Here is a 57,671-nt window from a genome sequence, read left to right on the forward strand (position 1 = left end):
GAGCCTGGGACCGTCCTTTCCACATTCTCCGCGCCGAAATAAATCCCCGAAGGGGTTTCTTGCGGGAGAATGTGGAAAGCACTCAGGAATAACTTTTAACCAGACACAGTTTATTGAACTATCCCTATTGCCCATACAGCTTCCCCTGTACACTAAAAGACTAAACCACCAACAGTCTAAAAGACTAACAGTCCAACAGACTAAACTACTAACAGTCTAAAAGACCAACAGACTAAAAGACTAAAAGACTAACAGTCCAACAGACCACCCTACCCTTCAAAGTGGAAGCTCAGCGTAAAGGTGCGGCTTAACACTTTCTCCAGGACCGTGCTCTGGGGCAGGTTGGGATTGAACAACAAGGTGTTGCCGATGCCGTGACTGATCTTGAATTCTGGCGACCAGATGAAGTAGGGAAAGAAAATCTGGATTCCCGCACCGTATTCGATCTGAAAATCGTGGGGACTGATCCGGACAAGATTTTCCGCCTGCCGGGTTCTGGACTCACTGGCCACGTCAAAGCTGTACTTCACTCCCGCAATCAGGAACAGCCGTTTATCCCGGTAGGGAGCCGACTTGTAACGAAACTGGAAGGGCAATTCGACGAAGACGGACTCCACTTTTTCCTGGCTCTGCCGCGTGAAGCGTGCGTTCTCGGTGTAGTTCAGGTTCCGCTCCGCGAAACTGAATCCCGGCATGAAGCGAAAGTCGAAATACTTGCCAATTTTGAGGTTGGTGACGATGTTCAGGTTGAAGCCGGGGCCCGCCAGACTTTTCACCGCCGTGATGCTGTCGGAAAAAATAAATTCTTCACTGCGGTAGGGCGTGTACCGACTGGAATTGAAACCCAGGGTCAGGCCGAAGTAGTAGGGCTTGGATTGAAAATCGTAAAAGTTGTAGTTGTTGCCGCCGGTGAATTGCGCGTTGGCGCCGAGGGAACAACCCAAAATCAGGGTCAGCGTCAGGAGGATTTGACGGCCGTGTAGATGGAGGCGATTCCGAAGGTAAGAGGTTGACATTCAGCTTGTTTATACCCCACGCGCTGTAAAATATCGGTGAAGGCCGTTCCGCTCGGAAAGGCCTGCACGCTCTCAAATAGGTAGGCGTAGGCTCGGGGATCTTTGGATTGTAAACGACCAATCAGCGGCATAATTTTACCGAAGTACAAATTAAAGCCCCAGCGGATCGGCGCAAAGGTAATACGGCTGAATTCCAGAATGACAATTTTCCCTCCGGGCCGAAGTACCCGCAGCATTTCCCCCAGCCCTTGCTCCAGGTTTTCAAAGTTTCTCACCCCAAAGGCCACGGTGACCGCATCGAAGGAGTTATCCGGAAAGGGCAAGGCTTCGCTGTCGCCCTGCTGGAGGACAATGCGGTCATCCAACCCGGCTTTGGTCACCTTCTGCCGGCCCACCGCCAGCATCCCTTCGCTCAGGTCCAGACCGGTGATGTGCTCCACTTCCGTACGCTTTGCCGTTTGGATCGCCACGTCCGCCGTACCCGTGGCCACGTCGAGTATTTTCCGGTGTTTCTCGGGGTCCAACTCCGCAATCATCTTCTTGCGCCACAGCGTGTCCACGCGGAGCGAGGTACTGCGATTGAGCAAATCGTACGTGGGGGCGATGGCGTCAAACATTCGTCCCACTTCTTCCTTCTTGGAGCTTGATTCTCCGTAGGGTTTCACTACTTTTTCCGTTTCAGCCATAGGCTTAAAGAACCCCCGAAAAAGGCTTTGGTTCAGCTATATTTTGCCAGCAAAATTCACTACCTTCGCGGGAGGCTCCGATGGGGCTGATTAGTAGCGTTTTTGGGCGCTCACCGCAGGTGCAAAGTTTTTTCTCTACGCACCATTTATTTCGGCTTTTATCCCAACGTGGCCGGTCGGAATAATTTGGCACCTGCGTGCATCGCCCAACTGCGATCCGGTGGTTTTACCCACCGAAAATCCAGGTGCACGGGAAGCGTGTCGTATCCTTTACACCTGGCTTATTACTTGTACCAGATAACAGATTATGCCAGACAGTCAAAGGATTATTCCGGTCAACATTGAAGACCAGATGAAATCCGCCTACATCGACTATTCGATGTCGGTCATCGTCAGCCGGGCACTGCCCGACGTGCGCGACGGCCTGAAGCCCGTGCACCGCCGGGTGCTTTTCGGAATGGATGAACTCTCGCTGAGTTTCCGAAGCGCCCACAAAAAATCCGCCCGTATCGTCGGGGAAGTTCTCGGTAAGTATCACCCCCACGGTGATTCCTCCGTGTATGACACCATGGTGCGGATGGCCCAGGACTGGAGCCTCCGCTACCCGCTCGTCGACGGACAGGGCAACTTCGGCTCCATGGACGGGGACTCCCCCGCCGCCATGCGGTATACGGAGGCCCGTCTGCAACGGATTTCTGACGAAATCCTCGGGGATCTCGACAAAGACACCGTTGACTTTCAGCTGAACTTCGACGACACCCTCAAGGAACCTACCGTTCTGCCCACCAAAATCCCCAACCTCCTGGTCAACGGAGCTTCGGGCATCGCCGTGGGTATGGCCACCAACATGATGCCCCACAACCTCACCGAGGTCGTCGACGGCATCATCGCCACCGTAGACAAGCCCGAGATCACCATTGATGAACTGATGCAGTTCATCAAGGCCCCCGACTTCCCCACCGGGGGAATCATCTACGGGGTGGACGGCGTCCGGGAAGCCTTCCATACCGGTCGGGGCCGCGTGGTCCTGCGCGGACGGGCCGAAATTAAGGTGGACGACAATGATCGGGAGTCCATCATCATCAGTGAGATTCCCTTTCAGGTCAATAAGGCCGTGCTGGTGGCCAAGATCGCCGAACTGGCCAACGAAGGCAAAATCACCGGCATCAGCGACGTCCGCGACGAATCGGACCGCGATGGTCTGCGTATCGTCATTGAGATCAAGCGCGACGCCATGGCCAGCATCGTGCTGAGCTACCTCTACAAATATACCCCCCTGCAAACCAGTTACGGGGTGAACAACGTGGCCCTCGTTGGCGGCCGTCCGATGACCCTCAACCTGAAGGATATGGTGGAGGAATTCATCACCTTCCGCCTCGAAGTCATTCAGCGACGGACCCGCTACGAACTGAACAAGGCCCTCGCCCGGGCCCACATCCTGATCGGCCTGCTGGTGGCGCTGGATTACCTCGACGAGGTCATTGCCCTCATTCGGGCCAGCAGCACCCCGGACGACGCCAGAGAGGGACTGATGAACGGCGACTTTATCGACGACAAGGACGCCTTCTGGGCCAAGTTCAAGGACCTGGTGGAAGAAGCACAGACCGAAGAACTGGTGGTGCTCCCGGGTAAGGTACTCAGCGAGCAGCAGGCCCGGGCTATCCTGGAAATGCGTCTGCAGAAGCTTACCGGCCTGGAACTGGATAAGATTCGGGAGGAATACGCCGAAATCCGCGAACTGATCGACAGCTTGCGGGCGATTCTGGAAAGTGAGACCCTCCAACGCAACATCGTTAAGGAAGAACTCACGGAAGTAAAGCAGCGATACGGAGACGAACGCCGCTCCGAAATCAGCCTGGATACGGCCGACATTTCGATTACGGACATGATTCCCGACGAAGATGTCGTCGTTACCATCAGTAAACTGGGCTACATCAAGCGGACGCCGGTAGATGAATACCGGACCCAAACCCGGGGCGGGCGGGGAAGTCGCGGGTCAAAAACCCGCAACGAAGATTTTGTCGAGCACCTCTTCATCGCCAGTAACCATAACTATCTCCTGCTCTTTACCGAACAGGGGCGTTGCCACTGGCTCCGGATCTACGAAATTCCCGAAGCGAGCAAACAGAGTGCCGGTCGGGTCATCCAGAACATCCTGGCCCTGCCCAAGGAAGACAAGATTCGTGCCTACATCAGCGTGGCGGACCTGACGGATGAGGAATTCCTCAACGAGCACTCCATCATCTTTGCGACCAAGAAGGGCGTCGTTAAGAAGACCAGCCTGGAGGCCTACAGCCGTCCGAGATCCAACGGCATCAACGCCATTACGATCAACGACGGCGATCAGCTGATCGAAGCGCGTCTGACGAACGGCAGCAGCCACGTATTCCTGGCCACCCGGAAAGGGCAGGCCATCCACTTCGAGGAAAGTACCGTCCGTAACATGGGACGGACGGCCGCCGGAGTACGGGGAATTACCCTGAACGGAGAGGATGACGAAGTAGTTGGCATGGTCACGCTCGATCACGAGCTGGATGCTGATAAAACCATTCTCGTCGTCAGCGAACAAGGAATGGGCAAACGCTCCGACTGGTCAGAATACCGGATCACCAACCGCGGTGGTAAGGGCGTCCGCACCATGCAGGTAACCGACAAAACGGGCATGCTCGTGAGCCTCAAGGCCGTTAGTGATGACGATGATCTGATGATCACGAACCGCTCCGGCATCGTAATCCGAATGTCCATGGATAACCTCCGGGTTATGGGCCGTTCCACCCAGGGCGTACGCCTTATTAAACTGGAGAAAAAGGATGCTATCGCCGACGTTGCCGTCGTAAGAATCGAGGAAGACGAAGAAGGCGAAGAGGAATAATCCCTTTTCTTTTAGGATAGTATTAACGATCATTGCAGCTGCAATTAACGTTTTAACCGTAACCCTGGGCGACATTTGTCGTCTAATTGGGTGTTCACTCAACAGAAAAACCAACCACAATATCAAGTCATGCGCAAATTACTCTTAGGCATGTTCCTGTTGCTTTTCACCGCCACGTCCCTCATGGCACAAAGCGGAGAAGACGCATTCAAGGCCGCAAAAAAAGCGATTGACGCTTACAATCTAAACAACGATGCTGCCAAGCTGACCGAAGCCGTTGACATGGCTGAGAAGGCCATTGACAGCGACGCCGTACAGGCCGATCCGAAAATGATGCTGAAGCTTGGAGACATCTACGCTGCCGCCATCAATACCTACGTCATCAACCGCAGCACCGGTCTGAGCGACGAGCGCTTCACCGACAATGCCGCCATCAAGGGGGCAAAAGCCTATATGGCCTCTTTCGATGCTTCCGAAAAGAAGGGTGACCAAAAGAAGGCCCTGAAGGGACTTTCCGAGCTCCAGGGCAACATCACTAACCAGGGCATTTACGCCATTCAGGACAAGGACTTTGCGGACGCCCTCGAAGCCTTCGAAACCAGCATTATGGCCCATGACTTCCTCACCAGCAATGGTGGTGAGTCTACCATGACGCCCGACAAACTGAACGACGATCGCTACTACGCCGGTTTGTCCGCCGTTCTGCTCGAAAAATTCGACGCCGCTGAGCCCATGTTCCTGGCGCTCCGCGAGGCCGGCTACGATGACTCCGGTGTCTACGACGGTCTCTTCAAAGTTTACTCCGGTAAGGGTGACCTCGACACCGCCGCCAAGTACCTGGCGGAAGGTCGGGCCAAGTACCCCGAGGAGTCCGGTCTGCTCTTTAACGAAATCAACCTCTACATCGAGCAGAACAAACTGAGCGAACTGATCGAAAAGTTGGAGGAAGGTATCACGGCCGAGCCAGATAACCCATCACTCTACATCGTCCTCGGTCAGACCTTCGAAAAGCTCTACACCACCGAGACCGAAGCTGGCAACGCTGAAAAGGCAGCAGAATACTTCGAGAAAGCCCAGTCCACCTACGCCCGCGGACTGGAGCAGGATAAGGACAACGCCAAGCTGATCTACGCTACCGGCCTGTTGATCTACAACCGCGGTGCGGCCATGTCTCAGGAACTCGTTGAACTCGGTAACGACTTCTCCAAGGAAGGACAGCGCAAGTACGAAGCCCTGAAGACGAAAGTCGACGCTGAGTTCGAAAAGGCACTCCCCTACTTCCAGAAGGCAGAGATGTCTGATCCCAGCGACATGAGTACCCTCATCGCCCTCAAGGAGATGTACGCCCGTAACGACGAGTACGAAATCTCCAACGAATTCAAGGCCCGTATCGAAAAAGTACAGGCTGGCGAAACGATTGAAAAATCCTACTTTAAGGAAAAGGGCATGTAAGCCTACCTTCCTGAGGTAAACTCCAAAAAAGCGGCATCGAGAAATTCTCGGTGCCGCTTTCTTCTTTTACCCAAACAAGCTTAATTGGTTACTCCGGGCGTGCCGGCCTCCCCCACCCCGTTCGTGGAGAATTCTCTCCCGAACGATGCCCGGGTCAAAACCCAGCTGCCGGAAGTCCTTATCCGCGCTGATCAGGAAATACTGCGCCCGTTTCCAGACGATGCCAATCTTTCGCAAATGCTCTCTCCGCAGCGGTCGAAATTTCCGGGCCTGCACAATCTTTCGCGCACTCTTCGTCCCTACTCCGGGTATTCTCAGGATCATTTCCAGGGGCGCGCGGTTGACGTCCACGGGAAACTTCTCCGGGTTACGCAGTGCGTAGGCCAGTTTAGGATCGACGTCCGGGTCCAGCATGGGATTAGTGGCGTCAACGATCTCATCGGCCCGGAAGCCGTAGAACCGCATCAGCCAGTCGGCCTGATACAGGCGGTTTTCCCGCCGCAGCGGCGGGGCACTCAGCGAAGGAAGCCGGTTGTCTTCGCTGATCGGAACGTAGCCGCTGTAGTAGACCCGCTTAAGCGCCTGGTCCTGATACAGATTTGCGGCCAGGGAAAGAATGTCCTTATCCGTTTCCGGACTGGCGCCGATCACCATCTGGGTAGATTGCCCGGCCGGAACAAAGTTTGGGGTAAACTTACTCTTCACCAGGGCACGCTTTTCCTCCCGGTATCCCTCAATGGATTCTTTGAGGTAGTTCATGGGCTGGTAGACGTCACGGTAATTCTTTTCCGGAGCAACTTTCTGTAGGCTACGCTCGCTGGGCATTTCCAGATTTACGCTCAGTCGGTCGGCGTACAGACCCGCTTCGTGCACGAGTTCGTCGCTCGCCCCCGGGATGGCTTTAAGGTGAATGTAGCCGTTGAACTTATGCTCCGTCCGGAGCTTCTTGGCGATTCGCACCAGACGTTCCATCGTGTAGTCGGCGCTCTTGAAGATCCCCGAGCTTAGGAACAGCCCCTCGATGTAGTTCCGCTTGTAAAAATTAATGGTCAAATCCACCACCTCCTGCACGGTGAAGGCTGCCCTTTTGACGTCATTGCTCTTACGGCTTACGCAGTAGGCGCAGTCAAAAATACAGTGATTGGTCAGCAAAATTTTCAGCAGGGAAACGCAACGCCCGTCCTGGGTGTAGGTATGGCAAATCCCCATTCCCGTGGCGTTACCCAGCCCGTCGGGCGTATTTTTACGTTTGCTTCCGCTGCTACTACAGGATACGTCGTATTTAGCAGCGTCCGCCAGAATTGATAGTTTTTCGGTAATGCGATTACTCATACCCAAAAGTACGGAATTGTTTCATAAATTTATAAAAATACAATTATTGTGTTTGGTTAATTTCACCCTTCTTTGGGGTTTGCCGCAAGTAACCCAAGCGCAGTCGCAGTCCGCTCAGACCGCCCTGTGGAGTGGACTCGCGGTGGAAAAGGAAGTCAACAGCCGCTGGGCCTACCAGGGAGAAATCGAATGGCGAAGCAATCTGGAAACCGGCGCCATCCCTACCTATTTGTTTAATCTGAGTACCAGTTGGGAGGCCATCCCGGGAGGAAACATCTCCCCCGGCATTCGCTACGAAGTGGACGATGACGGCGGAGGGGCCGAAATCAGGTTATTGACGGACCTGAATTACAGCCGCCCCTTCGGGCAGAGCCGATTTGGTTACGAAAACAGGATTCGGGTACAGCGCGACATTCTACTGGACGGCGGCGATCCGCAAACGGCCTTTCGCATTCGTCCGGGAGCCTACTTCTCCCCCGCCGGCAATTGGAAAATTACTCTGGAAAGCGAGCTCCGTTACCGGTTCGATCTGGGCTACGTCAATCGCATGCGCTACACGGTCGCCCTCGACCATGATTTCTCGGAAGCCCTCGCCCTTGATCTCTTTTTTCGCATCGAAGACCGATACGTAGAAAATGCCCTGACGCGTTCCCAGAACATCATCGGGATTTATCTCGCCTATCACCTCCCCAACGGTAAGGAGCAGGACTTTCCTCCCCGCCGTCCGTTCGGCAGACAATACAACTAGCAACCTTGGCTACGAAAAAAATCATGTCGGTACTTTCGGCGCGCTGGCGAAGATTGCCTGCAGTGCGCAAGGTCCTGGTCGCCCTCCTCTTGCTGGGGGCTACCTGGTGGCTTTTCTGCCTTCCGGGGGAACTGTTTCGGGCGCCCCAATCCACGGAATTGCTGGACCGGGAAGGGAATCTGCTCAGCGCGAGTATTGCCGCGGACGGCCAGTGGCGTTTTCCCGCCGCCGACAGTATATCTCCCCGACTAAAAACCGCCGTGGTGGCCTTCGAAGACCGCCGGTTTTACCGGCACTGGGGGGTAAGCCCCCGGGCCATCATCCGGGCACTGCGGCAGAATATCCGGGAGGGAAGTATCGTAGAGGGGGGCTCTACGCTGACGATGCAGGTAGCCCGGATGGCGCGGGGGAATCGGGCGCGGACGCTGGTGCAAAAATTTCTGGAGGCAGCCTGGGCCACCCGTCTGGAATGGCGATTTTCCAAGGGCGAAATCCTTGATCTTTGGTTAAATAATGCACCCTTCGGCGGCAACGCCGTTGGTATTGAGGCCGCCACCCGGAGATATTACGGGCGTTCTCCGGCCTCCCTCAGTTGGGGAGAGGCCGCCACGCTGGCCGTCTTGCCCAATAGCCCGGGACTCATCCATCCGGGGCGGGACCGCGGGGCGCTGCGCGCCCGCCGCAATGCCCTCCTCGACGATCTGGCCGAACTCGGCAACATCACATCCGACGAAGCGGAACTCGCCAAACTGGAAGAACTACCCCGTGCTCCCCGACGGCTACCCCGCGATGCCCCCCACCTGCTCCAGCGGCTCCAGCAAGCCTCCGGGCCGGGCCGGTACCGGACCAGCATCGACGGCCGGCTCCAAACCGCCATTACCTCCCTGGCGGCCCGGCACCAGGAACGCCTCGCCGGAAACGAAATCCATAACCTGGCGGTCATGGTTTCCGAGGTGAACACCGGTAACGTCATTGCCTACCTGGGCAACGCCCCGGGCGTTGCCGCCGTGCACTCGCCCGACGTAGACATTATTCGGGCCCCCAGAAGCCCCGGCAGCCTGCTCAAACCCATGCTCTACGGCCTTTCCCTGCAGGAAGGCACCATCCTGCGGGACGGCCTGCTGGCCGACGTACCCACCAGTTTTCAGGAGTTCACGCCCGCCAATTTTTACCAGGATTTTGACGGGGCCGTGCCCGCCAGTGAAGCACTCGTCCGGTCCCTGAACATCCCCTTCGTTTACCTGCTCAAAGAATTCGGTGTTCCCCGTTTCTACAACGCCCTGAAGCAGTACGGATTTGATCAGGTAAACGCCGGTCCGGACCACTACGGCCTTTCCCTGATCCTCGGTGGAGGGGAGATCACCATGGAAGAAATTCATACCTGGTTCCTCGGGATGGCTCGGCAACAACGCTACTTCTACCACCGGCAGGGAAAGTACTGCCCGGACGACTTCCTTCCCCCTACCCTGTTGTCGGGCATCGATCGCCCCAACTCTCTCAACCTGAAGGAACTGCCCGGCCCCATCGGGGCCGGAGCCGGACACCTGATGCTAGAGGCCATGCAAAGCCTGGAACGCCCCGACGAAAGCGGGGCTGCCCGGCGGTTCTCGGCCTTCCGGCCCATTGCCTGGAAGACCGGCACCAGCTTTGGCTTCCGGGACGCCTGGGCCGTCGGCTGCACGCCCGAATACGTGGTCAGCGTCTGGACGGGAAATGCCGACGGAGAAGGCCGACCGGGACTGGTGGGTGTGCGGGCCGCAGCGCCCCTGCTGTTCGGGGTTTTCCGGATGCTGCAGGAGCGTAACTCCACCGCCCCGCGTTGGTTTGAAGCTCCCTACGACGACCTGCTCGAAGTAGCCGTCTGCGAAAAGAGTGGATTTCTGGCCGGACCCGACTGCCCCCGGAAAACCAGTTGGCAACCCGCCAATGCGGAGCGATCCGCCGTCTGTAGCCATCACCAGAAAATCTTCACTACCCCGGCCGGAGATCAACGCGTCCGGGCGGATTGTAGTCCGGGCGAATACGCTTCCCAATCCTGGTTCATCCTCCCCGGCCGGCAGGCCTATTTCTACCGGAAGCGCCACCCCGAATACCAAAACCTCCCGCCCTGGCATCCCGCCTGCGTTTCCGGGAAGGAAAACCCCATGCAGGTCATCTACCCCCACCAACGGGGCAGTATCTCCCCCAGCCGGGGCTGGGACGGTGAAGAAACCCCCATCACCTTCGAAGTTGCTCACCGAAATGAATCCGCCACGGTCTACTGGCACCTCAATGATGAATACCTGGGTAGCACCAGAGTTTTTCACACCATGGCCGTGGAAGTAGGCCCCGGCAGGCACCTCCTCAGCCTCGTGGACACCCAGGGAAATCGGCTGGAAAAGCGCTTTGACGTAAAGTAAGTGTTAATAATACACTAATTCCGCACTTTCTTCCCTTCGCGAAAATTGGCTGGACGTCACATTTAGCGAATTTACGCTACGGCACGCATCAAAATATTTTACCAATAAATCGATTCATTTAAAATATTATTCTAAATGACGCGAATTTTTTCACGATAATTTCGTCACCCCCCATATGGTCCGGCCCTCATCCCCTCCGCTGACAATCATAGAAGGTCGGTTATGTCGTGTTGAGGGAGGCAAAAAGCGGTTCTATATTTGAGTCATCAATCGGACATACAGGATTTGAGCCGAACACAAAAGGACAGGGTCCTTACGGTTCTCCCCCCCTACCATCCGATTCTTCCTATGGCATGATCGACTTTAAGCTTTTTACGCAGCGGCTTCCCCACGGGAAGCCGTTGTTTTTTTTGCCATCTCCGTTGATCCGCCACCAGAAGGTCAACGCCAATTTGCCGGAAAGTTTAGACCACGCTAATTAAACAGTTGCCCGCCGTCGTAACGGTTCTGGTTGACGGGCACGTTGATAAAGTCCAGCGTACCCGGTTTTACGGCAATCGAGAAAGAGTAGGTATTCCGCTGCGGAGCCCAGCTGAAGCGCATCTCCCAGCAGTGAAGATCACGGACGAAACTCAGGAACGGATAGGTAACCCGTTTGCTGGTGAAGTCGTATCCGATGGAGCCAATGTTCACGCTCCAGTTATTGGTGAGCTGTAGTTGTCCGCGTAATTCAATGGAATTGGCCAGGGTGTTAAAGCGGATGGTGTCGCGGGTGCCGGGAACCCGGGAGACATCCCGCTCCATCCGGAAATTGAAGTTGTGCCGAATGGAAAATCTTTCAAAAAGACTCAGGATATCCGTTTCCTCAAAGAGGGTATTTTCCTCCTCCCGGCGTTTTCGGCGTTCGTCGGCCAGGTCTTCCACAAACTCTTCTTCCTCCCCCTGAAACAATTGTCGGATTTTGGCCACCGTCAGGTTAGTGGAAATGGTACCGCTAAAGTTGGAGAGCTGGAAAGGAGCTCTTTTGGAGTCCCAGACCGAAACGTCCACGCGGCGCACCGAATTCGTCTCGGGATCAAAACGGGAAACGTAGGGATCAAAGACCGCCCGCAGATTCAAACGCGTTAGGCCCTTGAAGAACTGAGTATTACCGCCCATACTGATGACACTCCACTTGAGCGTATCCCGGGTGAAATCGTAGCTTCCGTTGATGCCAATGTTCTGGAAAAGCTTTACGTTCTGCTCCGTAGAGTCCTTCTTGTTCCAAACCTTGGCCTCAAAGAGGTTGGCGATGGAGTAGTTAATGCCCAACCGTCGTTCACTCGAAGGCGGAGCGCCGAATATCTGGTTGGCAAAGGGAGACAGCAGCCGTTCCGGATTGCCGTTCAAGGGGTCAATCTCATCTTCGGGAATAAAGTAGGGCGTATCACTGATGAAGTCTCTGGCCCGCGTGTAATCCGGACTGAAACCGAAGCTGATACTGGGCTTCATGACGTGCCGCAAGCCCATCAGGCCGAATAATCCCTTCCTCCTGAAACGGACCTTACCGAACAGCTGAGTACTGACACTTACGCCCGCGGAGAACTCCCGAAAGGACGCCAGCCCGGGATTCAGGGCGTTGGTGATGGTACCGAGGCTGGTGGTGTCAATCCTTAGTTCCCCGGTGAAGGGGTCGATGATGGTGTCGGTTTGCAGGTTACCGTCCAGGGCATAATCCCGGGTTTTGCCGTAGTACACTTCCTCGTAGGTGATGTTGGGGCTGACGTTGAAGTACTTGAGGACGTTCAGACTGACGGCGGCCGTCATGTTGTGCTGGAAACCGTACTGTCCGTCGTCCAGGGTGGCCTGGGTGAAGAAGGTGGAGTCAGCTCCGGAAAACTCCGTCCGCAGGGCGCTGCGGTAGCGGAAGGAGAGTTTTTTCCACCAGGCAGTCTGCTTACCGGGGAGGTTCCGCAGGGGATAAATCGTTTGGGTCTGGAAGGCCGCGTCGGGGAAGTTGACGGTGATCTGCCGGGTCTGGTTACTCTGGCTGTGGTTCAGTCCCGCCGTCAGGGCCGACTTCAGCTTCGGGAACGTCTTATTGATGTTCATGCTGGAGCGAATCACGTTCTGACTCGCCACCTCGAAGGTGTTGATGAACCGCTGATCCACCAGGTTGGTCTGGAAGTTCAGGGAGCCACCGAAGTTAAAGGTGGGGTGCGCCCGCTGGTCCTGCCGGTGGCTCCAGCTGATGGAAATCCCCTTGTCGAACAGTTCGTTTAGCTCCGCATCTTCCCGGCGCAGGCTCTTGAAGCTCGCGTTGAAATTACCCCGGTACTTGTAGCGCCGAACGTAAGCCACGCTGGTGTTCAGGGTGTAGGTTCCTTTGAGGTAGTAGTCGGCGGTGGCCTGCAGGTTTACGTGCTCCCCGAGGGGAAAGAACCACCCCACCCCCTGCAAACCGAAGCCCCACTGCGGGCTGTACTGATAGTCCGAAGGAAACAACAGGCCGGTGCTCCGGCCACTCTTCAGGGGGAAGAACCCGAAGGGTAGCCACAGGGGCGTGGGCACGCCCATAATTTCCAGATTACTGGGACCAATGACCGCCAGCTTATTGGGAATCACTTTCGCCCGACGGGTCCGGATGCCGAAGTGGGGGTGCTCGGCCGAGCAGGTCGTGAAGATGGCGTCCTGGGTGTAGATGATGTCGTTGCGGGTGGTGTCGTCGACCTGGACGGCCCCGCTGATGAACTTTGACTTTCCGCCCCGGACGTAGATATCGTCCTGGGTGGTGGTCGTACCGTACACAATGCCCTTCCGCGTCTTGAAGTTGTAGCGCATTTCCCGGGCGGTGAAGGCCTGCCCGCCGTCGCTGAATTCCGGAATTCCGGCGGCCTGCCCCGTACTGTCGGGCAGCGGTTCGGCAAAAACGATGTTGGATCCGTAGTTCAGGACGATGTGGTTGGCCTTCAGGCTGATGGCCTGATACTGCACCGAGGCGGCGCCGTACAGGTGAATCTCTTCCTTCACGAAATCGACCCACATACTGTCCTGTGCGGCATAATCCACCGGGGCATCGAGGCTGTCGGCCGACATCCGGAAATCCGCCGTCGTACCCGAGAACCTGGCGGTGTCCGGATTCAGGACGGGATCCGTGATCAGTTGCAGTCGGGCGATGGAGTCGGTATTGAAGGCGGGCTTGCCGGGGGGCGGCAGCGTATCCTGAGCGGGGACCGCAGGTGCCGGCCGCTGCTGGAAAGGAGCCAGGCTGTTGCGGGCAAAGCCAAATTCACTGCTCCCCTGGGCACTACCCGGCACCAGCGTCATCGCCACAATGAGGCAAAGAATTGGCAATCCGACCCTAGGATGTGGTAAATACCGCACTAATGCATTATATATTTGCGTAAACCCTTCCCTCACCGGCGCTACCGGATACTGAATTACACCGTATGATACCAAAGAGTAAAAACGCACTGTTCGTCTTGATCTGCTGCTTAATTAGCTATGCGGTTCAAACGGCTCCGATCCCTCCGGCGCCGCCACGGACAACCGGCTTTAACGTAACCTTAAATGATGTGGGTGGCAAAAGTACGCTGACTGGCACGAACCCGCTGCGTAAAATTGTCATTGATGCGGGCCACGGGGGCAAAGACCCCGGTGGCATGGGCGATAACAGCCAGGAAAAACACATTGCGCTGAGCATTGCCCAGCGATTCGCCGCAGGCGTCCGGGAAAATTTTCCCGACGTTGAGGTGATCATGACGCGCGACGACGACACTTTCATTCCCCTCTACGAGCGGGCGGCCATCGCCAACCGGCAGGGAGCGGATCTTTTCGTCAGCATCCACGCCAACATCATGCCCGGCAGCAAGGCGACCTACGGCACCGAGACCTTCGTCATGGGACAGCACGTCGCGGAGCACAACCTGGCCGTCGCCAAGCGCGAAAACGCCGCCATCCTGCTGGAAGACAATGTGGAGCAGAACTACGGTTACGACCCCAACAGCGACGAGGGGCACATCATGATGAGCATGTTCCAGCACGCCTTCCTCGAGCGTAGCATCCTCTTCGCCGAACTGGTCGAGCAGCAGTTTGCCACCGCCGGCCGCAAGAGTCGGGGTGTAAAGCAGGCGGGTTTTGTGGTCCTCAAAGAAACCACCATGCCCAGCGTCCTGGTGGAAACCGGTTTTATGAGTAACCTGAAGGAAGAGGCTTACCTTTTGAGCGACGCCGGACAGGACAAGCTGGCCGCCGCCCTGCTGGATGCCTTTTCTGCTTACTACACCATCGTCAACAAAATGGCCCCGCCGAGCAACCCGGAAGTGGCCCGCAAAGAGGTTGTCGCTACCCCGGTGACGACGCCACCGGCCCGGTCGACGCCGGCTTCCGTGACCCGCGGCCCGGTAGCCATGCAGCCGGTCCGGGTCTACGATAAGGTGCTGGTGCTGGAGGAAGGAAGCACGGCTTCCGCCAAGGGCGTGGCCCCGCCCCCGCCGACCGTCCGGTCCGCTTCCCGGCCGACCCCCACTCCGGTCAGTTACGCCAGCAACACCTCCACTACGGTACAGCAGCAACTCCCCACGGCTCCGGTCACGCGCGACGTACGGCGGCGAGAGGTCTACATGCCCACGGCTCCGCCCCCCGGAACGGTGCTCCCCGGGGGTGTTCATCCCGCTACTTACGGCACGCCGGTGGGCCAGCCCCTGGCCCCCGCCCCGACCATCACGGAAGCGGATACCCTGCCAAACGGCCGGGGAGGCTATAAATTCAACACGGTGCGCACCCCCGACAGTGAGAAAGTACTGGACTTACGCAAGGTGCCCGATAACCAGTTGCTCTACTGCATCCAGCTGCTGGCTTCCGACAAAAAGTACAGTCTGGAAGATCCTAAGTGGCAGCGGGTGCCCTACGGCATTCGCATCGTTGAGGAGGCGCCCTGGTATAAGTACCAAATCCGCGGCCTCGGCACCGCCTCGGCCACCAAAACGGCCCACGACCGGGTCAAACAGGCCGGATTTACCGACTCCATGGTGGTCGTGTACTATCAGGGCAAGCGACTGGGCGTAGCCCAGGTCCGGTATCTGCTGAACCGCTAGGGTACTTCGCGCAGCTTTTACTTCTCTTTTGACCGAAGGTTGATCTCCGGAAAAGGAGCAGCGGCCGAAAATTGGCTATATTGTCCCAATTACAATATCCATTTTAATATGGCCAACTTTTATAGATCATGTCTGGAAACTTCACCTTTGAGTTGTTGTGCATCGACCCTGATGACATCATCAACCAGGAAGCCTTTATTCACGCCCTCAGTTATAGTAAAGAGGTCTGGAACGGCAATTCCCCGATCATTACGCAAGACAAGAATGGCACCCCCTACATCAAGGGCGAAAAGGGGATGCAGGTCACCGTTTTTAACGTAGACACCAGCAAAATTTTAACCGATCTCGTTGACGCCGCCTTTGTTTTAAGAGTAGAAAGTAAATTTTTTGAAACCCTGGAGCCCTTCCGTCAGCGATTGCTCCGCCACCTGAGAGATAACCTGAAGTTTGCTCATCTACGCATTCTCAAGGATGACATTTCCTCCGAGATCGCCAACCAGTTGTACCCCAAGATTAACGCCGTGGAGAACCTCCTCCGACGGTACCTGATCAAGTTTTTCTTTCAGCGGGTGGGTATGAACTGGTGGGACGTCACGGCCACGCCGAAAATGATCGAGAAGGTTAAAAATCGTCAGCGAAACCGTTCCAATCAGTTCAGTCACTTCATCGACAGCGACATCGAATTCGCGGATTTTGACGACCTGGGCCTGTTAATTTACAAGCAGTCCACCGGCTTTAACGAGCCGGAAAAGGTCTTTGAAATGCTGGACGGCATTGAGACCCTGGAGGACCTGGAAGAACTGAAGAGTAACCTGCGGGGCAACTACACCAAGTACTTCAAAACCTTCTTCCGCGACAAGAACTTCGAAAAACTCTGGAAGGAGATGTCGCGCATCCGGAATAAGGTCGCCCACCAGGCCACCTTCTTCCACAGTGAACTGCGGAAGGGCAAGGAGCTATCCGCCGAATTAACCAGGATCATCACGGAAGCGGAAAAGCACATCGACGAGATCGTACTGAGTCTCAAAGAAAAGCAGGCCATTCACAAGGCCACCGTTGAAGTACTGAAGGAGGAGGAAGAAGTCGCCGCTGAGCAAAAGGCCAAGCAGGAAGTCCGCAGCGGCAACCGTGCGCCTTCGGAGTTGGGCATGACGGGCGAGCAAATCACCAACCTCGCCACCGGCGAGGGTTCCGACCATCGCGTGAAGCTGACCGGACCGAAAATCCTGGGTAAAATCAAGTTGGAGCACAAGGTGAAGACCTACAGCAATACGGCGCCGCCAGGATTTCGGGTAATTTCGGAAGATGAAATCATCAACGAATTACACGAGGCGCACAACCTGAACTATACCGACTACGTGGGGCTGAAGTGGTTCGTCACCCAGTACCTGGCCAATAAGGGCTACGCCATTGGCACTACCTATTCGCTGGTCAACATCCTCATCGAGCAGGAGCGAATACTTCTATATGACGTGGAAAGTGCGGAGGGCTACCCCGTTAAGGCGGTCAAGTTGCCCAAATAAGGCCGTGGGATCACCGTGGAACGTTATCTTCACCAAGCCATCCTCACCAAACCGTGGTGGAGATGGTTGTGGATACCAAGGCAAACAAGGTCCACCCTCACCTAAACAATGACTTCGAATTGCTAAGTTATGCCCATGGAATTTGATCGGACGGTGCTGCAACGGGTCCGGAGAAACCTTTTCTTTATTCTGGTGGCGGCCACCACCCTGGGTTTCCTGGGGCTCATCCAGCCTTTTCTGACCACCGTTTTCTGGGCTGCGGTGCTGGCCATTATTTTCTTTGGCCTCTACGAGAGGGTTAAACGCTGGGTGAAGGGGCGCAGCAGTATGGCGGCCTTTCTGACCACCATTCTGATTCTGTTCTTCGTCATCATTCCCTTTACCCTGCTCGGCATCGCCCTGTTCCAGCAGGGCATGGAGATTTTCACGGCCGTTCAGTCCGGAGACCTCGACCCGACGGTGGTGGTAAATTACGTGGAGGAAAGTTTGCCGAAAATCTCCGAGATGCTGGCCGAATTCGGCGTTACGCCGGATGATCTCCGGCAGCGCCTGAGCAACGCCGCCATCGAGGTGAGTTCCTTCATTGCTAACCGGGCGTTGACGGTGGGGGGGAGCATTATCAACATCTTCGTGGAGTTCACTCTGATGCTCTACCTCCTCTTTTTCTTTTTCCGCGACGGGCGAGAACTGATGCGCACCATCATTGACACCATCCCGATGGGCAACGTCCGGGAACGGGCCCTTTTTCAGCGCTTCGCCCAGGTATCGCGGGCGACCCTGAAGGGTACCCTGGTGGTGGCCATCGTCCAGGGTAGCATCGGCGGCGTACTCTTCGCCATTCTGGGTATTCCGGCCGCCCTGTTGTGGGGCGTGGCCATGACCTTGCTGGCCCTCCTGCCCGTTGGCGGTAGCGCCATCGTCTGGTTTCCGGCCGCCATCATTCTTTTCGCTCAGGGAGAAATCGGCAAGGCATTCGCCATGCTGATCGTGGGCTCCCTCATCATTGGCCTGATCGACAACCTCCTGCGCCCCATCCTCGTGGGTCGTGATACGGAAATGCCCGATTACCTGGTTTTACTCTCCACTCTCGGGGGCATCACCTTCTTCGGGCTCAGCGGATTCGTGGTGGGGCCCACCATCGCGGCCCTCTTCATCACCGTATGGGAGATGATGGGTAAAGATTACGGGGGGAAGAATAGTTAGGGTGGTGCTGGTTTTGGGGCGACGGCGCGCAGGTGCGGGGGAAAATGGCCCTGGTGATCTGCCGAAACGCCGCCCTCTTCAGGAAGTAGTAACCTATTTACAGATAAACACTAAAACCAAGCATGGGATTTCGAAAAAAGCTCTTGCTAATTGCTTGCTGCCTCAGTATGACTTCCTGCCTTTGGGGGCAACGAACACTTTGGGTCAGTTCCAACGTATTGGACAGACAAGCCAGTTCCATTCACCTCCTTACTCACAATGGGGACAATGAAGTATTTGACCGGATTGACCTTGATCCATCAGGTAACCATCCCGATTTTATCCCCATAAAATCACCGGAAGTATCTGAACTATCGGTTGCCACCCTTGCCATCGCCAAAAAATCAGCCTACCCTCTTTCGTACGAGAAACGTCTTATCCTATCCACCATTTGGGACGTTCAGAGGGACACTATTTTCTCCTTTAGTTCAAATCCCACTCAATCGTGTTGCTCCTCAACAAGGGAGAACCCCACCACCATATCGATGAGGATAAAGAATCTGGATAAACTACAGGACATTTACTCGCCAACACTATCAGTGAACCTCAACGCGCTTGCCACTACCAGTGTAGGCAAGAGCACCAATTTTAAGATTCCATCCCTGGAGCAAAAGACTTCTACCGTCGTCTATTTGAGATCCAAAGGAGATAAAGATTATCGACAATTAGTTATCCCCCCACAGGAGCCTTCCCCCTATCCAAATGAAATACAATTCGACTATAAGCAGCTGCCCGTTCACGAGGATATCTATACCCTAAAAGTGGATTCTCCCGACGAGTTTTCGTTAAAGATTTACGCTACCACAAATCAGATGGAAAGCGTAGGCATCTATCACTCAAAAAACGGTTATACGGTCAGGAGGAAGGTCTCCATCAAAATCCCCGTGGATATGGATTTCACCGAGTATTCCGTAAAACTTTCGGTTAGGGATCGCCAGGATCCCGACCAATTATACTTGGCTTCCACTAGTAATTCCTATTCAGATTTAGGAGACATCAAGTTTCCACCTACCTGGATAATTGATGACCTAGCTTTTCCTTCTGAAGAGGGCTACCGTTTTGACTTCGAAAAAAAGAACTTCAATAAATGGAAGGCCAGTTTCAAAATTGATGGCCTTACTGCACCCAATTTCGTCAAGACGGACACTGATTACGGAGGTGACTGGGTTTTATACGGAGGGGCTACCAAATTCGGAAACGCCTTTTTCCTACCCGCTCTTCCAGACGACCTACGGGAATCCTTATGGGGACAAGATGGACGGGTAATCATCGAAAGACCAAATTGGATCTTTTCTAGAGACGACGGGAAGAAAATTACAGAAACTCATCAGCAGGTCTGGAAATGGTGATTACGCTAGTGTTTTGATCAACCTAAGACCTGGTGTGCGTAAAAAAGGCTGCGACAACTTTGGATTCTTTGATCCCGGCTTCTGGTCGAAACCGGCTTCTCGTCGAAAAACGTTAGCTCGGATTACCAACTACGGGCGTTGCCTGAATTTTGACCTGAAGAATCGGATCGTCAGCTTAACGGACGAGGAAACAAAACGCCGATAATTACCCCCCCAAATTGACGCGGCATCTGAGGGGAAATTCTCGTAGTTTCCCGTAAATTCTTGTTACGGTTAGTTCCCGTCCCAGGGGAACGTTCCGCAGTCAACGTCAATAATTTCCGCCCGCTGTTCGATGATGATGGGGCAACTGTTGGCGTTGGTTCCGATGGCGGGATTTTCCTCCGTTCCCCCTACTCCACCTCCGTCATTCGGGGAGTAGGTTCCCGTAATGACCACAGTGCCAGATAAAGTGGCGGGGTCAAGCTGTCCGGTACTGTTTCCATTCACGGTGAACATCGTACCTGATGGATCGGGACTGAAAATAGGATTGGGGTTAGCAACCGAGGTATTGAAAGTACTTCCGAGGGAGACTGCTGGCTTACCACTGCAATAGGTACGGTCCAGCGCTGGGTCAAATTGCAGTACCGGGTAGGCGCAAACGTTGCTGATGGCAATTGGAGTAACTCCGTCGGCCTCGGTTGCGGTCATCCAGGTGCCGCCACCGTCGGAAGAAAATTCAAATTGGCTGATGCTGTATCCCGTCCGGTCAGTATGGTTGAAGGAAATAGTATAGACGCCGGCGGCGTCTTCCGATAAGTTGGCGGGCAAGCTTACGCCAATCAATCCCGTACCGTTGGAAGCTCTGACCAATAAACCGGGAGCTCCCGTAACCGTAACCGTTTCGGCAAAGGTGCCATCTCCGGCGCCATTGTTTACCCCCTGATCGTTGTTACAGCTACAGGGGTCGGTTCCCATAAAATTATTCGATACCTCGAAGGGAATACTACAGGCCATCGGCACCGTAAGTTCCACAATGCAGCTGCTTTCGTTACCCGCTCCATCGGCCACCGTTATCGTTACGGACAAATCCCCCGTAATCCTGGCGTCCTGGGTTGCTCCGGCCACCGGATCCTGGGTAATGGAGAGGACTGCGCTACAAGCGTCCGTGGCATCAACAATTTCCGCTACCAAATCCGGTACCATATACATGCAGTCGCCGTCCGTGGCGATCATGCGGTCCGCCGGACAGGTAAAGGATGGCATGGTAACGTCCTTACCGGTCAGCGTTACCTGACAGCTAACGTCATTATTATTCCCCGCTTCATCCGTGGCCGTGATGGTCACCGTATGCGTCATATTGTGTCCGGAAGCCAGTACCGCGCCTACCTCTGGGTTCTGGGTCAGCGTGACTGTGCCGCAATTGTCCGTGGCGCCGCTGATCCCACTGACCAGATCAGGAACGATTAGATCACAATCAGGGTCGAGGTTAACGTCGAGGTCGGCGGGGCAATCAAAGGTCGGACCCGAATCGTCTACTACGGTAATGTCGAAGGTACAGTTAGCCGAGTTACCCAGGGCATCGGACACCACTCCGTTAAGTTGGATGACCCCCTGACTGGCTACTGGCATAGCGGGAGATCCCGGAGTGATCCAGTCCGTGGCGGGATCCATATCTACCAGGGTAGCGTCATAACCATTTCCCGTAATGTCGGTAGCCACCAGAGCCCCCATACCGTCTTCCATATTAAAGTACGCGATCAGTCCGGGAGCGGCCGGAGAAACGGTTTTGTCATAATTGCTCTGAACTTCACTGCCTGAACGGGCGAGGTTCCAAATCCTGACTTCATCAAGCCGGGTGTTGGCTGACTGGGCCCCAAAGGACCTGCTTCCGATAATCCATCCGTCAGTGTTTAGGGTTGCAACGTGATTGGCCGTGTAAACGGAAACACCATTAACGTAGATAGTCAAGTTATTGCCCGCCTTGACCCAGGCGACATGAGACCACTGGTTAAGTGGGAGCGCTATCCCGGAATTATTCCAGGAGAACTCTGACCGAAACCAGTACCTTAAAACGCCAGCATTATCGATTGCTGTTTCAAACTGTGCGGTCTGCGTTCCCGTGATTCGATCAAAGGTATCGTCACCACCTTTTCGAAAAACATAATACTCCAGGGTGAAATCGTTCAAAACCGGCAAGTTCTGGTTGGTTTCCGCCCGGTCGTCCTCCCCATCAAAATCCAGAGCGCCATTGTTGGCTCCCGGCATGAGGTCATCACAATCAAATATCGTCCGATTTACCGTTATCGACAATGCGCCGGCAGGAGAACAATTATCCATGGACCCCGCAAGAATTGCCAGTTCATCAGCCGCCGTAAGGGTATACGCTCCGCTACCGTCAAGGGAAACGGTAAGGTCATTACACACGGCGGTTGGTGGACTAACGTCTTTTCCGGTCAGGGTAACCATACAGGGCGTCGTATTGGTGTTACCGCCATTGTCGGTTGCCGTAATCGTAACGGTTTGGGTCATATTGTGCCCGGAAGCGAAGGAGGCCCCTACGTTGGGGCTCTGGGTCAGGGTAAGACCACAATTATCGGCCTCATCGGTGATTTCGGTGAGGAGATCCGGAATTACCAGACTACAACTCCCATCCAAATCTACGTCCCGGTCACCCGGACAGGTGAAGGTGGGTGGCTGGTTGTCAACACCAGCCTGAATCGTCACCACCTGACTACTACTTACACAACTGGTATTGGCGGCATCCCGGATCAGGACCGTATAGGAACCATCGGGAAGATTTATTACCGGATTGGTGTTTCCCCAGCTGCTTCCGTTATCCGTCGAGAACTGATAGCTGGCCGCCCCACTTAAATTGGAGAAGGTAATTTGTCCATCGTTGGCGCCAGGACAGCCTTCGTTGGTAGCCGTAGCCATAAACGACAGGTTACAGGGTTGGACCTCGGTCATCGTCAGACCGGCGTCCAAACTGTTGACGTTGCCACCTCCCGCGCTCAGGGTAACCGTCGCTTGCCCAGTAGTCATATCAAAATCACTGTCAATGGCATCATTCGTGCCCGCATTTTGTACGGTAAGGAAGGGAAAGGCGGCGGTAGGCGTAACCGTAACCGTATACGTCCCCACAGGTAGTGCAGGAATCGTGTAGATTCCCTGCGAATTCGTCGTGGTGGAACCACTTAATCCTCCTCCGGAGAAGCTGACTAGTACTCCCGGAACTCCCTGCTCGGCGCCATCGAAAAGACCGTTGCCATTAGCGTCATTCCACACCAAATCACCCAAACTGATCAGGTCACTTGAGGCCGGCACCGGGTCCGTGACGGCCGTATTGACGCCACCCCGAATGAAGGGAGCAGCGCAACCATTCAGGACATTTCCGGAAAGAAAAGCGTTGACCTCCGCCATTGTTCCCGTAGCCATGGTGGTTGGCTCCTCCAGCAAAATACAGGTGGCGTTTGAGCTGGTAACCGTAATGGTATTATTGGTGATCTCTGCATTGACGATGTACTTCTCGTCATCAATACCGGAATCGTCCGAAATATCGATTCCCGCTTCTTCCGGTGGGATCATTTGACCGATCGTCGTAGGTGGAGAATCGTCCGAATTAGGATTTACCACCGTGTTCCCGTCAATGATCAGATTGATCATGTGCACTGGCCCCGGGTCATCGTTAAAGGGCCGGTAGCGGATACCACTGTTAGTTGTGTTGGAAACTGAATTGTTCGTAATGTGTAGGGTGGCTTCAATCGATCGTCCCGAACTATCATCATCAATGACAATACCAAAATTCGTATCGGCGTTTCCGCTTACGGTGTTATTGTTGATGATGCCAAATACCCGGGTATTTCTTCCGTCAAGGTTTACTTCAATGCCGTCACCGTCCACGTTGGTGATCACATTATTCTCGATGAGCAAATGAGCGACCTGGTTATTCGGCGCAGCATCAAAACCAAGGTGAACATTAATGCCATCTCCCGAGCCGGTCCAGCCGCTGAAATTATTATTAGTAATCACAATGACTGCCGTGGAATTGCTGGATTCCGTGAGGATGCGGATGGCGTCATCCTCCATCACTCCGGTATTCCGGTTACCGTCAATGACGATATCAACATCCGCATTTGTCGTGGTGCCCTCTCCGGCCTCTACGTAGATCAGCTCGTCATTATCAAAGGGGCCGAAGGTATTATTCAGGATACTTAACTGAGTGCCTACGCCATTGAGATTGGTAAAGACGTATATACCGTCGGTGAAAAACTGGCTGCCGGTGGCGTAGGTGTTGTTACTTACCGTCAGTCGCCCTCGCAGATTAACCGATCGAATGACGCCAGAATTACCGTTGTTCATGGTTGACCTCAGTTCAAAACCATCAATGGTAACGTCGCCGGTATGGTTATCGGTGATGAAGGCTGAACTTCCACCTCCATTTACGGTGGCCATGCCGGGATTGGCGGCGCGAATGATGATATCGCCCGCAGCCATCGCAACGTTTACCGATTCGTTATAGGTTCCGTTGGCCACCACAATTTCATCACCGTCTGCCGCATTGTTTACCGCCGCCTGTATCGTGGCGAAGGTGCCGGGGACGTTAATGATCGCGTGCGTCTGGTACGGAGTATTATCGTGGGCGATGAGCATCGCCGGGAGCAATACCAGAACAGTTACCAGGGCCTTAGCAAACAACGGGGCAAAATACGCATGGGTCGGAGTCAGGGACTCCTTAAAGGGTAGGTTTCTCATGAGAGGATCAATTGGCTAATTCACCAAAGGAGTGAACAGCTTTTCAGGTCGTAGCAAATCTATCTTAAAGATAGACAAAATCTTAATGCTTAGGGTGTGCCTGGAAGGAAACACGTAGTAACCCCTACTCCAGCGGCGTCATTAAAGACTACTCTTCCCCCATAAACTAATGGAAACGGCACCGGGGAGTCGACCCGAGCGCGCGGTTCCTGCGAACGTTTGAGGTGATAAATGATGGCCTGCGAAACGCATTTTCCCGTCACAAAACGCACAGAAGTCGATTCCACCAGATTGCGGAGTAGCGTATTCAAAGCGGTAATTCTGGACGTTCGGTGGTAACCAGAATCTCCCGGCAAGACCTCAGGATTGGGCCTTTCGACGCCGCAATTCCTTGCGGACGGTGGATAGCTCCCGACCGGCTTCACCGGTCACGGAAGTGTTTTCCTCCGCCCGCCGGACCAGGTAGGGCAGCACTTCCCGGACCGGACCGTAAACCATGTACTTGGAGACATTGTATCCGCCACCGGCCAGGTTGAAGGTGAGGTTGTCGCTCATGCCCAGCAACTGGGAGAAGCGGATGTGCGCGTGATCCCGGGGGATGCCCAGTTCGGCCATCAGCAGGCACATCAGGCGATTACTGTCCTCGTTGTGACTGGCGACGCAGCAGGAGATCTCTTCGTGGTTATTGGCGCAGTAGCGCACGGCAGTATTGTAATCGGCGTTGGTGGCCGCCAGACTGGGCTGGATGGGGGTCGGGTAGCCCATCTCCCGGGCTCTTTCGTGCTCCTTGTTCATGTAGGCTCCCCGTACCAACTTGGCTCCCAGTAGGTAGCCCTCTTCCTGGGCCCGTTCGTGGCTGCGCTGCAGAAAGGCGAGGCGGTCGTGCCGGTACAGCTGGAAGGTATTGAATACGATCACCTTCTCGCGGTTGTAACGGGCCATCATTTTATTGGCCAACTGGTCGATGGTATTCTGAATCCAGCTTTCCTCCGCGTCAATGTACACCTGCACGTCCTGCTTCTGGGCCTGGCCACAGATGGCGTCCAGCCGGCGCAGGGCCGCCTGAAATTGGGCGTGCGTCTGGTCGTCGAAGTCGACTTCCTCGCCGTTGAGCTTTTCCAGTGCCGCAAAGGGCGCCAGGCCGGTCACCTTTACCACCACGGCGTTGGCCGCCGGTGCTTCCGCGGAAAAATCGATGGCGTTCAGCACTTCCTTCATGAAGCGATTGAAGTCCTCTTCGGTGCTCTTGGCTTCGGCCCCGTAATCCAGGATGCTGGTTACCCCGTGCCGGTACAGATTTTCAATGGCCGGCAGGGCCGTCACGAGGCTCGTCCCCCCCACGAATTGCGAGAACACCGTCTTCTTCACCGCCCAGGTCGCGCCCGGCAGGTTCCACCTCACCGCCCGGGTGCCCAGACCAGCAAGCAGTTTGGTCAGCCAGGGGGTACCGATGAGGGACAGAATGCGCCCCATGCGTTTAAGGTCCCCGTCCGACAAATGCCGGTAGGTTTGCTCCAGATCATTAAAGTCGGGGAGTTCCCCGGCTTTCTGCATCCGTTCGTAGGTCTTTCGTGCCTGCTCGGCCAGCGGGAACTCCCGCACGGGGCCAGAACTGTTTTCCATGGGCTTCTATTGGCTAGAGCAATCAAGGCATATCACTGATTGCGACGTAAAGGTGGCTACCCGGAAGTCGTGGTGATCGGGTCCCCGGTAGCAAAAGTACGATACCCGGCCGAAGGTTCGCAGAAAACTGACCGAAGACATCATCTTCTTTTGGGCGGGTCCAAAATCTGCTCACGGAGTGACTCAGGAAGAGACGGCGCCCGTCTCTTCGACGACGTCCCCTACCCTGATGGTTCCTTCGCCTCCCTCCCAGCAGGCGTTCATCCCAAAGAGAATTTTGTGGCCTTCCTTTCGGTAGGCCGCCAGCTCGGCGAGTACCCGCGGATTGCGGTTGCCGGTCTCCGGTTCGTGGGTTACCATGATGCAGCGGGCGCAGGGTTTGGGAAGGCGAAACTGGTGGTTACCGACGCGTAACGCCCTCCAGTTGTCTTCCGCAAAAGGGACGCTTGTTTCCACGATGATGTTGGGCCGGAATCGCCGCTCATCGAGGGCTTCTTCGGTCTTTTCGCTCAGGTCGTCAAGGCTGGCGGTGGTGGTGATCAGATAGGGGTAGCCGTCAGCGAAGGATACTTCCTCCCCCGCTTTGGCGTAGCGCTCATCAACGGGACGATGTACTTCTGCGTTCATGTACACCAGCCGGGCACCCGGCAGCCCCAACTGACGGACGATGCTCGGAATTTCGGGGTGTTCCACGAGACGGGCCGGGAAGGTGTCGTCCCAGACCGTCACGGAAACATTGCCCTCACCCACCGGCCGGGCACCCGCGACCTCGCCCAAAACCTCACCACCGACGGTTTCGAAAATCAGGGTGTCCGCACCCGCGATCCGGGCCCGAAAGCGGGCCAGTCCCGGCAAACTGCGCTGACTGATGAAGCGGCCGCGCTCGTCGATGAGCATCCAGCGGCGGTCGTCCACGAAGCCACGCCCGGAGGGCTCCAGTTCGGAAACGGCGGCACCACCCAGGCTTTTCACCGGGTAGCGATAGAGGGTGCGAACACGCATAAATAACTGATTTTCTGAATGATGCCTAGGCCTTTACGGCCCCGGACAACTGCGGAAGTTCCACCTGAGGCCCCAGCAAATCCTCCATGGTTTCGCGTCGGCGAATCAGGTGGGCCTGACCGTCCATGACCAGTACCTCGGCGGGACGGAAGCGGGAATTGTAGTTACTGGCCATCATGAAGCTGTAGGCGCCGGCGTTGGACATCGCCAGGATATCGCCCTCCCGGACCTCCGACAACTTGCGGTTGATGCCGAAGGTATCCGTCTCGCAGATGTAGCCCACCACGGTGTAAATCCGTGGTTTGCCCGCCGGATTACTGATGTTCGTGATGTGGTGATAGGCGTCGTAGAACATGGGACGAATCAGGTGGTTCAGTCCGCTGTCTACCCCGGCAAATACCGTAGCCGGAGTAGTTTTCACCACGTTGGTGCGCACCAGGAACGTGCCGGCTTCACTGACGAGAAATTTGCCCGGTTCGAACATCAGTTCCAGCTCCCGGCCGTAGTCCGCGCAGAAGGCATTGAAGCGATCTCCGAGGCGACTGCCGAGGTCTTCAATGTTGGTGGAAATCCCCCCGTCTTTGTAGGGCACCTTGAAGCCGGACCCAAAATCGAGGTAATCCAGATCGGGAAAATCTTCGGCGGCCCGGAGCAGGATTTCCACGGCCTGCAGGAACACCTCGGCGTCGAGAATATCCGATCCGGTGTGCATGTGCAGACCTTCCACGGTGAGGCCGAGGGCCTCGACCACCTTCAGAATATGGGGAACCTGGTGGATGCTGATGCCGAATTTGGAGTCGATGTGCCCCACGCTGATCTTGCTGTTACCGCCCGCCATGATGTGCGGGTTGATGCGGATGCAGACCGGCACCGATGGGTGCAGCGCCCCGAATTGTTCGAGGATGGAGATGTTGTCGATGTTGATGCGCACGCCCTTCTCCACGGCTTCGTTCACCTCCTCCATGCTCACGCAATTGGGGGTGTAGAGGATGTCGTGCGGATCAAAACCGGCCCGGAGGCCCAGCTCTACTTCCTGGATGGACACCGTGTCCAGTCCACTTCCCCAGGAGCGAAACAGCCGCAGGACGTTGACGTTCGTCAGGGCCTTGCAGGCGTAGTTGATCCGCAGGCGTTTGACCTTACCGAAGGCCTTTTCCATCCGTTTGTACTGGCGCTTCATCGTCGCGGCGTCGTAAACGTATACGGGAGCACCGTAGTGCTCAACCATGGAGAGGGCATCAACGCCACCAATCTGGTAGCGTCCTTCGTTAAGGTTCATAATTTATTTATTGAGGATAAAGAAGTTGTTGTCGCATGATGCTGGTTTTACCCGGTGTCCATCGCATGAATCCGTGATTATCCGATGGGCCCGGCGGGCGGGTGCAAAGTAAATTGATAAGGAGCAAAGAAAGTTTAGGAGGTAGTGGGTAGTGGGTAGTAAGGTGGTGGATAAGAAGTTAGTCAGGCGTATTTATCCCTTACGTCCTTAGCGGTCGTCCGACAAATTCTTTATTGCTGACGAAGTCAATATAAAGTTTGTCTGACGAATTGCGGGACTTTCCGGTGATATCCAGTGGGTAGTATGTAGTGGATAGTGGGAGGATTTACTTTGATCGGTTCCATTCCAGCATTATCTGCCGCCCGTTTCGGGGGGTGGCGGTAGTCCGGTACGTCCAGGTGCCCACGGGCATTCCGCTCTTCAGCGATCCGCTCAGGCGGGTGAATTCGGGGAGGGCGGCAAATTGCCACGCCCACGCTCCTTCGGCGGGGGTTCCGTCTTCCGCAAAAAATTGCCAGTTACCCACCATTTTGCCCGTAGCATACTGTCCCTCCATGGCGAGTTGGCCGTTGGGATGGTAGAAGGTAGCGGGACCGTCTTCGAGATTATCCACGAAATTGAGCTTCTCCGCTAGTTGACCGTTTTCGTACCAGATGCGGTAGGTTCCCTGTAGCTGGTCGTCGATGATGGTCGCCGCGAAAAAGGGCTCTCCGTTAGCGTGAAACCATTTCCATTGCTCGTCCCGCTCCTCATTGTACCGCACCGTCATCCAGGGGGTGCCGTTGGCGTGGTAGATGTTTTCGGCGACCTTTTCTCCCGCCAGGAAGATTTTCTCCCAGCGCTGCTGGGTATTGGGGTAATTGGTCAGGAGGGTATCCTGGGCGTTGGCCGCGAAGCCGCAGAACAGGAGAATGAGGAGGAGGTGAAAAGGACGCATGGAGGGGAAAAGGATACGGGCTTGGATTGGCAGTTATAATCGTCTCCTGGTGAAAGTGTTCATGAAAGTTCTCTGTGAGGGGAAGGACACTCAGTGAAATGGATGAGGCGCGGCAGCAATACATTGCCAGCCTGAGGAACTTCTGGCTGGGGAATTATGAACTCCGCCGACTAACCCTGTATGATTTCGTCCGTGGGGTTCCGCTGATCATTGATACCCAGCGTCCCCGGGGCTAAATGTTCCGGATGTGGGGTGATATAAATTTCGGGCTTGATCTATGCATCAAGTAGTGTTCGGACGCCATTTTACTCGGCTACGCCTTCACAAAACAGGCTTCCGACCACGGTTCAACCCTGAACAGTCGATTCTTATCACGCTACGCCGCATGAATCAGGGTCAGGACTGCATTTTCTTGATCATGTTCAGTCCCACCCGTTTCGGGATAAAGGGAATGGCACCTTTGATCATTACTTTGAGTCCGGTCTCCGTAATGACCTCCAGCTTACCGGCTTCCATGGCCTCGTAGCCCCGTTCGGCCGTGTAGCGGGGTGACCTGGCGTTCTCGAACATATCCGTATCGTCCATGTCCGCTACTTCTCCGAATTCCGTTTTTACGGCTCCGGGGCACAGGGCCGTTACCGTCACACCGGAATTCTCCACTTCGGAGGCGACGGCCTGGCTGAAGGAATTGACGTAGGCCTTGGTGGCAAAGTAAACTGCCTGCAGGGGACCGGGCATGAAGCCCGCCGTACTGGAAGTATTCAGAATTTTACCCCTACCCCGCTGCACCATGCCGGGCAGGAAACGGTGAGTCAGTTCGGTCAGCGCCGTGACGTTGAGGTCGATCATGCCGTTGAGCATCCCCCAGTCCTGTTCGTGGAACAGCCCGCGACCACCAAAGCCAGCATTATTGAAGAGGTAATCCACGGTGATGTTGGCCCCTTCCAGTTCCTGAAAAATTTCTTTGGCTGCCGCAGGTGCCGTGAGGTCCTTCGCGATCACTTTTACGGTGACGCCGTGTTTACCCTCCAGTTCTTCCTTTAGTTCCTGCAGTTCTTCTTTCCGCCGAGCCACGATGACCAGATCACGCTTCCGTTCCGCGTGAATCCGGGCGAGTTCTTTGCCGATACCGGAACTGGCTCCGGTGATTAATCCTACGTATTGCATAAATGAATTTTTATTCACCCAACGTAACGGACGCCCGGCCCGTTCGTTTTTCGGCCATAAATGTTTGGAGGTGCCACGACCGGGATCATCCCCAGTACGGGCGATCCATCACCAACCCATTACTCCGTCCAGGGCTGAATGATTTCGCGGATGGTGGCCCAGCCCGTTGGGCTGTCCGGGTACCGAACGTAAGTCACCTGGGTACGCCCCCGGAATAAGAAGGATTCGCCACCTTCCTTTGGCGTTCCCCGTATTGCGAATTTGGTCTGCTCAATGGCCAGATCGCCCCGGATCAGTATGCTTTCCACGTCGTTCTCGACAAACTCAAGGGAAAAACTTTTCAGGGTACCCGCCAAGCCCTGCATCACTGCTTCTCGGCCAGATTTAACATCGGAGTAGCCCAGGGCTTTCTCCACTTCGGGGTGATGCAGGCTTCTTATCTTTTCCAAGTCTCCCGCCCGGAAAGCAGCGCGAATGGTTGCGCCGTGTTCCAGTATTTCCCGCTTGATGGCTATTTCATCCGGATGATGTCTGGCAGGCTTAAGCCGGACGAAGGTGCCCGAATAAAATAGCCCGGTGGGTTGATTATCGTGGTCGTACTGCACGGAACTAAGAACGTACTCGTCCAGGTTCCTCCAGGTATAGGAATACCTTCGGTAGGTTCCCTCTGCTTCATCCTCAAAGGTCACCTTCAGGAGGAGGTCCCCCATGTCGCTGATCATGCCGATTCCGGTGCCTACCCGATTGCTTCCGAAGCTGGAGGAATGGAAAACAGCCCCAGTCTTAGGACTGTAAGTCCAGAAAATGTGTCCGTTGGGTTCCGGGCCGTCGATAATGGACAATAAGGTATGGTCCGTATTTATTTCCCGGCTAATCGTATGGTGGCCCGGAATCTTGATGGTTTCGGTGCCGAAGCCCCAATTCTGGGTCCACTCGTCGTCCTTGAGTGTCCACTCACCAATGAATTTGACGAAGGGATTTAAGGAGTTGACGTAGTCTCCATCTTCCAGGGCCTCCTTGGAGGCCCTTCCGTTTAGCTCATAAGTGATGGACGTCTCCTGTGCATAGGTAAAAGTCGCAAATGCCGAAAGTTGAAGAAAGAGGAGGAGATAGCGCATCATTGGGAGTTGGAACGTCTTTTCAACGACCGGTTATGCCAATATGCTGTTTAGCATTCCCTAATCGCTATAAATGCTCCACCAACTGGATGTTATTCCCACACGTATCGTTGAAAACGGCGTACCTGACCGTCCCCATTTCCCTGGGGGGAATGCTAAATTCTACGCCCAGCTTTACCAGGCGGTCGTATTCCTGATCCAGGTCATCCACGTCGAACTGGGTCCACGGCATTCCGGCATCCATGAGGGCGTCCTGGAAGACTTTTGCGGGCTCAAAATGCAGGGGGGCGGGTTCTAACAAAATCTCGGGCCCCGACTGGGCATCCTTAGAGACCAGCGTCAGCCATCGGTTTCCACCCCCCAGCGGCATGTCTACCTTCTTTAGAAAACCTAGCTTTTTGGTGTAAAACTGGAGGGCCTTTTCCTGGTCCCGTACGGGTATGCTGATGATGGTGACTCTCATGAACTAGCGTTATTGTTTGATCACGGTAAGTTCATAAATCGAGGGAAGGATTGCTTCTTGAAAGTTGCTCTTTTTGATATTGACCGGGTGTCTTTCCGGTTTTCCGTTTGAACAGGCTACTGAAGGATCCCGGACTCTCGAAGCCCACCGCAAAGCAAGTATCCGTCACCGTTTTCCCCGCCAGCAGGTTTTCTTTGGCCTTTTCAATCCGCACGTCAATGAGAAATTGTCGCGGCGTCACCCCGTGATACCGCTTGAAAAGCCGGAGGAGATGGTATTTGGACACCAGGTGCACCTGCGCCAATTGGTCCAGATTGAGGGGTTCCCCGTAGTGCTCCCTCAGGTAATTTCTGGCGCGGATAATGGTGTCAATCTGGGCCTGGTTGGCGTAGATCGTCCCCCTGAGTTCTCTGAGTTTTTTCTCGTAGAAAGTCATGCTTGGGGGAGTTAAGGGAGATAAACCAATACACCGAGTATCAGTGAGCCAGCGAACTTACAGTTCATCTAATCCGTAGCGGATGAACATGACTGCGGAAGTATCATCCGGTCGGGCGTATAAATATAGGGAGTCTCGAATGACCTCGTATTTCACAAATTCATCTCGGCCAAAATTATGAATGACTTTACGTGAGCCATCATCCCTTTGGACCCTGAATTGGTATTGACACGGCAGGGGAATGCTGTGATGTGATTTTTTGAGTAATTGAAACTTCCCCTCCACCCCAGGAATCAGTATATCATCCTCGACTATGTAATCGCAATGGGAGAGATTATCGTTGGGGCAACCAATGAAAGCCACCAACAGGCCCAGCAGTAACAATAAGCCAAGGTTTTTCATCTGCGTATCTGCTTGGTATTAATGAATGCCTTTTAGCTTCAGTAACTTGATCACAATTCCCATCTGACCGAGGTGATAAAGGTCGTGGTGCAAAATACCGTTAAGGGCAAAGGATAAGGGAAAAGTACCCTTAAAATCCTGATCTTGGTAGGTTTCTTCCAGGAAGGCATCTTCTTTGCCCCGCAACGCTTTCAGTAGGTCGTGGTGACTTTTTTCATTTTCCTCCCGTAAGCGCTTCCACCCCAAATCCTTCAGAGCCTGATTGGTTGGCCAATCAGCAGCGTCCTCGGAGGTCAGCTCCCCGGTTCCGCGCTGTACTTTCAGCAGGGCATCTTTTTTCCAGGCCGTGAGGTGGGCCAGTAATTCCGCTACGCTGTGCAATTCAGGTAGTGGCCGGACAAAGGCTTCCTCCTCGGATATGGAATCAAGTTTTTGTTGAAAAGAATCCCCCATCCATAGCTTGCCGTCCTGGATTTCTTGCAGTTGTTCGAGTAGGTGATGGATCAGGGGATTGCTCTTCATGGTGATGATGTTCGGTTATCCAATCTACGAATACTACTTAGCCTACAAGTAAGCCTGTTTATCGTTTTACGACAGAAACTTTAACGGTACCACGCTGCTTCCCTACCCAAAGGCTCGGCACCTGCGTTCGCGCCGCATTTAATAGAAGATTACTTACTGGAATATGATTTGGAATGTTTCCCGTCGATTGATCACGCTTCCCTTGGAGTACATTTACAGTAGGGACCGGTAGACCTGTTCCACAATTTCCGCATCCTCGTTCGGATCCTCTTCCCCATAGAAATTACTCCATTCTTCTCCCATTCTGGTAATGTCGGTATGCCCGTCCATCCCCCAGAAAACCTGCTTACGGATGTGAGGACGGGGCAGGTTTTTCAGCAGGAAAGTAAACCTACCGTAGTCCTGCATGAAAACCTCCCCCGTGGTCGGGTTCAATAAGGTGGCGGTGTAACCAACAAACCATTTAGCTTCCGCGGGCACGTCCCGACCGTAGTAATCAAAGAGCTTGTCGTGTCCTTCCGTGTAACATTGAGTCATCCTTCTGATGCCCACGGTCGCCTGATCCTGCTTTTGAAATTTCCAAAAGCCAAGATTCTTGATGTTTGTCCTTACCAGGCTGGCGACCACGTTTTCATCCATGAGCATTTCATTGTTCTTTTGCTAAGGCATCCTGGTCCTCATCCAGCATTGTTTTTTCCCGGACAAACTGATCCAGACGGCTACGGTGGCCACCCATCGCTAACAATCCTTAGGGCAGAGGAAATCATGGACCAAGTTGCTACCCGGTTAGCTCGCCTCCGCTGTTCCGGCAAAATACTGCTTATGAAACTCAATCATCCCCCAGGTCAGGAAGGATATGGAAAGTAGTGCAATGACCGCACGGATGGCGTCCAGGGTTTTGAATCTGGCCAGCAAGGCCTCAATCTCTGCCATGGGCCGGGTAGCAATGTTGTCCGCCCCCAATTCGTAAAGAATTGGATAGATGATCGTTCCGGTGCCGAAGCCGATGAGAAAAAAGGTGAGGAAGTGGCCGAACAGGATGTTACGTGCCTTTTTGTACTTCCAGATCACGACGATGGTAATGATAAAAACCGGGATGTTGATCTTTCCGAAAAGCTGAAAGAAGGTTCCGGGATCTGCCTTGGCGTAGAAGTTGTTGGTGGTCACCAATGAATCCGGCAGGTTATGGTCCCAATTAGGGTATTGGGTGATGATGGTAAAGAGCATTCCACCAAAGAACAGGAAGGCAAGAATGCCATAAATCCAAACGAATGCGAGGGCTGATTTCTTCATAGTTCAGGTATTTAATCGTCTCTTCGGGACAGGCCCAAAACGCCTGTCCTTGTCCCAGAGAACAAAGGGTGTAACACCAAAACTATGCAGTGGGCAAAAGCCTAAAATTGTACGAATCGGACATTCTCAAGGAAAAATATGCCCCGCCTGCCGCTGTTTGGAGGCATTCCGGTACTGTTTGGGGGTAAGTCCCGTGTAAAACTTGAACTGACGGATGAAGTGAGATTGATCGTAATAGCCCGACTCCAGACCAATCTCCGTGAGCGACTTACCGGATTGGTGCAATCGGTCGAGTGCCTCCAAATATTTTTGGTATCCGAAAAAGGATTCGGTACTCATTCCAAACCATTCATTAGAAAATCTGCTCAACTGCCGCCTCGATAATCCTACCCTCGCACACTGTGCCCTCACGGTATTCGCCAACTGCGGATTCCGCGCCAACTTCATCAGGCATTGTGCCCGGGATAAAGCATAATTCTCTACTCCACAAGAAAGGCTACGCTGAAACCAATCAAGAATAAAGGCTACCTGATCGCTAAAGGAAGAGGCGACGTAAAGCTTTTCAGCCAACTCCAAAAGTTCCGGATATACCTCCGTAGCGGAGACCACACAATCATTGAAATCACGCACGGGTACGTTCAGCAGGCTCCTGAGACCAATGCTACTCAATTGAATCCCGATGAATTCGTGCCCGCCATGCTTAATCAGATGAAGTGGTTTAGTATTGATTCCGTTGATGAACACCGTTGGTAATTCAAGATCCTGATTAAAGGATGGATTGAGGTAACGTACCCGGGTGGAGTAATTAAAAATGATTTCGACGTTCCCCTTGGGAAGAATGGTTTCTTTTTCCTTCAACGGGGCATACTCGCGCACTCGCCAGATGCACTTGATGAGACCCGCGCCCGCTCCAGGAGGGGGTTGGTAAGCCTGATACTGGTTTTCCATCATTACCTTCGGTTCATCATAATACCGGTCACTTGAAGGTAGGCAATATGGTGGTTTTCAGCAATTTAATGGTAGAACTTAGCCTTCGCTACTGACCTGAATTACTGCGTATTGACGAAGGTATCTTCAAACGTTTTCACCCACTCCCCGTCAACCAGGCGTTCTCCATACTCCCGAAAGCCTCCTCCGGGCGTGCTGCCGAAGAAAAACCTGGTTTTGTCATCTCTCCAGACCACGAGCTGGCCGTCCCTGAATTCTGCGGGATATATTGCAGCTCCATCTTTGGAAAAACGGTGATAATTGAATCGCTGGTCCTTTTCGTCGTAGGTGACGATGGTATGGAGCTGTAAGAATTCCGTGTTCAACTCAATCACGAGAATATTTTTGTCCAGATCGTAGGCAATCTTCTCGTAGGCTGCGCCCGCCCTGGACACTACTCCATTGTCAAAAATCTTCGATGTGCCTACCCATTCTCCAACGAGGAAGCTCAGTTGTTCCATTTTTTCCTGCTGCACGCTTTGGGCGTGCAGCGTGCATTCCGGCAAGAATAGCAGTAGCATTAGAAAGCATTGCAGGACTATTAATTTTTTCACATCATGGTATTTTGGGTGCGATGAATTGACGGAAATGATTAAGAGGACATTACTACAAGAGTCCTCCCCCTTCGATCAGAAGATCAATCATAAAAATGACCAATAGGCTGAAAGCGGTTCCGACGAAAATGAGGAGCCGACACCAAAAAATATATCCTTTAGCCAGTTTTATGTTTCTGTTCTTCATGACAAGCAGGACGTAACCACCAAGGGAATAACACAGGTTTGCCGTAAAGCCAACGATGAACACGGTGACTAGATCTAATAAATTAATACCGAATCTCAGAACAACTGGCAGGAGAACAAATAGACCATAAGCACCCACAATTACATTATAGGCAATCCGCTTTCGCTCCCAGTATTCGAGAATTTGACTTAACCCCTCCTCCTCATTTTTAAAGGTGATGTTGTCGTCAAGAATCATTTACTTGCTGTTTAATTGGTCATAAACTTATCTTATTCTCTAATATCTTAGCTGATCAAAAAGATAAATACCGTCAACTTCATCGGTCTTCCTTAATCAGTTTTTTGGTTGCATCATACTGGTCTTCAACAAGCATTTTAAAGGATTTGTAGCGATGAGCCCCTGGATACCAATTAGCAAATATCCATGCCTCCCATTCTTCCCCAGATTTCACTTGGGGGTTCAAAAGGATTATCGAGCCTTCCACCCTTTCTGAAATCGCGATTGAAGACAATAAATGATCAACATTGAAGAAAACACTACGCTGATTATTAGAATAATCCTTTTGATCAGAAGGGCTAATGGTACGGTCCACCTCCTCCAGGTATAGATCGAAAAGATCAGAATCGATATTCTTTAGATAATCAATTCTTTCTATCGGTAGCAACCGACCAGCAAAATGAGAAATCTGCCTAAATCCATTCGTAACCCGCAGAAAATCAATGTACGATGGTGGGAGTCTTATACCTAGATCCTTTTCTCGTTTTTCAATTGCCCACGTTGGAGCTGGTGGAAACCCTAACCAGTTATTTTCAACTTCTGATTCGTCATAAACACGGAGATTTCTGTGAATCCCAAATTGTATCATTTTGCTAAGGTCAACCAGTAACTCTTCCCACTCCATTCTACTTCATCCTTGGTTTTCCTACAAGACTTCCAGTGTGAAAGCATGTCAACAATACAGTCCGTTCAATTTCTTCTAGAATCATTTTTTCGGTATCGGTAAGTCGCAATCAAAAATTTCCTTCCCCCAATAATTTTATAGAACTTCGTTACCCTTCCCGCATCGTCCAACTTGTATTCATAGGACTCATCATCGCTCCCCGGCCCACCCACGTACACGGGCTCGTCGGCTGATTCAGGTATCCGATCAATTTGCTTCCTTTTGATTCTGCCGTGGTCATAATAGCTGTACTGGGTAATTTTTCTTGCATTTTGGTTCACGTCAAATTCCTCTTTCTTGATCAACCGACCCTCACTGTAAGCTAGCGTATACACGGTTTCAAAAACATCAGTTACTCCGGTAGAGAGGCGGTAATAATGGGCCTCCTCCCGATACTGCAGCAGGGTGTCACCCTGATTTTTGACCAACTTGATGACCGTAGAATCATGGTCCGAAAGTTTGCGGTACTGAAATCGAATTCGATCACCCCGATATTGATACTCCCACCGGTTGGTATCGATTCTTGCCGGATCGTTGATGCTGTAGGTTTCAACGTCAAAGAGGACGTTATTATGATCGTCGTACCAAAGCACGTTTCTGGACAGTAACTATGGTTTTAACTCCTGGGTATTGTTCATGGTCCATCAATAGCTGGGCACCGATGGCCGTCGGGTTCACCAAAAGAAATATCCCGATGACCGCAAAAATCATCCACACCCGTAGTATAGTTTGCATAGGACTTTAATGCATTGAGCCAACAATTCGTAGCTGGGCTACGTGTCGGGCAGTTGATGCTTAACCTACGGAATATTGCATACCAAGGGCAGTTAAAATAAAGCTGCAAAGCCCCCTCTTACTTTGGACTTTAGAAACCTCACTCCCCTCCCCCACCAAACAACTTCTCGAACGCATCGTACACCGCCAGATGCAGGGCGTCTCCGTGGTTTTGTTCCTCAAAGTACCGGAAGAACAGGCGAGCCTCCTCCCCTCGTTCGAGGGACAACTTGAGAAACAGAGACTGGGCCAGCCGCTCCATCACCTCTCCCTCGTGGCCGACGGCCACGTAAACGGATTTGTCCTTCAGCGGCTTTTCCAACTCCCTTTCCAGTAGCCGCTCACCATCCCACCAGAGACTGGGACTAACGATGATGTAATGATCAAATAAATCGGGTCGGGAGAACAGTATTTCGGTCGCCAGCAATCCGCCCAGTGACTGCCCGATCAAGGTCCGGTTGTCCGTCGTCCGGTATTTTTCGTTGATCAGGCGCTGTAGTTCCTGATCCATAAATGTGATGAAGGCGGCTGACGCACCGGAAGAAGGGAATTCTTTTCGGTCAATCTCCTCGGAGGACGGATACGTAAAGTCCCGACGTCGGTCAACGTTTCCGATGCCGACGACAATGGACTCCTCGATGATGTTGATCCAGGAAAAGGAACAAAACTGCACGATACCACTCACGTGAATGAAGTCCTCTCCCCTCGAGCCATCCAACAGGTAAATTACTGGATACTTCCGTATAGAATCTTCCGCGTAACTGGCCGGCAGGTATACGTTGATGGTACGGTCTTCCTGGAGGACGGACGACCTGACCACAAGGGTCTCCCCAATGGAAAAGGGGGCCTGACTAATGACCTGCCCCTCTGCCGTAAGCGACAAAAGGACAAGACTAATAACGGCGATTACTGTCCGCATGGATTAACCCAAAAAAGACTTAAACGTCTTCCTCACCTCGGCCACCCCGGGCAGGTTATACCGGGCCGCGGTGCGGCCCGCACCCACCTTGATCGACACGCCCCAGTCCGGTAGCGCGTTGAAGATGTCCTCGTCGGTGGCGTCATCCCCGATGCCGAGCACGAACGACCATTCTCTCTTGCCCACCCAGTGGGAAGTCGCCTTGCCTTTGTTTACTCCGGAATTTTTGATCTCCACGACTTTGTTGCCCTCCAGCACCTGCAGGTCCTGGTTCTGGATCAGGTAGCTGAGCATATCCCGGAATTCCCGGACGCGCTTCGTTCCGAAATCTTTGTCAATGTTACGGTAGTGCCAGGCCAGGGAATAGTCCTTTTCTTCAATAAAGGAACCGGGCGTCCTTGCCACCAGGTTTTCCAGGAGTTCCCGGACTTTCGGCTTCCAGCCTCCAACCACGTTAGGGTTCAGGTGCCATTCCCCACCCTCTTTCATCCATACGCCGTGCTCAGCCGCCATTTCCACGTTCAGGTGACCCAGCCAATTCTCCAGCGTGGCCTTGTCCCGGCCGCTGTTGATAACTACGGTATTACGGGGGTCAGCGGCTAAGCCCTCCAGGATGGAGATAACCTCGTCGTCCGGGCTAACGGCCTGAGGGTCGACGTGAAAGTCCATCAGGGTACCGTCGTAATCAATGAAGAGTAAGCGTTTTTCCGCTTGTTGGTAGCTTTCCTGCACGGCGGTGAGGGGGTCACCGACCAAATGGGTGGTTGAAGCCATGTAGTTTCTGTCTTTCAGGTTTTGCTGCTCCTTGATGAAGGTCGCAGCCCAATATTTTACGTCGTATGTTTTCAGCTTTTCCTGCATGATCTCCATGCGGCGGCGCTGTTCGTCTTCTTCCATTTCCAGCGCCTCCAAAAGTGCGGCCTGGATGTCTTTGTTGGATTGAGGGTTGACCGTAATGGCACCGTCGTTCAGCTCATGCACAGCACCCGCCATTTCACTCAGGATCAGAACGCCCGTCTTACTTTCTTCCTTGGCGGCAATGTATTCTTTGGCCACCAGGTTCATTCCGTCGCGCAGGGGGGTGATCAGGGCAATGTCTGCCTCTTTATAGAGGGTCGTCAGGGCCGCAAAGTTCAGCGAGCGGTAGTAGTAATGGACCGGCATCCAGTCAAAGGTGCCGTACTCAGAGTTGATCTGACTGACCAGCACGTCCACCTCTTGTTTCAGGCTCTGGTACTGGTCCACGTTCGCCCGGCTGGGGACCACGATCATGATGAGATTGACCTTACCGATGTATTCTGGGTGCTTCTGAATAAACTGTCGGAAGGCCCGCACCCGGTTTGGAATCCCTTTGGTGTAATCCAGACGGTCGACACTGAGGATGATTTTCCGGCTGGCGTGCAGTCGGCGAATCTCTCCGCTGCTCTGGTCGCTCTGGGCGTCGACGTCGGGAAAGGCATATTTCTCGTAGTTGATGCCCATTGGAAACACGTCCACGTTGACCTCCCGCTCACCGATGTAGAGGCGACCGTACTTTTGTTCGTATCCGGCAATCCGGTAGGCCGCCGAAAGAAAGTGCCGCATGTACCCGAAGGTGTGAAAACCGATCTGGTCCGACCCCAGGATTCCGTTGAGGATTTCCTCCCTCCAGGGCAGGATACGGAACACTTCGTAACTCGGAAAGGGAATGTGCAGAAAAAATCCGATGCTGACCTTGGGGAATTTTTCACGAATCAGTGCCGGCAGGAGCATGAGCTGATAGTCGTGCACCCAGACCATGTCGTCGTCGCGGATATGCTTTTCCGTTTCCTGGAAAAATTTGTAATTCACCTCCTGGTAAGCCTCCCACATCTCGTCGTTATAGTTCGTGTACTCCGTGAAGTAGTGGAAGTGGGGCCAGATGGACTTATTACTGAAGCCTTCATAATACAGGTCAATTTCCCGCTCGGTGAGGAAGACAGGTGCCAGGCTCCGTTTGGCCAGGTCCGTGCGGATTTCCTCCCGCTCCGATGCGTCCTCAACGTCCACCCCGGGCCAGCCAATCCAGATTTTGTTGTAGCTGTCGTCCAGGGAGTTCAGGCCGGTGGCCAGGCCACCGGCGCTGGGGTGATAGTGTAGTTCTCCGGCCTCCCGATTGATGGTAATGGGCAGGCGATTGGAAATGATGATGAGTCGAGACATTTATCGTTGGGTGATGGCAGTGATGAAAACCTTTAACCGGAAACCGGGCGGCGCTTAAGTTAGGCGAAGCAATATGCCGAATATGCATGGGATAACAAAAAACGACCGGCTCCATCTTGGGAACCGGTCGTTTTTGTTGAAGTTCGTTGCAGCATTATTCCTGCACGGGCTTCTTCTTGCGTGGCGTCTTGAAGAATTCCTTCAACTGACGTTCGGTCATGAACCCATAGTCCACCCAGGTAGACACGGTGGTCTTCTTGATGTCGCGGTAATCCTTACCCCGCTTGTTGGTGTGCACCTTGATCAGGCGCTTGGTGTACTTCACGGCCAGGGCCCGGAGCTGCTGATTAAAGCTTTCGTTGACGAAAATCTTCATGTAGGCCGGGAACTGTTTCCCGGTAATGGAGTACCACTCCGCATATTCTTTGTCACTCTCTCCCAGCCCGTTGGCCAGCTGTTGGAAGTAACCGTAAATCGTCTGCCGGAGGTTCTCGTTGAAGTCACTCAGTCCGGGGTGACGCATCACCTCTTCCTGTACGGCCTCCTGCACCTCAGGATTTACGTAGCCGTCATTGTGGATTTTATCCGTGAGGTTAAAGTAGGCCGTCAGCTCATCCTCGATGGAACGGTCCACAATGGTGCCCAGAGCCAATTCCTGCTGGGGTCCGAAGGGTACGTCAGCGCGGTTCTTCAGGCCTAGGATAAGGCGCAGGATGCGTCCGGCGGCCATGTCGGCGTCGTCCTTCCGCTCCCGGTTCAGGGCCTCGATCACCTCAGCTTTGGCTTCCTCGGTCAGTTCAAAGTACGCTCCGTAAACGGCAATGAAGGGCAGGAGCTCCCGTTTGCCGGCAAAGTCGGGGTTCGTCACCACGGCGTGCACCGTCGGCGCGATCGCATCATTGTTCAGCTCTCCACTCACGCGGTAGAGGAGAAACTCCAGTGCCGCATTGTTAATGGACGTCAGTTCGGCCAGGTTCGTGGGGAAGGGCGCGTAGTGGTAGTTCTTATCGCGGAACTGCCGCAGGTAGCGGCGACGTAGACGACGGCGGCCTTCCATGGTACGGGCATCCGAAGACCGCTGGGATTGCAAAAATTGCCGTACCCGCTTGCTCGCTACGCCTTCCACCAGTCCGGTGACGTAAATATCGCTGCTCAACGCAAAACCGCACTGAACGCTCATACCAATACGGCTACTCAACTGGTCAAAGTTGCTGTTGGCGGCAATGGCCTTGAGGATGGTACCGAAGTGGTCGTTCTGGCGTACGTAGTAAAAATGCTCGTCCACCTCGCCCCGCAGTACGGAGTAACCAAGAATACGGGGAAGGAAGAGCCCCTCAAAACGTTCGTCCAGGAGGTAACGCTCAAAGCTCTCAATTTCGAGCGGACTGAAGTCGATCAGCTGCTGATGGGCCGCCTCAATCTGGGGCTCAAATTCGTTCTTAAGGGCTTCGTAAAACTCATCCTCTTCCTCCTCCAGAAACTGGGCCAGACTGGGGCTGGCCTGAATCGCCTCCGCGATGGCGTCAAGGTGCTGCTTGTAGGTTTCGTTTAATTCGTACATGCTGTCGGGTTTACCGAAATGCGGCCGGATCGACGAGCTGAAAATCAGCCAGCGGGCCAGTAATTAAAAAGAAACCTGGTAATGCATTTTTCAGCATTACCAGGTTTGTCCACTCCCGTGAGTGTGCCACAAATGTACGCTTTTATCCGCTATTTTGTTGCGCAGGCAAATAATTTTCTGACGGAGCGGATCATTTGTGGTGGCTGCCGCGGGTGCCGGGTACGTTCCGTAGGCAGCAGAGGACCGGGAATCATTCGGGTGGGCATCATTCCCAGGATGATGGCCAACTATCCATTACCTGCTTTCCTCGAAGTTTTCCGGATTAAGCGGAAGGAACGTAAATATGTAGAAGTACGACATCGACGGGTTGACGCTACGGCGGAGCACCCGCGGTATATTTCTTTGCACCTGCGCTACGTCGCATTCTCTTTGAATCGGTGATCCCGACGAGCCTTAGGGAACTCGGGACCGTCGCCCTCAACCTTCAACATGTTTCGTCGGACGGATGCCATCGCCATCGGTGACACCTCCGTCCGACGAATGACCGACCACCTTTCCTCCCAGGACGGTAACCCCTTGCCGTTGATCCCGCCGAGACCTCGGATCAGCTCGCCTTGCTCGACAGTTCCAAGGACCGGCTTCCTCTTCCTTCTCCTCAGCCTTAGCCTCCGCATTAGCGACCGGCTTGCGGAGCAAACCTCTTCCGGGTACTGCTCTTCAGCCATCGCCTTTTCCCCACTACCAGCTACCTACCACCTACTACCTACTACCTACTACCTGCTGCCTCCTACCTCCTCTACTTCTCCTTCATCGTCTTTCCGTCCAGATTGGTCGACAAAGTGGGCAAAATCATCATCCCCATTCCTCACAAATGGGTTATATTACCGAAAATATTGAACGAATTATGGATATCTTTTTGATCGCGGCCATTGTCATTGGCCTATTGATTTTCACGGGCAGCTTCTTTACGGTCCGTCAGCAAAGTGCGGCGGTCCTGGAACGACTCGGACGCTTCAGCAGCATTCGCGGACCGGGCTTCCACGTCAAGGTGCCCTTTATTGACCGCGTCGCTGGCAAGGTCAGCCTGAAGGTCCAGCAGCTCGACGTAAACGTGGAGACCAAAACGAAGGACAACGTTTTCGTAAAACTCAAGGTTGGCGTTCAGTTCGCCGTGGGGCCCGACAGCGTCTACGATGCCTTCTACAAGCTCGACAACCCCTACGAGCAAATCAATTCCTACATCTTTGACGTGGTGCGCGCCGAGGTTCCCAAGATGAAGCTGGACGACGTTTTTGAGCGGAAGGACGACATCGCCAACGCCATTAAGGCCGAACTGCAGGACGCCATGGCCAGCTACGGTTACAACATCGTCAAGGCCCTGGTGACCGACATCGATCCCGACGCCACGGTGAAGAGCGCCATGAACCGGATCAATGCCGCCGAGCGGGAGAAACTGGCCGCCGAATACGAAGCCGAAGCCGACCGTATCCGCATCGTGGCCAAGGCAAAGGCCGAAGCCGAATCGAAGCGCCTTCAGGGTCAGGGTATTGCCGATCAGCGGCGGGAAATCGCCAAGGGTCTGGAGGAATCCGTAGACATCCTGAACTCCGTGGGCATCAACAGCCAGGAGGCCTCTGCCCTCATCGTGGTCACCCAGCACTACGATACGCTGCAGAGCATGGGTGAAAACGCCAACTCTAACCTCATTATGCTGCCCAATGCTCCGAGTGCCGGGGCGGACATGCTCTCCAACATGACGGCCAGCTTTGTCGCCAGCCAGCAAATGGGTGAGGAAATGAAGGCGGCCAGCGCCAAGCAGAAATCGGCCAAGGCCAAGGAGAAAATTGAACTTAAGCGATAAGCTATCGCGTTAAGTCTTTATCGCCCGGAAAGCCTCCTTTCCGGGCGATTTTTATTTTGGGCCCATGTATCAAACTCCCCGGCGCATCCTGATTACCGGACCGGAGTCTTCCGGTAAGTCCACCCTGGCGCGTACCCTCGCCTGGGCCACCGACGGACGCTACGTGGAAGAAGTCGCCCGGAAGTACCTTAACCAGCGCAACGGGCAGTACGCAGAAGCCGACCTGCTGGACATCTGGCGGGCACAGATGGCGGCCCAGGCGGCCGCCGAAGCGGAGGGCCCCAACTATCTTTTTTTCGATACCGGTCCGGAAGTCCTCGAAATCTGGGCCAAGGTCAAATTTGGCCGTTGTGATCCGCGCATCGTCCGGAGCCGGCAACGGCAATCCTACGACCTCGTACTTCTCTGTAGCCCGGACCTTCCCTGGGAACCCGACCCCCTGCGCGAGGCGCCGGATACCGAAACCAGGTGGGACTTATTCGAGGCCTACCAAAAAATTATTGGTTCCCACCGGGTCATTGCCGGAGCGCAGCGGGTGGCGCAGGCCTTAGCGGCAGTACGGGCCATGGAGGATTAACCTACCATCAGCCCCGGCAGAGCATGTGGACGCTGTTTCGCACCGTCCGATGACGCATACGGATGCTTACAATCGGCCGGACAAATAAACGAGTTGACCGCGCGGAATCTCCCCTAAAAAGGTAAAAGGCTAAATACCTGGCCTACTGCCTGATCAGAATGATCACGCCGGTAAAATCCTGAAGCTCCACGCGATCACAGGTGATCTCATTCGCGATGGTGGAAAAGGACCCACTGCCCCCGCCTGATTCAGTGTAGGAAACGGAGAAGCTTTCTCCACTCGCGTTCCAGGTTTCGGTATCAGAAGTCTCTGGGGTAAAGAAGTTGTCCTCGTCAATGAGGTTTCCATCGGCATTAAAGGTGATGATCTCCCCGGAACCTGACACCTCCCAGGTTTCCCCGGACAGAACATCATTGAGGTCAGTTGTATCACAGCTGGGCACCTCCTCCTTCTTACACCCGGTATAATTAAGTAGGCCCCCCATCAGCAATAAGGAGAGGATAAGGTTGGAGGTCAAGTGGATTTTCATGGTATATCAGTTTGATCAACGAAAGTTAGATTCCCCTAAAGATGTTATCTACTAGGTAAGCGTCACTATTTTCGCGGGAAAATGTTCTGAACGGCAAGAAAAAGTACCGAACTGGGGCATTAGTCCTTCGTTTCCGTTTCCCGGGTCGAGAATCAGGACTGCCAATAATTCCAAACGACGGCATTGGTCGGCGAATGCCCGCGTATACCGGAGCGCTCAGTTTATCCTTACGGATTCAGCAGAATGGGCTCCCCGAAACCCAACGCTTTCGTGCGTTCCAGCTGGGTGGCGGCGTCTCCCACCACCAGCCAGATCATCTCGTTGGGGTTGGCGTATTGCTGGGCCAACTGGCTGATCCGCTGTTGACTCATGTCCCGGACAACGTCTGCGCGCTCGTTCAGGTAATTGGCCGAAAGACCGTACTGGCTCATGTCGCGTAGCATCCGCAGTTTGGCCCCCGCCGTCTCGAAGGCCCGGGCGTTCGATTTGAGGAGGAAGCTGCGGGTGGTCTCCAGGTCCTGCTCCGAGAAGGTCTCCGGATATTCTTCCAGAATTTCCCGGACGGCCGTCAGAGACTCCAGGGTTACGTTGGAACGCACTCCACTGGAGATGCTGAATTCTCCGGCATCCCGGGTCCCGGAAAAGCCCGAGCGGATACCGTAGGTGTACCCTTTGGATTCCCGCAGCTCCTGCATGAGGCGGCTGGCGAAGCCGCCGCCCCCCAGAATGTAATTCATCACCTGGGCGGGATAGTAATCATTGTCCACGAAGGTGGGGCCGGGCCGTCCGATCCGCAACACCGACTGCTTGGCGTTCGGCACGTCGTAAAAATACACTTTGGCCTGGGCCGGCGGCTCGGGCAGGGGCCAGTCGGGGATGGCTACCGGCTTGGCTTCCCAACGGTTGATGAGCTCCGTCAGGGGTTCCATGACTGCTTCCTGGTCCAGCGCTCCCACTACGTGCAGGGTCGCCACCGAAGGGGAAAAGTACTGCCGGTAGTAAGCCCGCAGATCCTCTACGGTGATGGCCGCTACCGATTCAGGAGTGCCCAGCGTACTGTAGGCCCGGATGTTATCTTCTCCGTAAAGCAATTTGTCAAATTCCTGTCCGGCAATGGCGTTCGGGGAGGCCTGCTGCCGCTCCAGGCTGGAGAGGGTTTCGCTGCGGAGAAGTTCCAGCTCTTCCTTATCCCAGCGGGGTTCCAGCAGCATCTCCGTCACCAGCGCCATGGTCGCCGGGTAGTTTCTCGCCAGGGTGTTGCCCCGAATCGTGAGGGATTCCTTGCCCGCAAACAAATCGATGTCAGCGCCCAGCATTTCAATGGCCGCCTCGAGTTCCGCCGGGGTTTTATTGGCCGTTCCGCGCTCCATCAGCAGGGCCGTCAGGCGGGCCACGCCGGTTTTGTCCAGTTGCTCCAGTAGCTGTCCGCCCCGCAGCTGGATTTCAAAATCCACCAGGGGCACTTCCCGGTTTTCGATGCCGAAAATCCGCAGTCCGTTACTGGCTTCTTCTTCCCAAACCCCCGGTGGGGTAATGCTGATCTCGGCGCCGTAGGGTGGTTCCTGGGAACGGTCAAAGCTGGAGGGCGTCGGTTCGTATTCGGCCGCCAGACTGGCGTCAAAACTTTCCTCCGCTCCCTGCTCAATGGATTCCTCCACGACTTCGGCTAACTGAGAATTTTCCAGGGCCAGCTCTTCCTGCCCCCGGGGCACAAAGCTGGTCGCCACGTAGGGCTTTCCCTTCAAATACTTTTCGTACACCCGCACCACGTCTTCCGTAGTGACGCCGAGAATATTCTTGATGTCCTGCTCAACAAAGGCCGGATCCCCGGCAAAAATATTGTACTGCGCCAGGCTGAATCCTTTTCCTAGTGCGCTCGACAGGCGATTGTAGAAGGCGGTTTCCTTTCCGCTCAGAATTCGTTGCAGGTCCCGCTCGCTGATCGGCTCGGCTTCAAAGCGCCGCATGGCGGTCTCGATGCCCACGAGGACGGAATCCAGGTCCTTGCCCGGAAAGGCCTGCACCTGCAGGGCCACGTCACCGGCCAACTCCGAATTTGAGCTGCCGCCAAATACGTTGGGGGCCAGGGCCAGGTCCTCCACCAGCACCTGGTTCATGGGGGCTCCCTTACCCACCGTGAGGTAGTCCATCAGCACCTCCAGGGCGTAGGCGTCGGGATGGTACAATTCCACACCGGGCCACGCCAGGGTCAACTGCGGCAGGCGGGCGAAGTTATCGGGATAGTATAACCGGACCGTTTCCGAGAGATTGCTGGGACGGGGTGCCATATCTTCCACTTCCTCGCCCGCCGGAATTTCGGCGAAGTACTTTTCCACCCATTCGCGGGCCTGGTCCGGATCGAAGTCGCCGGAGATGGACAGCGTCACGTTATTGGGGACGTACCAGCGGCGGAAGAACTCCTTGACGTCCGCCAGCGTCGCTTTATCCAGGTCCTCCAGGGAACCAATCACCTGCCAGTTGTAGGGATGGTCGCTGGGATACAGGTGCTTGTCGATCACGTAATTGTTATGGCCGTAGGGACGGTTATCCACGCCCTGCCGCTTTTCGTTTTTGACGACCTGTTTTTCCTTGGCGAGTACGGGCTCCGTTACCGTATTGATGAACCAGCCGAGTTTATCGGCTTCGGCCCAGATCATTTTCTCGAGCGCATTTTTGGGAACCGTCTGGAAGTAGTTGGTTCGATCACGGTTCGTACTGCCGTTGGCGCCGGAACCACCAATGCGGGCGCTCATGGCGTCCAGTCCGCCCTTCCCCAGGTTCTCGGACTCCAGAAAAAGCAGGTGTTCAAAGAGGTGGGCGAAGCCGGTTCGTTCTTCCTTTTCCCGGGCCGATCCCACGTGGGCCGTCAGGGTGACGGCCACCAGGGGGTCACTCTCGTCCACGTGCATGACCACCTCGAGTCCGTTGCCGAGGGTGAATTTTTCGAAGGGGATGGAAAGCTCCTGCGATGCCACCTCTGGGGAAGTACGGTCTTCGGTTGAACAGGAGGGCGCCAGCGCGCAGGTGCAAAGCAGCAGACAAAAGAGCCAGGTAGCAAAAGACTTCATGTTGGATTGGGGTTAAACACGGCAACACCGGACGTTCCGGGGCGGAAATATCTAAAAAAGCGGAGAATCGATCCTTCTATTCAATGTTAATGCCCTTCAGGACCAGGCGGCGCCACTCCGGGTGACGCTTAATGTAGGCCGCTACGAAGGGACAAAGGGGGATGAGGGTCCAGTCGTTCCGGTCGGCCTCCTCCAGGGCAGCCTTGATGATGGCCGATCCGATACCCTGTCCTTCCAGGGCCTTGGGCACCTCGGTGTGCGTCAGGTAAATCTTCCCGGGCACCTTGATGTATTCGATTCTCGGCTTGTGTTCTCCGACGTGAAATTCGTAACGGCGTTCGGCTTCGTTATCGATCAGTTCGTAGTGGGGCTGGTCACTCATGAAGATGGGGTTTGGCAAGGAAACGTCAGTCGGTGGTTTTGGGTTCCGTGAAGATTCTTTGCTCGCGCCGCATGAAGTTTGCCCACACCGCAACGCTGATCCAGAGGATTAGCGCTCCCGCCCAAACGCCCAATCCGTAGGGTAACATCCGTAGTCCGTAGTGGGCGAAGCCTAAAATGGTGGCGGATACGGAAACGACCAGAAAGGGACCGAAGGTTTCAAACCCTCCGGCCTGCTTATTCTGCGAAAACGGCAGATGCTTATCGAGGTAATGAAAAATAAAGGTAAACAACAAATTAGCGCCGATGGCCAGGATGATGTCGGGGATATATTCTAGTCCGCCCACGATCAGTACCAGAACCGCAACGATGACCATGGTGGGGATAAAAAACATCCCCAGAACGGCCAGTAGGTGGCCGTAGGCAAAGGCCCCCGTTTCCTTATTGGCGGTGGCTATAAAAATCCAACTGGCCCGGTAATACTCACTGATTTTGGCCTGCCCCAGGGGGGTGATGATGACAATTGCCGTGAGATAGAGGGTCATCAGGATCTGGTTGGTGCTAAACACCAGTCCGTTGGGGTTGCTGCCGAAACTATCCCGGAAGAAAATGATCCCCAGGAGAATGGGGAGAAAGACCATCGACGGATAGGTCTTTTGCTTGAAGGACATATCCCGAAGCATCACCCGCCAGGTAAAGCGGAAGGTAGTTCGTTCTACGCCCCGCCGGGTGAACCACCGGGAAATCGCTTCCCGGTACCAGGGGTTGTTCTCGTCGCTTACCGCACTACCCTGGCCCTTTGCGGCGTCTGCTTCGCCGGAGCCCGCCATGCGCAATTCGAGGAGCTTCTCGCCGTAGTTGGAACTCTGCCGGACGTAAAACCAGGCACCTGCACTTGCTGCAAAAATGGCCAAACCGGCCTGAGCCCAACTCAAAGTTGTGGCACCTCCTTCCACCAGAATGCTCCACCAACCGCCCAACCAGAAGCCGGGGAAGAGAAAGCCACTCCACTCACCACTAACCCTGAAGTTTTCAATACCCTCAAAGGAATCCATAAACTGAGGGAGTTGGTAGAGGATGAAGAACAGGCCCGTGGCCAGCATCTGGAAGTAGCCGATGATTTTCTTCAGTTTCTGTGCCGGTACGCGTCGCAGGAGAATGAGGTAGAAGACCAGGGTGCCCGTCATGGTAATCACGACGGTTACCACCGCCAGAAAACAGAATACCAGCAATGGCCACGGGCCTACCCAAATCGCGAGATAAATACCCACCGGCACGGCAAAGCAAAGGGCAAACTTGGCGGTAAAAACCCCAATGTGGAGGATGCGGGAAAGGCTCAGGGTCACGTCGGTAATGGGACGGCTGAGCAGTACGTAGAGATCGCGGGCGTCGAAGAGGGTTTCGCTGAGCTCGGTGATGAGCAGCAAACCGATGTAGATCACCCAGAAGGAAAACACCAGACTGACCGCCGTTGCGTGGTGGTCCAATTTGACGAAGAACAGGATGGTGAACGCGCCGAAGAGCGTCATGAAGAAAAAGACCAGTTTCTCCATTCCGGATTTCGGCTTCTGCTGTTGCCCCATGACGTAGCCGCCCCGGTCGTCCATCTTCAGTTTGGTGGCCAGAATGAGTCGGAGGGCTTTGGGATCAGCGCCAAAGGCTTGCCAGAGTGGGTTGGCCAGTCCCACCAGCCAGATCATCAACTTATTCATCGGCGGTAAAATCAAAGTCGCCCAGGGCCTCGGAAGTAGCGCCGGTCAGGGTAGCGAAAAGGTTTTCGAGGCTTCCCGACCGGGCCTGCCGGTTGATTTCCTCAAAGGTGCCGTTGGCGGCGATCTTACCGTTATTGAGCAGGATGATCCGGTCGCTGATTTTTTCCACGACTTCCATAATGTGGGAGCTGTAAAAAATGGTTTTACCGCGTTCGGTGAGTCGCTGAAGCAGTTCTTTGACCCGGATCACGCTGTTGGCGTCCAGCCCCGCCAGCGGTTCATCCAGAAAGATGAGGTCGGGATCGTGCAGCAGTCCGCTGATCAGCAAAACCTTTTGCTTCATCCCCTTGGAGAAGGTGTCGATCCGTTGGTCCTTAGCGTAGCTTAACTGGAGGTATTCTTCCAGTCGTTTGGCGCGTTTCCGGGTGGTTTCCCATTCGAGGTCCTGCAGCCCGCCAACGAGCTCGTAAAACTCCAGTGGTGTGAGGACCTCATAAATTTCGGCGGCTTCGGGGATGTAGCCAATCCGCTTTTTCACCTCCAGCGGCTCTTCCTTGACGTTATACCCCATCACGGTGACCTCGCCCCTGAACTGCCGGTCAAGTCCCGCCAAAATTCTGATGGTGGTGGATTTACCGGCCCCGTTGGGGCCGATGTAGCCGATGATCTGGCCGGCGGCAATTTCCAGATCGATGCCGTGAAGTACCTTCTTATTGAAGAAGGCTTTGTGCAGGTTTTTGATGCTGATGATCGAAGACATGGAGGGGATTTAAGTGGAGACGGAAAGGTAATTTTTCTCCGAATAAAGGTCGATAATTTTTCGACCCGGGTTTGCCCCCGGTAGATCAAGGTGTTTTTCCCTATTCCTATTCCTCCTGGGCATTTGCCGTGGGATGCGTTGCAGAAGCGCCGACTCTTTTCCGAACCCAATCGGCCAGATAGGCCAGGGCCAAGAAACCAGCGGCCAAAAGCAGCAAAATCAGCAGGTCGCTGACCTTCAGGGCCATGCGGGAGAGTAACGGAGGATCAATCATATTCTTTGCAGGATGTCTTCGAGATAGCGACGGTGGTTGGCCAGTCGGGGCACTTTATGTTGCCCACCAAGCTTCCCGGCTTCCTTAAGCCAACGGCGAAAGAATCCTTCGGGGGCTACCGTCAGGTTGTGTCTCAGTATGGCGTAATCGTTACTGCGCTTGGCGGCATAATTGTAGTTCCGGTTGATGAGTGCCTGATCGAGGGCCCGGTTGAAGGCCTCCAGGTCTTCGGGCTCCCGTTCAAATTCAATGACCCAATGGTGCTGTCCCGCTTCCCGAAGCTGGATGTACACCGGCGCTACCGTGTATTCCCGGACGACGCTACCGGTTTTTTGGCAGGCTTCCAGCAGCGCGGCTTCCGCTTCCGAGCGGAGGAGGTCCTCACCGAAGGCGTTGATGAATTCCTGCGTCCGACCCAATATTTTAATCCGATAGGGATCCGTTTCGGTAAATTCGATCAGGTCGCCCATGGGGTAGCGATACAGTCCGGCAACCGTGGTGATGAGCATGACGTATACCGTGCCCTGCCGTACTTCGCTCAGGGGAATGGCTTCCATGTTACCACGCTGGAAGTCTTCCCAGGCGATGAATTCGTAGTAGGTACCGTTGGAGAGCAGGAGCAGCATGGTCCGCAGGTCATCCCGGTCCTGGACCCCGAAGAAGCCCTCAGTGGCGTTGTATATTTCCTGGAATATGAAGTTGTCACTGGGGAAGAGTTCCCGGAACTGTTCGCGGTAAGGTTCGAAGTTGACCCCCCCGTGTTTGAAGACCCTGGCGCCCGGCCAAACGTCCAGCATATTCTTTCCACCGTGGATTTCGAGAATTCTGCGGTAGAGCGGCAGGTTCCAGGTAGGTACGCCACCAAGGACGGTTATACCCGGTTCCCGGGCGGCTAGCTGGGCGATCCGTTCAATCTTGCTTTCGTAATCCACCGCCGTAGCCAGGTCTACATCCGGGATATAAAACGGACGCATGATGCGGGGGATAGACTGGATGATGATGGCGCTGATGTCTCCCTGGGGAAGTTGGGCGGTGGGATGCAGTCCCTTTTTTGCTCCGCCGATGAGGAGGTTTTTTGCGCTGAAGACCTGGATGTCTTCATCCTTATTGTAGAGACAGGCCAGACTTAGCCAACTGCCGTGCAAATGGATGTCGCTGATGGCCGTTTGGGTCAGGGGGAGGTACTTGGTTGCCCCCGTGGTGCCACTGGTGGTGGCGATCCACCTTGGATCTTCATCCGTCAGTACCCGCCCCTGTCCTTCCAGGACTTTATTGATGTAGGGACGATGATCCTCGTAGCTGCGGACGGGGATTTTACGGGAGAAGGCCTCCGGATCTTTGATCAACCCATAGAAGTCATGTTCCCGACCGAAAACCGTACTGCGATTGGTCCGGAGAATGTTGAGCAATACTTCCCGCTGTATGCCCAAGGGGTCTTCGTAATGCCTTTCCAACTCCCTTCGGTAACGGCCGATGTAGGAGCGAAAAAGTGAATTGACGACTTTAAGCATGTAGATAGGTTTTCGGTTGGACAGCTTAATCACTAAGCATCCGACAACACTAAAACCCCAAAATAAATAAGAAGGTTGGCAATCCGAAACCGATGGGACCTCAGGTCTTCACCTCGCAGCAAGAGGCCAGCAGGTCCACGTACTCTGGTCGTTCACCGGCCAGTTTGTGGACAAACTGATTGCGGACCATGCCGTTAAGGATCACGAATACGCCCGGCATCTGAAAACCGTCGCCCAGTTCTTTCCCGATTCCGTGACCATCAATGACGCCAGCCTGGAAACCGCGAATCCAGGAATGAAGACCAAAGAGTTGTCTTGCGGTCCCCTTCGTCAGGCCAAAACCCTGGTAGAAACGGCAGGGAGGATCCGCCACGTGGGCCACCCCCCGCAAATCGTATTTGGCAAAATATTTTTCGGCAATCTCCGGCGTAGACATGTGCACCAGAACGAGTTCTCCGCCGAGCTTATCGATCTCGTGTTTACGGCGGGATAGATCACTCAAAGCTTCCCGGCAAAAGGTACAGCCGAAATGACGGAGAAAAACCAGCAGTACCGGACGCTTCTTGCTAATGGCTTCGATCAGGCGTCCATCGTGAGTGCGCATTTGGTGGAGCGCGTCGGCGTAGTTAGGAGATGGCATAAGCAAGCGTTTGGTAAAGGTCAGAGCCCCAGGTTCTCAGAAGATAAATTGTATTGAGGACAACAAGTTTACCAAGTAGTTCGAAAATGAGTAACGATTGTTTTCGGCTTGAATTCGTACTTGTCGGAGGCCAGACCATATTCGCCTGAACGAAGGGTCAGGCACGACCGATTTCTTCGAGTAGTTCCCGCTTCTGTTCGAGGGCCGTAAGGATTTCGGGAATCCTGGCTTTCGTGGCGGTATAGCCCAGATCGTGGAGTTCCTGCAGGCGGGCCAGATTGAAGATATTGTAATCATTGATCCGGGGAGCCTCCACCACGATGTCGCAAAGCTCAGCGGAGGGAACGGTATTGGCCATGATGGATAAGTCGAAACACCGCCAGACAATGTTAATGACCGAGCCCACGTCAGCCGGGGGTAAGTGATCGTAGGGCATGAGGTTGCTGCCGATGATGAAGTCGGCTTCATTGATCAATGGACTTACCGGCATATTTTTAATCACCCCACCATCTACGTAGTGGACACCATTAATAATGACCGGCTTGAACACAAAGGGAATTGAACAGCTGGCGGCAAGGATATCGTGTAGAGGGCCTTCGTGGTGCAGCTCCAGCTGCCCGGTACTCAGATTGGTGATTCCGATGTGCAGCGGGTAGCGCAAATCCTTGAAGTCGTTATTCGGATGAAAAACCGCCAGCCTTTCCTTAAGGTAGTCTAGCTTCGTCAGCCCCGTGGTCGGAAAGCCCACCTTGATCAACTTCACCAGGGAGGAACGAAGCACCTGGGTCATCATTTCGTCCGGACTTAAACCCAGGCAATACATCGAAGCCACGATGGCCCCGGCACTGACGCCCACCAGACGATCAGGTACGATATTGGCCTCCAGCAAAGCCCGGATCAACCCGATGTGGGCTGCTCCCCTAACCCCCCCGCCAGAGAGGGTTAACCCTATTTTCATCGTTTCATGGTCTTGACTCACGGAAAAAAGACAGCCAAGTGGTCCGGAAAGTTGACCGACCCATTGCAGCAGCCTATTTACCGCTAACTTCCGAAGGGCTACCGTGAATCCCAGCGAGAGCAGTAGGCGAATATAAGGTAAACACGCCTGCCCCCTACCCTGGTCAGCAGCAGTAAAACATTCTATTACGAAATTTATCGTACGTTAACTTGCGTATATACGAAATCCCCCGTACTTTAGCTACGAAAACAATCGTATCAAGCCATGTCAGTTGACAAAAATCAGCCTACCGCCGCCGAACTTGCCATTCTGCAAGTACTCTGGGAAGCCCACCCCCGCAGCGTCCGGGAGGTCCATCAAATCCTGTCGGAGAAGAAGCAGGTAGTGTACACCACTATCCTTAAGACGATGCAGCTCATGCACCAGAATGGTCTGCTTAGTCGGGAGAGTGCCGGGAGAAAGCATCTGTATTCCCCGGCAGTTGAACGAGAAGCGGTGCAGGATAAACTGCTTGATCGCTTTTTGACGCGCACCTTCGGGGGATCTACCAAGTCCATGGTAATGCGTGCGCTGGGTAACCATCGGGCCACCCCGGAGGAGATTCAGGAGTTGAAGGATTTCATCAATAACATCGACGAAGAATAGTGGCCGTCATGATTGAAAAATTTCTTTCTCCGGAATTGGTCGATGCCCTGGGATGGACGCTGCTACACTCGCTCTGGCAGGGAGCCGGATACGCTCTGATCCTGGGGGTATTGCTAGTCCTGATGCGCAAGTACAGTCCGCAAGCCCGGCACTTTATGGCGGCGGGCTTGCTTGGGGCCTTTGTTCTGACGGCTGTGTTCACCTTTGGTCGACTTTACCTTCAGCCCGAATACTCGCGTCCGGAAATAGCGAGCCCGGCGGCCGATGTCTCTACCACTGTGCATCCACCTGATTACGACGCGGGGAGTCCCCTACCCTCACCAGTAGAAATGGTGGAAGACACCGAGGCTCGGGCTACCGTTACCGCCATGAGTTTTGCGGATCGGGCTGAGGCCTACTTTGATCGCCATCTTCCCCTGATCGTGACCATCTGGTTAATGGGAATCCTGATTTTACTCCTGCGGTTCCTGGGGCAGTTGGCTTACCTCCAACGGCTAAAATCGTACGGGACCCGGTTGCTGCCGCCCGACTGGGAAGAAAGGATTCGTGAGTTGGAAGAACGACTCAACGTCAGTCGAAAGGTGACTTATCTACTGAGTTATCGCTCTTCCTCCCCCTTTACCGTAGGCTGGCTGCGTCCGTTCGTCATCCTGCCGGAGAAGCTTTTCTCTTCCCTTACCGATAGCCAGATTTACAATATTCTCGCCCATGAGCTGGCGCATATTTCGCGCAACGATTACCTCATCAATTTACTACAGCAACTGGCCACCATCGTCTTTTTCTATCACCCGGGCGCCTGGTGGATGAGTTCCCGCATTGCCGAGGAACGGGAACACTGCTGTGATGACCTGGCAATTGACATAACCGGCAAACGCAAGAGCTACGCCGAAACCTTAATTCACCTCCAAACCATGAACATGAAAACGTATAATTTAAGCCTACCCTACGCAGGCAACGCCGGTGGATTCCGCGGTCGTATCTACCGCCTTTTTGCCACCGGTTTTTCCGGTGCCTCCTTCCGGGAGGGGGTACTGACTACCGGTGTCCTCTTCGTCTGTTTAGCTCTGGGGCTTACCCTGACCCAACTGTCCAACAACCCGACCACGGAATTACTCCCCGACGCTCCCGTGAATAGTGAGGAAATTCCGGATTTCTTTCCCACCATTGTGGACACCAACGACCCGGAACTGAAGGCCCTCATCGAAGCCATCATTGCGGGCAAGCGGGAAAAAGTATCCGAATTAATCAAAAACGAGGACCTCCTGGAAGCGGAAGACCGCAACGGCTTCACTCCCCTGATGTGGGCTGCCTGGGGGGACCAGGTAGAGATTGCGCAAGACTTACTCAAAGCCGGAGCGGACGTCAACCACACCAATAAATATGGTTGGACGGCCCTCATTGAGGCCGCCGACGAGGATGCGGTGAATACCCTAAAGTTACTCCTTGATGCCGGTGCCTATATCAATAGTCGCAGCGACCAGTGGAATAAGTCTGCCTTATCCATGGCTGCTTCGGAAAATCATCGGGAAATATTTGATATCCTGGTGGAGGCCGGAGCCCGACTGGAAGGGTCTTCTGCCCTGCACGTAGCCGCCGAAGAAGGAAATCTGGATATCCTGATGCACATGGTTGAAAATCTGGGAGCCGACATCAACGAAAGGGACGAGCGGGGCCGCACACCGATTTCTTACGCCGCCGAGGAAGATGAAGACGGCATTGTAATTTACCTGATGAAGGCGGGAGCGGATCTGAGTATTGCCGATGACCGGGGCAAAATGCCCATTGATTACGCCGTGGAAGAAGATGCATCCACCATCATTTCCGTTTTCACCAAAGATCGTTCCGCCGAACTCCCGCCCCTGCGGGAAGACATGCTCTTTGAGGCGAGCAAAAACGGAAATGTGGATTTATTGGTCCAGCTGATTGACGAAGGTTTCAACGTAAACACCCTCAACCAATACCAGCGCACCCCACTGATGGAA

The 57,671-nt window shown here is 54.2% G+C and carries 46 protein-coding genes (1 of these 46 running past the window's edge); 13 read left to right on the forward strand and 33 right to left on the reverse strand.

Going from position 1 to position 57,671, the window contains the following annotated elements:
- Positions 1-269: 269 nt before the first annotated feature.
- On the reverse strand, positions 270-1,016 hold the full coding sequence (locus E1J53_RS21200) for an outer membrane beta-barrel protein (RefSeq protein WP_134272252.1): 747 nt from the start codon (positions 1,014-1,016) through the stop codon (positions 270-272).
- On the reverse strand, positions 959-1,702 hold the full coding sequence (gene ubiE / locus E1J53_RS21205) for a bifunctional demethylmenaquinone methyltransferase/2-methoxy-6-polyprenyl-1,4-benzoquinol methylase UbiE (protein WP_134272251.1): 744 nt from the start codon (positions 1,700-1,702) through the stop codon (positions 959-961). The genes E1J53_RS21200 and ubiE overlap by 58 nt, the downstream gene beginning before the upstream one ends.
- Before the next feature lie 307 nt (positions 1,703-2,009).
- Between ubiE and gyrA the strand changes: the two genes are divergently transcribed.
- Both gyrA and E1J53_RS21215 read left to right on the forward strand, forming a co-directional pair.
- Positions 2,010-4,574 carry a DNA gyrase subunit A gene (gyrA, locus tag E1J53_RS21210; protein ID WP_134272250.1) on the forward strand — a complete coding sequence of 855 codons (2,565 nt, stop codon included), beginning with the start codon at positions 2,010-2,012 and terminating at the stop codon, positions 4,572-4,574.
- A 129-nt stretch (positions 4,575-4,703) separates the two neighbouring features.
- Positions 4,704-6,026 (forward strand): tetratricopeptide repeat protein, encoded by a 1,323-nt coding sequence (locus tag E1J53_RS21215; RefSeq protein WP_134272249.1) that lies wholly within the window; start codon positions 4,704-4,706, stop codon positions 6,024-6,026.
- A 66-nt stretch (positions 6,027-6,092) separates the two neighbouring features.
- On the opposite strand, the gene E1J53_RS21220 is transcribed toward E1J53_RS21215, so the two are convergent.
- On the reverse strand, positions 6,093-7,358 hold the full coding sequence (locus E1J53_RS21220) for a putative DNA modification/repair radical SAM protein (protein WP_134272248.1): 1,266 nt from the start codon (positions 7,356-7,358) through the stop codon (positions 6,093-6,095).
- Between the two features lie 79 nt (positions 7,359-7,437).
- On the opposite strand from E1J53_RS21220, the gene E1J53_RS21225 reads away from it, so the two are divergent.
- Together E1J53_RS21225 and pbpC are read left to right on the forward strand one after the other, a co-directional pair.
- Complete coding sequence (locus E1J53_RS21225; RefSeq protein WP_173021592.1) at positions 7,438-8,106, forward strand: DUF2490 domain-containing protein; 669 nt, start codon at positions 7,438-7,440, stop codon at positions 8,104-8,106.
- A gap of 5 nt (positions 8,107-8,111) precedes the next feature.
- On the forward strand, positions 8,112-10,505 hold the full coding sequence (pbpC, locus tag E1J53_RS21230) for a penicillin-binding protein 1C (RefSeq protein WP_253932226.1): 2,394 nt from the start codon (positions 8,112-8,114) through the stop codon (positions 10,503-10,505).
- 474 nt (positions 10,506-10,979) lie between these two features.
- Here the strand turns inward: pbpC and E1J53_RS21235 are convergent, their stop codons facing one another.
- Complete coding sequence (locus tag E1J53_RS21235; RefSeq protein ID WP_134272246.1) at positions 10,980-13,838, reverse strand: putative LPS assembly protein LptD; 2,859 nt, start codon at positions 13,836-13,838, stop codon at positions 10,980-10,982.
- Between the two features lie 221 nt (positions 13,839-14,059).
- Between E1J53_RS21235 and E1J53_RS21240 the strand changes: the two genes are divergently transcribed.
- From E1J53_RS21240 to E1J53_RS21255, 4 genes are all read left to right on the forward strand, one after another.
- Positions 14,060-15,580 carry an N-acetylmuramoyl-L-alanine amidase gene (locus E1J53_RS21240; RefSeq protein WP_216650086.1) on the forward strand — a complete coding sequence of 507 codons (1,521 nt, stop codon included), beginning with the start codon at positions 14,060-14,062 and terminating at the stop codon, positions 15,578-15,580.
- Positions 15,581-15,708: 128 nt separating this feature from the next.
- Positions 15,709-17,103, forward strand: a complete 1,395-nt coding sequence (locus tag E1J53_RS21245; RefSeq protein ID WP_134272244.1) for a HEPN domain-containing protein — start codon at positions 15,709-15,711, stop codon at positions 17,101-17,103.
- A gap of 135 nt (positions 17,104-17,238) precedes the next feature.
- A complete protein-coding gene (locus E1J53_RS21250) occupies positions 17,239-18,306 on the forward strand; it encodes an AI-2E family transporter (protein ID WP_253932231.1) in 1,068 nt (355 codons plus the stop codon).
- Positions 18,307-18,524: 218 nt separating this feature from the next.
- Positions 18,525-19,694, forward strand: a complete 1,170-nt coding sequence (locus E1J53_RS21255) for a hypothetical protein (RefSeq protein WP_134272242.1) — start codon at positions 18,525-18,527, stop codon at positions 19,692-19,694.
- A 273-nt stretch (positions 19,695-19,967) separates the two neighbouring features.
- Here E1J53_RS21255 and E1J53_RS21260 read toward each other — a convergent pair whose 3' ends face one another.
- The 5 genes from E1J53_RS21260 to E1J53_RS21280 all read right to left on the reverse strand — a co-directional run bounded on the left by E1J53_RS21260 (position 19,968) and on the right by E1J53_RS21280 (position 29,269).
- Positions 19,968-24,428, reverse strand: a complete 4,461-nt coding sequence (locus E1J53_RS21260; RefSeq protein WP_134272241.1) for an SdrD B-like domain-containing protein — start codon at positions 24,426-24,428, stop codon at positions 19,968-19,970.
- 360 nt (positions 24,429-24,788) lie between these two features.
- Positions 24,789-26,051, reverse strand: a complete 1,263-nt coding sequence (locus E1J53_RS21265) for a proline dehydrogenase family protein (protein ID WP_134272240.1) — start codon at positions 26,049-26,051, stop codon at positions 24,789-24,791.
- A gap of 183 nt (positions 26,052-26,234) precedes the next feature.
- The gene (locus tag E1J53_RS21270) at positions 26,235-27,053 is read right to left on the reverse strand and encodes an MOSC domain-containing protein (RefSeq protein ID WP_134272239.1); all 819 of its coding nucleotides are present in this window, start codon (positions 27,051-27,053) and stop codon (positions 26,235-26,237) included.
- A gap of 25 nt (positions 27,054-27,078) precedes the next feature.
- Complete coding sequence (gene lysA, locus E1J53_RS21275; RefSeq protein ID WP_134272238.1) at positions 27,079-28,332, reverse strand: diaminopimelate decarboxylase; 1,254 nt, start codon at positions 28,330-28,332, stop codon at positions 27,079-27,081.
- 325 nt (positions 28,333-28,657) lie between these two features.
- Positions 28,658-29,269 carry a toxin-antitoxin system YwqK family antitoxin gene (locus E1J53_RS21280; protein WP_134272237.1) on the reverse strand — a complete coding sequence of 204 codons (612 nt, stop codon included), beginning with the start codon at positions 29,267-29,269 and terminating at the stop codon, positions 28,658-28,660.
- A gap of 74 nt (positions 29,270-29,343) precedes the next feature.
- Between E1J53_RS21280 and E1J53_RS21285 the strand changes: the two genes are divergently transcribed.
- Positions 29,344-29,505 (forward strand): hypothetical protein, encoded by a 162-nt coding sequence (locus tag E1J53_RS21285; RefSeq protein ID WP_154640267.1) that lies wholly within the window; start codon positions 29,344-29,346, stop codon positions 29,503-29,505.
- A 160-nt stretch (positions 29,506-29,665) separates the two neighbouring features.
- Here the strand turns inward: E1J53_RS21285 and E1J53_RS21290 are convergent, their stop codons facing one another.
- From E1J53_RS21290 to E1J53_RS21360, 15 genes are all read right to left on the reverse strand, one after another.
- Positions 29,666-30,436: an SDR family oxidoreductase gene (locus tag E1J53_RS21290; protein WP_134272236.1), complete on the reverse strand. Its 771-nt coding sequence runs from the start codon at positions 30,434-30,436 to the stop codon at positions 29,666-29,668.
- Between the two features lie 119 nt (positions 30,437-30,555).
- Positions 30,556-31,557 (reverse strand): DUF4440 domain-containing protein, encoded by a 1,002-nt coding sequence (locus tag E1J53_RS21295; protein WP_134272235.1) that lies wholly within the window; start codon positions 31,555-31,557, stop codon positions 30,556-30,558.
- Between the two features lie 64 nt (positions 31,558-31,621).
- Positions 31,622-32,017 carry a VOC family protein gene (locus tag E1J53_RS21300; RefSeq protein WP_134272234.1) on the reverse strand — a complete coding sequence of 132 codons (396 nt, stop codon included), beginning with the start codon at positions 32,015-32,017 and terminating at the stop codon, positions 31,622-31,624.
- Between the two features lie 31 nt (positions 32,018-32,048).
- The gene (locus E1J53_RS21305) at positions 32,049-32,453 is read right to left on the reverse strand and encodes an AraC family transcriptional regulator (RefSeq protein ID WP_134272233.1); all 405 of its coding nucleotides are present in this window, start codon (positions 32,451-32,453) and stop codon (positions 32,049-32,051) included.
- Between the two features lie 420 nt (positions 32,454-32,873).
- Positions 32,874-33,377, reverse strand: a complete 504-nt coding sequence (locus E1J53_RS21310) for a DinB family protein (protein ID WP_134272231.1) — start codon at positions 33,375-33,377, stop codon at positions 32,874-32,876.
- Between the two features lie 213 nt (positions 33,378-33,590).
- Positions 33,591-34,022 (reverse strand): hypothetical protein, encoded by a 432-nt coding sequence (locus E1J53_RS21315; protein WP_134272230.1) that lies wholly within the window; start codon positions 34,020-34,022, stop codon positions 33,591-33,593.
- Between the two features lie 141 nt (positions 34,023-34,163).
- Positions 34,164-34,670 (reverse strand): hypothetical protein, encoded by a 507-nt coding sequence (locus E1J53_RS21320; protein ID WP_134272229.1) that lies wholly within the window; start codon positions 34,668-34,670, stop codon positions 34,164-34,166.
- A gap of 126 nt (positions 34,671-34,796) precedes the next feature.
- Positions 34,797-35,621 (reverse strand): AraC family transcriptional regulator, encoded by an 825-nt coding sequence (locus E1J53_RS21325; protein WP_134272228.1) that lies wholly within the window; start codon positions 35,619-35,621, stop codon positions 34,797-34,799.
- 98 nt (positions 35,622-35,719) lie between these two features.
- The gene (locus tag E1J53_RS21330) at positions 35,720-36,178 is read right to left on the reverse strand and encodes a hypothetical protein (RefSeq protein WP_134272227.1); all 459 of its coding nucleotides are present in this window, start codon (positions 36,176-36,178) and stop codon (positions 35,720-35,722) included.
- Between the two features lie 85 nt (positions 36,179-36,263).
- Entirely contained in the window at positions 36,264-36,635 is a 372-nt protein-coding gene (locus E1J53_RS21335) for a hypothetical protein (protein WP_134272226.1), read from the reverse strand.
- A gap of 79 nt (positions 36,636-36,714) precedes the next feature.
- Positions 36,715-37,299, reverse strand: a complete 585-nt coding sequence (locus tag E1J53_RS21340; protein ID WP_134272225.1) for an SMI1/KNR4 family protein — start codon at positions 37,297-37,299, stop codon at positions 36,715-36,717.
- A gap of 65 nt (positions 37,300-37,364) precedes the next feature.
- A complete protein-coding gene (locus E1J53_RS21345; protein WP_134272224.1) occupies positions 37,365-37,931 on the reverse strand; it encodes a hypothetical protein in 567 nt (188 codons plus the stop codon).
- 281 nt (positions 37,932-38,212) lie between these two features.
- Complete coding sequence (locus E1J53_RS21350) at positions 38,213-39,031, reverse strand: alpha/beta hydrolase (RefSeq protein WP_134272223.1); 819 nt, start codon at positions 39,029-39,031, stop codon at positions 38,213-38,215.
- A 3-nt stretch (positions 39,032-39,034) separates the two neighbouring features.
- On the reverse strand, positions 39,035-41,212 hold the full coding sequence (locus E1J53_RS21355) for a bifunctional alpha,alpha-trehalose-phosphate synthase (UDP-forming)/trehalose-phosphatase (RefSeq protein ID WP_134272222.1): 2,178 nt from the start codon (positions 41,210-41,212) through the stop codon (positions 39,035-39,037).
- Between the two features lie 154 nt (positions 41,213-41,366).
- Complete coding sequence (locus E1J53_RS21360) at positions 41,367-42,773, reverse strand: hypothetical protein (RefSeq protein WP_134272221.1); 1,407 nt, start codon at positions 42,771-42,773, stop codon at positions 41,367-41,369.
- Positions 42,774-43,677: 904 nt separating this feature from the next.
- Here E1J53_RS21360 and E1J53_RS21365 point away from each other — a divergent pair.
- The gene (locus E1J53_RS21365; protein ID WP_134272220.1) at positions 43,678-44,634 is read left to right on the forward strand and encodes an SPFH domain-containing protein; all 957 of its coding nucleotides are present in this window, start codon (positions 43,678-43,680) and stop codon (positions 44,632-44,634) included.
- 64 nt (positions 44,635-44,698) lie between these two features.
- Positions 44,699-45,211, forward strand: a complete 513-nt coding sequence (locus E1J53_RS21370) for an AAA family ATPase (RefSeq protein ID WP_134272219.1) — start codon at positions 44,699-44,701, stop codon at positions 45,209-45,211.
- A gap of 142 nt (positions 45,212-45,353) precedes the next feature.
- Here E1J53_RS21370 and E1J53_RS21375 read toward each other — a convergent pair whose 3' ends face one another.
- The 9 genes from E1J53_RS21375 to E1J53_RS21415 all read right to left on the reverse strand — a co-directional run bounded on the left by E1J53_RS21375 (position 45,354) and on the right by E1J53_RS21415 (position 55,044).
- On the reverse strand, positions 45,354-45,740 hold the full coding sequence (locus E1J53_RS21375; protein ID WP_134272218.1) for a hypothetical protein: 387 nt from the start codon (positions 45,738-45,740) through the stop codon (positions 45,354-45,356).
- A 227-nt stretch (positions 45,741-45,967) separates the two neighbouring features.
- Positions 45,968-48,808 (reverse strand): pitrilysin family protein, encoded by a 2,841-nt coding sequence (locus tag E1J53_RS21380; protein WP_134272217.1) that lies wholly within the window; start codon positions 48,806-48,808, stop codon positions 45,968-45,970.
- 76 nt (positions 48,809-48,884) lie between these two features.
- Complete coding sequence (locus E1J53_RS21385) at positions 48,885-49,190, reverse strand: GNAT family N-acetyltransferase (RefSeq protein WP_134272216.1); 306 nt, start codon at positions 49,188-49,190, stop codon at positions 48,885-48,887.
- A 25-nt stretch (positions 49,191-49,215) separates the two neighbouring features.
- Positions 49,216-50,901, reverse strand: a complete 1,686-nt coding sequence (locus E1J53_RS21390) for a hypothetical protein (RefSeq protein WP_134272215.1) — start codon at positions 50,899-50,901, stop codon at positions 49,216-49,218.
- Positions 50,894-51,661 carry an ABC transporter ATP-binding protein gene (locus E1J53_RS21395; RefSeq protein ID WP_134272214.1) on the reverse strand — a complete coding sequence of 256 codons (768 nt, stop codon included), beginning with the start codon at positions 51,659-51,661 and terminating at the stop codon, positions 50,894-50,896. The genes E1J53_RS21390 and E1J53_RS21395 overlap by 8 nt, the downstream gene beginning before the upstream one ends.
- Before the next feature lie 106 nt (positions 51,662-51,767).
- Complete coding sequence (locus tag E1J53_RS21400; protein WP_154640268.1) at positions 51,768-51,908, reverse strand: hypothetical protein; 141 nt, start codon at positions 51,906-51,908, stop codon at positions 51,768-51,770.
- Positions 51,909-51,931: 23 nt separating this feature from the next.
- The gene (locus E1J53_RS21405; protein ID WP_134272213.1) at positions 51,932-53,446 is read right to left on the reverse strand and encodes a GH3 auxin-responsive promoter family protein; all 1,515 of its coding nucleotides are present in this window, start codon (positions 53,444-53,446) and stop codon (positions 51,932-51,934) included.
- A 100-nt stretch (positions 53,447-53,546) separates the two neighbouring features.
- Complete coding sequence (locus E1J53_RS21410; RefSeq protein ID WP_134272212.1) at positions 53,547-54,086, reverse strand: peroxiredoxin-like family protein; 540 nt, start codon at positions 54,084-54,086, stop codon at positions 53,547-53,549.
- Between the two features lie 157 nt (positions 54,087-54,243).
- The gene (locus E1J53_RS21415) at positions 54,244-55,044 is read right to left on the reverse strand and encodes a patatin-like phospholipase family protein (RefSeq protein ID WP_134272211.1); all 801 of its coding nucleotides are present in this window, start codon (positions 55,042-55,044) and stop codon (positions 54,244-54,246) included.
- Positions 55,045-55,308: 264 nt separating this feature from the next.
- Between E1J53_RS21415 and E1J53_RS21420 the strand changes: the two genes are divergently transcribed.
- Positions 55,309-55,689, forward strand: a complete 381-nt coding sequence (locus tag E1J53_RS21420; RefSeq protein WP_134272210.1) for a BlaI/MecI/CopY family transcriptional regulator — start codon at positions 55,309-55,311, stop codon at positions 55,687-55,689.
- 8 nt (positions 55,690-55,697) lie between these two features.
- Positions 55,698-57,671, forward strand: the 5' portion of a protein-coding gene (locus tag E1J53_RS21425; RefSeq protein WP_134272209.1) for an ankyrin repeat domain-containing protein. It continues 621 nt past the right edge of the window; the window shows 1,974 of its 2,595 coding nt (coding positions 1-1,974); its start codon is at positions 55,698-55,700; its stop codon lies off the right edge, out of view.

Source organism: Lewinella sp. W8 (genome assembly GCF_004375085.3).
GTDB lineage: Bacteria > Bacteroidota > Bacteroidia > Chitinophagales > Saprospiraceae > Neolewinella.

Coding starts and splice junctions, on each gene's coding strand:
- E1J53_RS21420 (WP_134272210.1), top strand. CDS start 55,309: ATGTCAGTTGACAAAAATCAGCCTACCGCCGCCGAACTTGCCATTCTG.
- E1J53_RS21365 (WP_134272220.1), top strand. CDS start 43,678: ATGGATATCTTTTTGATCGCGGCCATTGTCATTGGCCTATTGATTTTC.
- E1J53_RS21415 (WP_134272211.1), bottom strand. CDS start 55,044: ATGAAAATAGGGTTAACCCTCTCTGGCGGGGGGGTTAGGGGAGCAGCC.
- E1J53_RS21320 (WP_134272229.1), bottom strand. CDS start 34,670: ATGAAGAAATCAGCCCTCGCATTCGTTTGGATTTATGGCATTCTTGCC.
- E1J53_RS21350 (WP_134272223.1), bottom strand. CDS start 39,031: ATGCGGACAGTAATCGCCGTTATTAGTCTTGTCCTTTTGTCGCTTACG.
- E1J53_RS21315 (WP_134272230.1), bottom strand. CDS start 34,022: ATGCTCATGGATGAAAACGTGGTCGCCAGCCTGGTAAGGACAAACATC.
- E1J53_RS21280 (WP_134272237.1), bottom strand. CDS start 29,269: ATGCGTCCTTTTCACCTCCTCCTCATTCTCCTGTTCTGCGGCTTCGCG.
- E1J53_RS21340 (WP_134272225.1), bottom strand. CDS start 37,299: ATGGAGTGGGAAGAGTTACTGGTTGACCTTAGCAAAATGATACAATTT.
- E1J53_RS21215 (WP_134272249.1), top strand. CDS start 4,704: ATGCGCAAATTACTCTTAGGCATGTTCCTGTTGCTTTTCACCGCCACG.
- E1J53_RS21200 (WP_134272252.1), bottom strand. CDS start 1,016: ATGTCAACCTCTTACCTTCGGAATCGCCTCCATCTACACGGCCGTCAA.
- E1J53_RS21260 (WP_134272241.1), bottom strand. CDS start 24,428: ATGAGAAACCTACCCTTTAAGGAGTCCCTGACTCCGACCCATGCGTAT.
- E1J53_RS21355 (WP_134272222.1), bottom strand. CDS start 41,212: ATGTCTCGACTCATCATCATTTCCAATCGCCTGCCCATTACCATCAAT.
- E1J53_RS21375 (WP_134272218.1), bottom strand. CDS start 45,740: ATGAAAATCCACTTGACCTCCAACCTTATCCTCTCCTTATTGCTGATG.
- lysA (WP_134272238.1), bottom strand. CDS start 28,332: ATGAACCTTAACGAAGGACGCTACCAGATTGGTGGCGTTGATGCCCTC.
- E1J53_RS21290 (WP_134272236.1), bottom strand. CDS start 30,436: ATGCAATACGTAGGATTAATCACCGGAGCCAGTTCCGGTATCGGCAAA.
- gyrA (WP_134272250.1), top strand. CDS start 2,010: ATGCCAGACAGTCAAAGGATTATTCCGGTCAACATTGAAGACCAGATG.
- E1J53_RS21325 (WP_134272228.1), bottom strand. CDS start 35,621: ATGATGGAAAACCAGTATCAGGCTTACCAACCCCCTCCTGGAGCGGGC.
- E1J53_RS21270 (WP_134272239.1), bottom strand. CDS start 27,053: ATGCGTGTTCGCACCCTCTATCGCTACCCGGTGAAAAGCCTGGGTGGT.
- E1J53_RS21245 (WP_134272244.1), top strand. CDS start 15,709: ATGTCTGGAAACTTCACCTTTGAGTTGTTGTGCATCGACCCTGATGAC.
- E1J53_RS21405 (WP_134272213.1), bottom strand. CDS start 53,446: ATGCTTAAAGTCGTCAATTCACTTTTTCGCTCCTACATCGGCCGTTAC.
- E1J53_RS21330 (WP_134272227.1), bottom strand. CDS start 36,178: ATGCTACTGCTATTCTTGCCGGAATGCACGCTGCACGCCCAAAGCGTG.
- ubiE (WP_134272251.1), bottom strand. CDS start 1,702: ATGGCTGAAACGGAAAAAGTAGTGAAACCCTACGGAGAATCAAGCTCC.
- E1J53_RS21305 (WP_134272233.1), bottom strand. CDS start 32,453: ATGACTTTCTACGAGAAAAAACTCAGAGAACTCAGGGGGACGATCTAC.
- E1J53_RS21385 (WP_134272216.1), bottom strand. CDS start 49,190: ATGAGTGACCAGCCCCACTACGAACTGATCGATAACGAAGCCGAACGC.
- E1J53_RS21390 (WP_134272215.1), bottom strand. CDS start 50,901: ATGAATAAGTTGATGATCTGGCTGGTGGGACTGGCCAACCCACTCTGG.
- E1J53_RS21400 (WP_154640268.1), bottom strand. CDS start 51,908: ATGGCCCTGAAGGTCAGCGACCTGCTGATTTTGCTGCTTTTGGCCGCT.
- E1J53_RS21220 (WP_134272248.1), bottom strand. CDS start 7,358: ATGAGTAATCGCATTACCGAAAAACTATCAATTCTGGCGGACGCTGCT.
- E1J53_RS21265 (WP_134272240.1), bottom strand. CDS start 26,051: ATGGAAAACAGTTCTGGCCCCGTGCGGGAGTTCCCGCTGGCCGAGCAG.
- E1J53_RS21335 (WP_134272226.1), bottom strand. CDS start 36,635: ATGATTCTTGACGACAACATCACCTTTAAAAATGAGGAGGAGGGGTTA.
- E1J53_RS21360 (WP_134272221.1), bottom strand. CDS start 42,773: ATGTACGAATTAAACGAAACCTACAAGCAGCACCTTGACGCCATCGCG.
- E1J53_RS21250 (WP_253932231.1), top strand. CDS start 17,239: ATGGAATTTGATCGGACGGTGCTGCAACGGGTCCGGAGAAACCTTTTC.
- E1J53_RS21300 (WP_134272234.1), bottom strand. CDS start 32,017: ATGAGAGTCACCATCATCAGCATACCCGTACGGGACCAGGAAAAGGCC.
- E1J53_RS21410 (WP_134272212.1), bottom strand. CDS start 54,086: ATGCCATCTCCTAACTACGCCGACGCGCTCCACCAAATGCGCACTCAC.
- E1J53_RS21295 (WP_134272235.1), bottom strand. CDS start 31,557: ATGATGCGCTATCTCCTCCTCTTTCTTCAACTTTCGGCATTTGCGACT.
- E1J53_RS21310 (WP_134272231.1), bottom strand. CDS start 33,377: ATGAAGAGCAATCCCCTGATCCATCACCTACTCGAACAACTGCAAGAA.
- E1J53_RS21380 (WP_134272217.1), bottom strand. CDS start 48,808: ATGAAGTCTTTTGCTACCTGGCTCTTTTGTCTGCTGCTTTGCACCTGC.
- E1J53_RS21370 (WP_134272219.1), top strand. CDS start 44,699: ATGTATCAAACTCCCCGGCGCATCCTGATTACCGGACCGGAGTCTTCC.
- E1J53_RS21395 (WP_134272214.1), bottom strand. CDS start 51,661: ATGTCTTCGATCATCAGCATCAAAAACCTGCACAAAGCCTTCTTCAAT.